Here is a 46,406-nt window from a genome sequence, read left to right on the forward strand (position 1 = left end):
CCATCAACTACAGCCGCCGCTGCGGCGACCTTGGTCTCGTAGTCGTATTTGGTGTGTTTTACTCCCATGGCAAGAAGCCCGCCCTTCCCGATGACGCGGTACATTTTCTGCCACTCTCTCACAGTCGCGGCAGACACACCAAGCTTCCTGGCGGTCAAACGACAGCCAAATCCTTTCTCGAACATTTGCGCTGCCTGTTTCCGAAGCAAACGATCATGTCTCGATCCCAGATGCACGGACATGAAAAGCCTCCTGTTTCTTGGACTTTATTTTCGTTGTCCAAGAAACGGGAGGCAGTTCAAGAGTATCCGATGCGGGGGCTTTTTACGCCCGCTCACGGGCGAAAACTATGGGGAGGCTCGGCGAAGCGACTACTGAATCACGAAGTTCACCCGGGTCGAGGTTACGCCGTTCACCGTTGCGGTTGCCCAGTAGGAACCCTTCTGGGCGTTCGAAGCGGCGGAGCAGCCCAGAACGTTGATCTTGCGATCCCAGGCCAGGTCGGTTGCGCCCTCGGCGCCCGCGGCAACCTCAGCCTTCGGCAGGGTGGTCGCGGTGCACAGGCTACGGGTGTACACCTGCGCCGATCCCGAGGTGATGTTCAGGTCCACGCCGGTATTCGCGCCCTCGCCACCCACGGCGCAGGGGGTCTTCGAGGAGTTCGTGTAGGTCACGTGGAACGAGACCTGCTCACCCGCGGCGAACGTGCGCTTAGCGGGGGTAACGGTCACCTTCAGGTCGTTCGCGGTGCAGGCTGCCACCACACCCGCCGCGCTTGCGCTCGGGGTGGCGGAGGGGGTGGCCTGCGCGGTCTTGGCCTCGCTCGGCTTTGCCTCGGGGCTCTTGGTTTCAGCCGCCTTGGTCTCGGTGGCATTAGGGGAGGCACTCTTGGTCGTCGTCTCGCTCGGGGAGGCAGAAGGACTTGCCGAGGCGGAGGTGCTTGCCGAGGCCGTTTCGGAAGGGCGCGCGCTGAAGCTCTGGAAGGGCGCACCGGTGGCCGTCGCGGTGGAGGCGACGGTGGCGTCCTTCTTGTTATTAATCATGCCGACGATGCTCGTCACGCCCGCAACCAGCAGGAGAATGACGGCGAGCAGGGCAACAACCGCCACGATGCGACGGCGGCGGTAAACTTCGGGAGGCAGAACGGGACCGTTTTCAGACATACTCTAAGGATACCGGGTTTCAACCTTAGATTCACCATGAACCCATACCATGCCGTTTTGGGAATATATAGCCCATGACGTAGGCTTTTCTGATGATTCCAGAAGCAGCAGACCCCGCAAATCACCTCCCACAAGGCATCAAGCCGCACCTTCTGCACGAACGCATTAACGGTTGGTTCCTGCAGAACGCACGCGACCTGCCCTGGCGCCGCGACGACTGCTCGCCCTGGGGCGTGATGGTCAGCGAATTCATGCTACAGCAGACCCCCGTCAAGCGCGTCCTGCCCGTCTGGGAGGAGTGGATGCGCCGCTGGCCCACCCCCGCAGACCTGGCCGCCGAGCCCGTCTCGGAGGCGGTGCGCGCCTGGGGTCGCCTGGGTTACCCGCGCCGCGCTCAGCGCCTGCACGGGGCTGCCGTGGCGATTGTGGAGCGGCATGATGGTAAGGTTCCCGCCGACCACGATGCGCTCCTCGACCTGCCGGGCGTGGGCTCCTACACGGCCGCCGCCATCAGCGTTTTCGCGTTCGGCCTGCGAGAGACGGTCATCGACACGAATATTCGCCGCGTGCACGCCCGCGCCGTCAGCGGCAAGGCCCTCCCCTCCCGCTCGCTGACGGCCGCCGAAACCCGCCTGGCCGAGGCACTCATGCCCGCCGATACCCCAACCTCCTGCGTGTGGAACGCGGCGACCATGGAGCTCGGTGCGCTGGTCTGCACCGCGAAGTCCCCGACCTGCGAGCAGTGCCCCGTGCAGGATGTGTGCGCCTGGATTGCGGCCGGCCGACCCGATGCTGAGTACACGCCAAAGGGCCAGGCCTGGCACGGCACGGACCGCCAGGTGCGCGGCGCCGTCATGGCGGTTCTCCGCGCCGCCCACGAGCCCGTGGAGCGCAGCCTCATCCTGGGCGCAGCCTCGGCCACCGGCGCTGCCGCCTCGCCCGACCTGGTGTTCCCCGCGAATGTTCCGGCCGAGGTGCACCGCCCGCTCAAGGCGTTGTACGCACTCTCCCCCGCCTCCGAACAGCTGCAGCGCTGCTACGCGGGCCTTCTGGCTGATTCTCTGGCCCGTGAGGTACCGGAGGGCGGGCGGGTACTCGTCTCGCTTTAGAAAGGCCCCAGAGGGCCTTAGAATGCGCAAAACGCCCGAGGGGCGGCGCCGAATAACCGGTACCGCCCCTCGGGCGTTTATTGCGCTAGAGCCTAGCGCCTAGTCGTTACCCTGGCCCTCGCGGACCTCGGAAGCGGGAGCCTCGGAAGACTCGCCCTCCTTCGCGGGCTCCTTCACGGACTCCAGGGAGAGCTCCTTCATCGGCTGAGACGAGAAGACGAACTTCGCGGAGTCGCCCTCGCCCTCAACGTCCACGGTGATCTTCTCGCCGGGCTTGATGTCGCCGAAGAGAATCTTCTCGGACAGGGCGTCCTCGATGTTGCGTTGCATCTCGCGGCGCAGCGGGCGGGCACCCATAGCCGGGTCGTAACCCTTGGCTGCCATGAGGGCCTTTGCCGCGTTGGTCAGCTCGATGGACATATCCTGCTCCGCCAGGCGCTTGGCCAGGCGACCCACGAACAGGTCTACAATCTGCAGAATCTCGGATTCCGAGAGCTGCGGGAAGACGATAATGTCATCCACACGGTTCAGGAACTCGGGACGGAAGTGCTCCTTGAGGCTTTCCATCACGCGAGCCTGCATGCGCTCGTAATCGGCGGCGGAATCATCCATGGCCTGGAAACCAACCGGGATGCGGCGGTTCACATCGCGGGAACCCAGGTTGGTGGTCATGATGATCACGGTGTTCTTGAAGTCCACCACGCGACCCTGCGAGTCGGTCAGGCGGCCGTCCTCAAGAATCTGCAGCAGCGAGTTGAACAGGTCGGAGTGAGCCTTCTCCACCTCGTCGAACAGGACCACGGAGAAGGGCTTGCGGCGCACCTTCTCGGTCAGCTGACCGCCCTCTTCGTAACCAACGTATCCGGGAGGGGCACCGAACAGACGGGAGACGGTGTGCTTCTCCTGGTACTCGGACATGTCCAGGGTGATGAGGGCGTCCTCGTCACCGAAGAGGAACTCGGCCAGGGCCTTAGCAAGCTCGGTCTTACCCACACCGGTCGGACCTGCGAAGATGAACGAGCCACCGGGACGGTGCGGATCCTTCAGACCCGCACGGGTACGACGAATCGCACGGGACAGGGCCGCAATGGCGTGCTCCTGACCGATGACGCGCTTGTGGAGCTCCTGCTCCATGGTCAGCAGGCGGCTGGACTCTTCCTCGGTGATCTTGTAGACGGGCACGCCGGTGGAGGCGGCCAGAACCTCGGAAATCACCTCGGGGGTCACGACGCCGTAGGCGTCTCCGCCGCCCTCGCGCCATTCCTTCTCTGCGGCTTCCTTCTCGGCCAGGACCTTCTGCTCCTGGTCGCGCAGGCCGGCTGCCTTCTCGTAATCCTGCGAGTTGATGGCCTCTTCCTTCTGCTGGCGCAGCTTGGCGGCCTTCTCGTCCAGAATCTTAATTTCCGGCGGAGCGGTCATGCGCTTGATGCGCAGGCGAGCACCGGCCTCGTCAATCAGGTCGACGGCCTTATCCGGCAGGAAGCGGTCGGAGATGTAGCGTGCCGCGAGGTTCACGGCGGTCTCAATCGCCTCGTCGGTGATGGTGACACGGTGGTGAGCCTCGTACTTATCGCGCACACCCTTCAGAATCTGCACGGCGAGCTCCTGGGAGGGCTCGTCCACCAGAATCGGCTGGAAGCGGCGCTCCAGGGCGGCGTCCTTCTCGATGTGCTTGCGGTACTCGTCCAGGGTGGTTGCACCGATGGTCTGCAGCTCGCCTCGAGCCAGCATGGGCTTGAGGATGGAGGCGGCGTCAATCGCGCCTTCGGCGGCACCGGCACCCACCAGGGTATGGATCTCGTCGATGAACAGAATGATGTCGCCGCGGGAGCGAATCTCCTTCAGGACCTTCTTCAGGCGCTCTTCAAAGTCACCGCGGTAGCGCGAACCTGCGACCAGGGAGCCGAGATCCAGGGTGTACAGGTGCTTATCCTTGAGGGTCTCGGGGACGTCACCGTGCACGATGGCCTGGGCCAGGCCCTCAACCACGGCGGTCTTACCCACACCGGGCTCACCGATCAGCACGGGGTTGTTCTTGGTGCGGCGAGAGAGAACCTGCATGACGCGTTCCATCTCGTGGTGACGGCCAATCACCGGGTCCAGCTCGCCCTCACGCGCTGCGGCGGTGAGGTTGCGGCCGAACTGATCCAGAATCGTGGAACCCGCGGGAGTGCCTTCGCGAGAGTTACCTGCACCCACGCCGGCAGTTTCCTTCTCGCCGGAGTTGTTGCCGGGGTAGCCGGAAATCAGGTCCATGACAGCCTGGCGCACGGCGGCGGGCTCAGCGCCCAGCTTAACGAGCACCTGGTTTGCCACGCCCTCGTTCGCACGAACCATGCCCAGCAGGATGTGTTCGGTGCCGATGTAGCCGTGGTTCAGCTGAATAGCCTCGCGCATGGACAGTTCGAGAACCTTCTTCGCGCGCGGGGTAAAGGGGATGTGTCCGTTGGGGGCCTGGGGGCCGGGGCCGACGATGTCCTGAACCTGTTCACGTACTGCGTTCAGGGTAACGCCCAATGATTCCAGGGCGCGTGCACCGATGCCTTCGCCCTCGTGAATCAGACCGAGCAGAAGGTGTTCGGTACCGATGTAGTTGTGGTTGAGCATGCGTGCCTCTTCCTGGGCAAGCACCACAACGCGCCGAGCTCGATCGGTAAAGCGTTCAAACATTTACGCACTCCTTGCATTTTCCTATTGATACAAGAGTACGTTGAGTGCCGGGTTTCTGCCCTGCGCTCGGGCATCTGTTCGCCATCAAGAGAACGGAAAGGGCGCGGGCGGAAGGCAATCGGGGCGGACGGATTCCTTTGCCGGGGCTCGGCAGCGCGTCCGCTCATCTTTCGAAGCGCCCGGCACCTTTTTGAGGGTCGCCTCGCGACACTCGAATGCACATATTGCCGAACACAAACACAGAAAAATCCACGTATAGGAATACGATAGGCCCAGATTATCTGCAGAGAATCCCGGATATTGCAGAATATGCACTGTCTTTCAAAGTATATGCACGCCAATCACTCGACGGGGCGACAATAATTCCTGGGCTCGCGCGAGAATCTCACTACATGATTCACGACTTCCCCATCATTCCCTAAAGCGCGTAAAAATACATAAAGATATAGATGCCACGAACGGGTGAATAATCCAGGAAATAATGACACGCACACTCATCGCTCATGAGTTATTCGCGCGGAGAGAATCAATCTGGGGCTATGCCCTTATAAATACGGACGCAATGATATCGACATTCCGTCTGTACATTCTGGCGAGTGCAAGAAATTGCACTCTCCGCTGCCAACAATATGTTTTACAAGTAAATTAAACATGCTGGTGCCTCGGTAGGACACCGCACGCTTTCCCCCACCCTCCAGGATTGATAATTCAAATCCTCACGCCGCGGCCCCGATATTTACCGCCACATAAAAACGCTCACGGCGGATAGCAATAATCGCTATCCGCCGTGAGCGTACACAATGCATTTGCTCCGCGCGGAGCAAAACCCGAAGGGGCTAGAGATTAAGCCTGTTCCTTCATTGCTGCGTAGTATGCATCCTGAATGTCCTGGTGGATGCGGCCACGGTCGGAAACCTTGTGGCCGTTAGCCTTAGCCCACTCGCGAATCGCTGCGGTCTCGGGGTTACGCTTGACCGGAGCGGCGGTACCGCGGGGTGCGCGGGTGCGCTGAGCGGAGCCCTGCACGCGGCGGGACTTAGCTACGAAGGGACGGATAGCGTCGCGCAGACGTGCGGCGTTTGCGGAGGACAAATCAATCTCGTAGTGAGCGCCATCCAGGCCGAAGCGGATGGTCTCGTCGGCGGGGCCGCCGTCCAAATCGTCTTCAAGGATGATACGAACCTTCTGTGCCATAAATGGCACCTCCCTCATCTGTTGCATATATCCTATGGGCGCAAAACCCTGAAGCCCCTATCGAAAATTGATAGAGAAAAAGTGTGCCGGATATACATATGTACTAATTTCCTATATATCGTAACAGAAATACCGGAGGCGTTCATTGCGCAAACCGGCAAAATAGACGGGTAAATAACACCCGAGAATAATATGAGGAATATTTTCGGGAATATCGTCCCCAAATCATCGGCAATACGGAGGCTGTTCTCTGTACGCATATTATCGCCTCCGCTGTGCGGGTCGGCTCATTAAATAGCCCACCGGTCGAACGCTAGAGACGCGCCGCGTGCATTTGAATGGTGCGCGTCAGGAAATCAGCAGGAATAATCTCGCGGATAATCCTTCATCCCGCGCGGAACGGCAAAACTATCTCAACGGTATATTCCACACCCGCACGCCCCTATTCATTGCGAATCCGTAAGTCTTCACCGAGAATACTTTTCGCTCGCCGTCCCCATATACGGCTGACTAGCCAAAACTAAGCTCAGCCGGAGAATTTCAAACCGATAAAAGCCGCCCGATAACACCACATCCGAAAGCGCCGAAGCAAAAACGCCGAGATGAAAACACGACTACGAGAAACACGGAGCCGAGCCCGCCCGAGCCCTTTTAGGGCTGAGTACCGGATTCACTCGGGCAGGGCATACGAGAGCGGGGGCCGCGAGCGCACACGCGCCCGCGGCCCCCGCCGCGTTCAAACCCGGAACGCCCCGCGCAAACATGCGCGGAACGAGTCCGGGCCCTCAAGATAAGAAATTAAGCTTCCGGCTTCATGAGCGGGAACAGAATCGTCTCGCGAATACCGGGCTGACGCACCACGGTACCCGGACGCTCCAGGTCCTGGTCGCCGGCCAGCAGCATAATCAGACGATCGATGCCCAGACCAATGCCACCCATCGGGGGTGCACCGTGCTCCAGGGCGCGCAGGAAGTCCTCATCCAGCTCCATCGCCTCATCGTCACCGGCGGCAGCCAGCAGCGACTGGGCGGTCAGACGCTCACGCTGAATCACCGGGTCAATCAGCTCGGAGAACGCGGTACCGCGCTCCATGCCGCCGATAATCAGGTCCCAGGCCTCAATCAGCGGCGCACCGGAACGGTGCGGGCGGGCCAGCGGCTGGGCGCTCGGCGGGTAATCGTACACGAAGGTCGGGTTCACCAGGGTCGGCTCGACAATCTCGCCGAAGAGCTCGATGACGAGCTTCTCTGCGTCCCACTTCGGGTCGATATCAACCTCGTGCTTCTCGGCAATCTCGCGCAGAACGGACGCGTCGGTCTCCGGGGTAATCTCGACGCCCACGGCCTCGGACAGGCCCGGGTACACGCCAACCCACTTCCACTCGCCGAACAGGTCAATGGTGCCGCGCTCGGTCTCGATGCGCTCGGTACCGACGGCCTTGGCGCAGCTCTGGATAATCTCCTTCATGCGCTCGGCCATTACGAACTGGTCGGCGTACGCCTCGTAGCACTCCAGGGTGGTGAACTCGGGGCTGTGAGTCGAGTCGACGCCCTCGTTGCGGAACACGCGACCAATCTCGTACACGCGCTCAATACCGCCCACCACGGCGCGCTTGAGCGGCAGCTCGGTCGCGATGCGCATGGTCATCGGCTGGTCGAAAGCGTTCAGGTGGGTGCGGAACGGACGAGCCGTCGCGCCACCGTGAATCAACTGCAGGACCGGGGTCTCAACCTCAACGTAGCCGTGCTCATCCAGCACGCGGCGCACGGTGCGGGTAATCAGGGCACGCTTCTTCACCAGCTCGCGGGCCTCCTCGCGCACCATCAGGTCCAGGTAGCGCTGACGCACGCGGGTTTCCTCGTTCAGGTCCTTGTGCAGAACCGGCATGGGGCGGATAGCCTTCGAGGCCATCTTCCAGTCGGTCACCATGATCGACAGCTCACCGCGGCGAGACACAATCACGCGGCCGGTCACGAACACGTGGTCACCCAGGTCAACCAGGGACTTCCACTCGGCCAGGGACTCCTCGCCCACCTCAGCCAGCGACAGCATCGCCTGGATGCGCTTACCCTCGGTACCGCCCTGCAGGGTCGCAAAGCACAGCTTACCGGTGTTACGAACGAACACCACGCGGCCGCCCACGTGCACCACGCGGTCGGTCTCGTCGCCAGCCTTCAGCTCGCCGGACTCCAGCTTCGGGTCGTACTCGGCGCGCAGATCCTCGATGTGGTTGGGCTCCACACGGTTACCCTCGGAATCCAGCAAGCCCACCGGGTATGCCTCACGACCCGACTCAATCAGCTTCGCGCGCTTCTCCAGGCGAATCTGCATCTGCTCGGACATATCAGCAATCGCCGGTGCGGCGTGGTGCTCAGTGCTCACGGTGATACCTATCTGTGTAGTGTGTTGGGAAGTCTCTAAACGAAATTCAGCGAACGCTTAGCGCAGGTCCATGTTGTCAATCAGGCGGGTCGGGCCCACATACGCGGCGACCAGGGCCAGCACGCGCTCCGATTCCTCGGTCGGCTCGCCGAAGGTCATCGGATCGACCAGTTCCAGGTAATCGAGGCGCACGCCCGGGGTGGAGTTGATGCGCTCGCGCGCGCCCTCCAGGTCAATCTCGTGGAAGCCGCGGTTCAGCGAGTTCTCGCGCAGCATGGCCAGGGTGCGGGAGAGCACCAGAGCCGATTCGCGCTCCTCATCCGACAGATAGCCGTTGCGCGAAGAGAGGGCCAGGCCGTTATCGTCGCGCACAATGGCCACGGGGCGCAGGGTCACGTCGTGGTTGAAGTCGTGAACCATGCGCTGAATCAGGATGTACTGCTGGGCGTCCTTCTGGCCGAAGTACGCGTTCACCGGGTGTGAGCCGGCGGCGGGGCGAATGATGTTGAAGAACTTATTCACCACGGTCAGCACGCCGTCGAAGTGTCCGGGGCGAGTTGCGCCCTCGAACTTGGTGCCCAGCTCACCGCTCGAGATGCGGATCAGCGGGTCGCCGTCGGGGTACATCTCCTCCACCGAGGGGGCGAAGATGATGCTCACGCCGGCGGCACCAGCCAGCTCGGCGTCGGCCTCGAGAGTACGCGGGTACGCCTCGTAGTCCTCGCCGGGGCCGAATTGCAGCGGGTTCACAAACACAGAGGCGACAACAACATCGTTCTGCTCGGAAGCGCGGCGCAACAGGGTGGCGTGGCCATCGTGGAGGGCACCCATAGTGGGCACGTAACCCAGGGTGGCGGTACGGTACTGAACGTCAGTGCCGTTCTGCTCCGCCTCGAGGCGGGCAGCACGGTCCAGGGCGTCCTGCGCGGTGGCCAAAGCCTGCGCGATAGCGGTGCGGAACTCCGCAATGGTGGTCACGACGCGGGGCATCGAAGTCTCAGTCATGACGAGAACTCCTTGTTTTCGGGGGCAGAATCGTCGGTGTCGCCGGTGTACTCCACGTTCGCGGAAGGTTCCACCAGGCTTTCGATCCGTTCCAGTTGTTCATCGTTTAACAAACCTCTATTATGCGCCCTTTTTGCGGTCGCATGCGCCAGAGCGGCGTAAGAGTCTGTAATATCACCTGTTTTTTCTCCCTGTGCATACTCGCCGAGCGCCCTCATGTGGGCGGCCACGGTACCCGCATCGCCGCGCGCAACGGGACCGGTTAGGGCCCCTTCGCCGCTTGCGAGCGCGTTATCCACGGCCGCGCGGACCAGCGGACCCATGTAGTGGGCCGGGTCCTCAATGCCGATGGATGCGAGCATCTGCTGAGCCTGGCCCAGAATCGTCACGAGGTGGTTCGAGGCGTGGGCCAGGGCTGCGTGGTACAGGGCTCGGTCCGCTTCGGCCACGTGGACGGGCTCGCCACCCATCTCAACCACCAGGGCCTGCGCGATGGGCAGGAAGGGGGCGGGGCCGGTCACCGCGAAGCTCGTGCCGTTCAACCGCTGCAGGTCCATGGACAGGCCCGTGAAGGTCATGGCCGGGTGAATGGCCAGGCCAATGGCGCCCAGGGCCGTTGCGGGGGCGAAAACCTCCGTGCCGTGACGGCCGGAGGTGTGCACCAAAAGCTGACCGGCGGTGATGCTCCCGGAGGAGGCCAGGTAGGTGATGAGGCCCGGCAGCTCATCGTCGGGGACGGCCAGAATCAGCAGTTCGCTCCGTTCGGCAATCTGTTCCACCGGAAGCAGCGGCACATCGGGGAGCAGCATCGCGGCGCGCTCCCGGGAGGCCTCGGACACCGCGTGAACACCCACAATCGTGTGCTCGCAGGCGCGCAGGGCCGCGCCGAGGACGGCGCCAACCTTCCCGGCTGAAATGATTCCGATGCCCAAACGGGCGGGTTTTGAATGGTGTACCACGGTTCTTAAGTATATTCGCCCGCACCGGGTGGCGCCTCCGGGTGGTTTACGCCTGTGGATAACCCGGCCGCGCGTCAGGCGGTGGAGAGCCGCTGAGGCGGCGCAGACGGCGCGAGGCCCGCCCGCACCGAGTGGTGCGGGCGGGCCTTGCCGGTTGAGGTTCCGGCGCTAACGCGCCTCGGGCACACGGTAGTAGGCGCGGGTACCCTCCAGGCGCTCCGTGAGGGTCGAAGCAATAATCAGGCTCGTGCGCGGCGGCAGGTGCTTCATGGTGGTGCTCACCGGGCCCTTCGCAACGTCGAAGCGCAGGGTGGCGCATCCGCACGCACGCTCGAGCGGGCCCTGGGTCCAGCGCACGCCCAGCACGCGCCGCACCGGCAGCACCGACAGCCTGCGCACCAAGAAGCCGTTACGGATCAGCAGCAGATCGCCGCGGGCGTGCTCCTCGATGTTCGCGTCAGGGCGCGAGGAGGCGGGGCTCAGAGCCCCCTGCGCAGAGACGTTAATGCTGGTCAGGCCCTTAACGTGCAGGGTGAGCGGGTCAAGCCAGCGGGCCGTGGACGGCACCTGCAGCATCTGCGGGGCACCGGGCACCTGTCGCTTCTGGGAGCTGCGCGCCGCGGCCATGAGCACCTGCGCCTGCTGCTCGTCCAGCCCCGGCAGGAGCAGACGTAGCACCGCGGCGGTCTCGCGCGCATTGCCCACCGGCAGGGCCACGTTGCGGGTCAGCCCGCCCTGATCGGGCCTGTCGATACCCACGCCGGCGATGGTCATCTTGATGCGGTACCAACCGAACATCTTCCAGAGAATCGACTGCTCAACCTGAACCGCCTGCACGCGCTCCGGCAGCACGTTCTGCGTGTGGGTTCCGGTGAAGCCGTAGCGCAGGGTGAGGGCCCCGCGGTCACCGCAATAAATCCTGAACCGCGCGGAGTTATCGAAGCGGGTCCACAGCGCACCCGCGTAACCGATGAGCGGCGCGCCGAGGCTCGGGAGGGCAAACATCGGGATGTACAGCGGGCTGATTCCACTGAAAATTGCCGTGATAATTGCGCCCATACCCATGACGATGACCAGCGGGATAACCCACACGAGGTTCTCCAGCAGAATCGACATGATGAGGGTGCCGGTCGAGATGCGGAAGGCCACCGCACCCTCGGGGTTACCGGGTTCGGGGAAGTTTCCGGCCGGAGCGGGCGAAGCGGCGGGGTAGGCCGCGGAAGCCGAGTCGGACTGCGCAGGATGAGGCTGCGAGACGCCGGGCTGGGGCACGCTGGACTGGGATACGCCGGGCCGCGGCGCACCGGACTGAATCGAGGGAGCAGGCTGAGCCGGGGATGCAGGCTGAGCCGAGGGGGCAGAGGAAGCCGCGCCCGAGGGGAGCGGCGCATCCGACCGGTAGCCGGCCCGGGCTCCCCTGCCCTGAGCCCGCAGAATCGAGATGCTCTGCAGAGCCGCATGACGCAACCGGGTTGCCTTCGCCCGCGACAGGTACTTGATGTGCAGCGCCTCGCCGGAGCCGTCCGCAACCTCAAAACGCAGCTCCGACAGGCCCAACAGGCGTGCCACCAGCGGACGGGAAATATCCACGCTCTGCACGCTCTCCAGGCGGATCGTGCGCTCCTTCTTGAAGAAGATGCCGCTGCGGCGGTGAATCGCCAGCTCATCCAGGTGATAGCGGGTGAACCACCATTGAAGCGAGCCAGCAAACAGAATCAGCACCAGAACGACGAAGCCAATCAGCTGCGAATACGTCGCGCTGAAATAGCTGTCGTCCTCGTTGAACACCTGCGTCAGGCGCGTACCCCACTCGTTCGGCGGGGTGGTCAGAATATTCAGAATGATGCTCTGAAAGAAGCCGAAGGCCAGCAGAATAATGAACCACAGGTTCATGATGAACGTGCGGATATCGGCGCGCCACCACGTCTGTTCCTGCGGACCGCCGGGGCCGCCCACGCCCTGACCGCCCGGCGCGCCACCGCTCGGGACGTTATTGTTCGGAACGGGCGCGCTCATTACAGGGCCGCCATTCGCTCATCGGCGCGGCGCACCAGCTCGGCACGGACCGCATCCACGATGTCGTTCGGGACGCCGTACACCACAACCGTGCCGGCGGCCTCACCGGCGGTGCGCACCGTCAGACGCGACACCCCGCTGAGACGCTCGAGCGGTCCCGAATCGACGTCAACGTACTGGATGCGCCCGTACGGAATCGAAGTGATGCTGCGGAAAACCAGGCCGCGGCGGGTCATGAGGTGGTTGCTCTCCAGCGCGTAGGCCAGGGCGCGGGTGCGGCGCGGGGTGGTGAGCAGCCACCAGCCGCCCCAGAACACCGCAACGAGAGCCACCAGCACGCCCAGGATGCGCATCCACAGGGGTCCGTCGGTCAGAACCGCGAGTGCATCCAGGCCCAGCCCCACCAGCAGCACCGGCACGAACGCGGCCACGGTGTGGATAAAGCGAACCTTCAGGTAGCCGGGGGCCGCGGGCTGCCACTGCGGGTCGGGTGCGGCCTGCCGGGGTGCAGGCCCGCCCACGCCGGGCAGGCCCAGGGGGACCCCGGCGGGTCGTGCGGTCGGCGCGGGGTTCTGTCCCGAGCCGCCGCCCTGCGGCATGGGATTCTGAGAATAATTGTTCGATTTAGGAGCCGGCATAGGTTCCTCCCTCTCGCGACTTCACGGAACCGGAGGGAGAATCGTCCTCGTCCTCCCCCGGCGGAATACGACAACAATGCTGCGCCCACAGGCCGGCCGCCAGCAGCGCAACGCTACAGACCAGGTTCACCACGACCTGCCAGAAAAGCGCAGACAGACCGCGGGCAGGCGCCACCGTCAGGTGAAAACCAAAGATTGCGGCACACACACCCGTCAGCAGGGAACCCGTCAGAATCGAACCCTGCGCATAGGCCAGGGCACGCGCAGCCAGAATCGGACCCATGTGCGGTGCCTTCTCGCGCGTCCGAATACGGCGATACCGCGCCACCTGCACCCCCAGCCACACAGCGCCGGCGGCCACGAGCAGGCACACCAGCCCGAGCATCCACGAGAAATGCAGCTCGCTATGACCGGCGTTCACCAGCACCGCGTTCACCAGCACGGTCAGCGCCGCGGCGCCTATCGCCGTCCAGAGCACCGCCGAATACCGGAGGGGTTTCATGGTGTTTCCTTTCGGTCGATTCCTCTACCTTCCAGAGTGCCACACTTAGGGGCCAACGGACAGGTTCATTTCACGCATATAACGAATTGCGTCCTCGCCGGCGTCCTCGTGGGTCAGGTTGAGGTCGCGGGAAAGCTCCGCAACGCTCACCGGCACGTAGGTTACGGCGCCCCCATCGCTGCGCGCCACCAGCAGGCGCGCCTCCGGATCCATACGCGCCCACGGCGTCAGCACAAAGGCACGCTCGTGCGCGCGCGGGTGCGGCAGAGTCAGCACCGGGTCATCAGAGACGGTACCCTCGTAGTCAATCACGTCAATATCGAGGGTGCGTGGGCCCCAGCGCACCAGACGCTCGCGGTGATGCGCCGCCTCCACCGCGTTGCACAGCTTCAGCAGCTCGTAGGGGCTCAGCTCGGTCGACACCTCAATCACGGCGTTCACGTAGTCCGGCTGACCCTCCGGCCCACCCACCGGAGCGGTACGGTACAGCGGCGAGACCCGCAGGATGCGCACGCCCGCCTCCCGAAGGTCGACGACGGCACGCTCAATGGTGCTCTCGCTCTCGCCCAGATTTGAGCCCAGCGCCAGCACGGCGCGATGGGCGGAAAGCGGCCTGAGCGGCATCGTTAGCACCTCCCTTCGGTACCGGGCATGGCGGCCTGCAGGGACTCGGGAATACGCTCGCGGAACACGCTCACCGCCACGTTCTCGAAGGGAACGGTGATGGGGGCCTGCGGCTTGGAGACCTTCACCTCCACCGCGTCGATGCGCGCGAACTCGGAGAGAATCCCCTCGGCAATCCGCACGGCGAGCGTCTCGATCAGGTCAAGCGAGCCGAAGACGATTTTTTGGTGAATCAGCTCGGCCACCTGCGCGTAGTTCGTGGTCTTTTCCAGGTCATCCCCCGCGGCGGCGTCCGCAAAGTCGGTGTAGAGCGTCGCGTCGACGGTGAAGGGCTGACCGTCACGCTTCTCAAAGTCGAGAACGCCGTGGAAACCCACGGCGGTGATGCCACTAAGCGTGATGCGGTCGTGGTGGGCGTAGGCCGAATTCGGCATGGAGTCTCCTCAGTGGTTGGTTGTAGCGGGTACCCGGCGCGTGAGCCGAGCCCCGTGAGGCGCATAGGGGGGCGGTACCTACATGACGGCGCGCAGCGCGGAGGCAATAGTCACCGCGTCCACGCTAGCGGGCACGTCGTGCACGCGCACCGCCCACACGCCGCGGGCGGCCACCAGGGCGGTCACCGCCGCGGAGGCTGCCGCGCGATGCTCGGCCGGGCGCGGCTCCGACAGCGAGTGCCACAGCTCGCGCTCAGCCTCACCCGCCTCGGTTGCGGTGAAGCCGGTCGCCTTCAGGCGCTCGGCCAGGGCCGCATCCGCCGCGGTCAGGGCGTTGGCGATAAAACGCTTGCGGGAACCGGCAATGAGCAGGCGGTGGCCCAGGCCCTGCAGCTCGTCAACGGCGGCGAGCAGCTCCCAGTCCTGCACGCCGCCCTTCGCGAAGCCCAGGCCCGGGTCAAGAATCAGGTTCTGCGGCAGCACGCCGGCGGCCAGCAGGCGCTCGCGCAGTCCGGTCAGCTCCTCGACGACCTCGGTGACCACGCCGCGCGGGTACTCCGCCAGGCTGTTCATGGTCTGGGAGGTGCCGCGGGCGTGCATCAGGATGTACGGCACCTGCAGCTCGGCGGCGGTTTCAATCATTTCGTCGCTTACGTTCAGGCCGGACACGTCGTTGATGATGTGGGCACCGGCGGCGATGGCGGCGCGGGCGGTCTGCGGGTTCATGGTGTCCACGCTGATGGTGGTGCCCATCTGCGCGACTGCCTCGATGACGGGCAGGATGCGGCGCTGTTCCTCCTCCATGCTGATGCGCACGGCACCGGGGCGGGTGGACTCACCGCCAATGTCGATGATGGAGGCGCCCTCGGCAATCATGCGGGCGGCATGGGCGATGGCGTCGGTGGCGGCGTAGTGCTGGCCGCCGTCGCTGAAGGAGTCGGGGGTGACGTTCAGGATGCCCATGATGAGGGTGCGCTCGGCGGCGAGCGCATCGCAGGGCAGGGGTGCGGCAGCGGGGTGGGGGGCGGTGTCTTCGGTCATGGTTTTAATCCTACCGAATCTGCCGAATGACACAGCGCGCCATATTTGCATATGGCATACCGATTTGGGGGTATCCTGGGAGGGTATGCTCTGCCCGCGTCACAGCGGTGTGGGTTGGGCACCTCATACATGTACATACTCTAGGAAGTGACTCATCGTGAATTTGAAGACCGGCGCGTGGATTTTGTCCCTGATCGCGATTGCTTCGCTGTTCGTTATTGTTCTGGCCGAGAACGCTCCCGCGGTCCGCTGGATTGCTTTCGGTTCCGCAACCGGCTGCGGCTTCATCGCCCTGGGCCTGATCGTGACCCTCGCACTGGGCTGGGACAACAAGAACGAGGGCTAAGGCTCTTCGAGCCTTCTAAAGGCCCGGAACGGCGCTAAGCATCGGTGGCCCCGAGGGCCACAACCGCACGACAAAAGGGGCGGAGGTGAAAACCTCCGCCCCTTATAGCGTGCCTGCGAGCGCGCTTAGCGCTGCGAGAAGATCAGGCTCATCGCCTCCGCACGGGTTGCGGTGTTCATGAGCGCACCGCGTACCGCGCTAGTCACGGTCTTCGCGCCCGGCTTGCGCACGCCGCGCATCGACATGCACATGTGCTCGGCCTCAATCACCACTATGGCGCCGCGCGGGTTCAGGTGCTCCTCCAGAGCCTCCACCACCTGGGTGGTCAGACGCTCCTGCACCTGCGGGCGGCGGGCGTACATCTCCACCACGCGGGCGAGCTTGCTCAGGCCAGTGACCTTGCCATCCGGGCCCGGGATGTAACCCACGTGCGCCACGCCGTGGAAGGGCACCAGGTGGTGCTCACAGGTCGAGTAGAACGGGATGTCCTTCACGAGCACCATCTCGGAGTGGGCGATATCGAAGGTCGTACCCAGAATCTCGCCGGCGTCCTGGTGCAGGCCCGAGAAGAACTCCGCGTAGGCACGCGCCACGCGGGCCGGGGTCTGCTGCAGGCCGTCGCGGTCAGGATCCTCACCGATTGCGAGCAGAATCTCGCGCACAGCCGCCTCAATACGCGGCTGGTCGACGGCGGTCTTAGCCTCGCTCATTCTCTGCTCCATTCTGGTTCGGGGTGCCATTCTCCGGGCGTTGTACCGGAGGCACGGGGTAGTTCGGGTACTGCTGCGGCGGCATGGCGACCGTCGGGTCGGCATCCGGGTCGGCCGCCGGTGCTACCGGGGCCTGGGGTGCTTGCTGAACGGGCTGAGTCGGTGCCTGCGGGGCAGATGCCGCGGGGGTAGCCGAGGTTGCAGGAGCAGCAGGGGCTTCGGCCTTCTGCGCCTCCTGAGCCAGCTCGCTCGGAGCCTTCACCGGCGGAATGTCGGTGCGCTCGCGGGTCGGCTTGGAGTACCAGTACTCGCGCTCGGGGCGCTTGCGAACGTCCTTGAAGATCTCGGCAATCTCGTGCTCGAGCAGGGTTTCCTTCTCGAGCAGGGCGAAGGCCAGGCGGTCCAGCACGTCGCGGTTCTCCAGCAGAATCGCGAACGCCTCATCGTGCGCCTGCTCCAGCAGGGCACGAATCTCAGCGTCCACCTTGGCCGCAGTCTCATCCGAGTAGTTGCGGGCCGAAGCGCCACCGCCACCGAGGAACGGCTCGGTGTCCTCGCCGCCAAGCTTCACGGAACCAATCACGGAGCTCATGCCGTAATCGGTGACCATCTTGCGGGCAGTGTCGGTTGCCTTCTGAATATCGTTGGACGCGCCGGTCGAGGGGTCGTGGAAGACGATCTCCTCAGCCGCGCGGCCACCCATCGCGTAGGCCATCTGGTCCAGCAGCTCGTGGCGGGTCGTGGAGTACTTGTCGTCCTGCGGCATGACCATGGTGTAACCCAGGGCGCGGCCGCGCGGAAGAATCGTAATCTTGGTGACGGGGGCGGAGTTGCGCAGTGCCGCCGCGACCAGGGCGTGGCCGCCCTCGTGGTAGGCGGTGACCTTGCGATCGTGCTCGTTCATGATGCGCGAGGAACGCTGCGGGCCGGCCATCACACGGTCGATAGCCTCGTCGATGGCGCGGTCGTCAATCACGTTGCCGTTATCGCGGGCGGTCAGCAGGGCCGCCTCGTTCATGACGTTCGCCAGGTCAGCACCGGTGAAGCCGGGGGTGCGCTTCGCAACCTGCGCCAGGTCCACGGTGTTGGCAATGGGCTTACCCGCGGCGTGCACGCGCAGAATCTGCTCGCGGCCCTTCATGTCGGGGGCGTCCACACCAATCTGGCGGTCGAAACGACCGGGACGCAGCAGCGCCGGGTCGAGCACGTCGGGGCGGTTCGTTGCCGCAATGACGATGACGTTCGAGTTGCCGTCGAAGCCGTCCATCTCAACCAATAGCTGGTTCAGGGTCTGCTCGCGCTCGTCGTTACCGCCACCCATGCCGACGCCGCGGCGGCGGCCAACGGCGTCAATCTCGTCGACGAAGACGATGGCGGCGGGGTCGCTCTTCGCTTCCTTGAACAGGTCGCGCACGCGGGAGGCACCCACACCCACGAACATTTCAACGAAGTCGGAGCCGGAAATCGAGTAGAAGGGCACGCCGGCCTCGCCCGCCACAGCCTTGGCGAGCAGGGTCTTACCGGTGCCGGGAGGGCCGTACAGCAGCACGCCCTTGGGAATCTTTGCACCCAGGCGGGTGAACTTCTCGGGTTCAGCCAGGAACTCGCGGACCTCTTCCAGTTCGGCGAGTGCCTCGTCCACGCCGGCAACGTCGCTGAAGCGCACATCCGGCTTGTCCTTGGTGAACTTCTTCGCGCGGGACTTGGAGAAGCTCATCACGGAGGAGCCGCCTCCGACGCGTCCCATCAGGAACCAGAACAGCACACCAAAGAGCAGAATCGGCAGCAGGAGCGAAATCAGGGAGCTCAGGAAGCTATGCTCAACCGGCTGGTCCGTGTAGCTTTCCAGCTCGGCGGAGTTCATGGCCTTGACCACGTCCTCGGAGCGGGGCTGCACGTAGTAGAAGTTCACCGACTTACCGTAGTTGTCGTTGCCCTTCTTGTAGTCCTCCTTGAGCTGCAGCTCCACGCGCTGATCACCGTCGTAAATCTTCGCGCTCTTGACCTGGTGGTCGTTGAGCAGCTGAATACCCACGTTCGTGTCCACCTGACGCGAGGTCTGGGTGAAGAGGGAGCTCATGAAGAACGCCAGCATGACCACGGCGATTGCGCCCGGCCAGAACCAGGGGCCGTTGATGAGCTTCTTCAGAAAGCTATCCGTGCCCTTCTGCGGAGTATTGGGGGTTTGCGCCAATGCTTTGTCCTTACGTTGCGGCTGTAACCCGTTGGGGCTGCGGCATTTTCGTGCCGGAACACCCAACGATGCAACCTTAAATGTACCCTACCGCGGCCGGGGGCCAGGCACCCTTCTTCTCTATTTCACCTGCGGGCTAAAGGATGGAACCCTCCCTCAGCCATCCCGCGTGCGGGTACGGGAACGCCCCGCCCCCGCACAAACGGCGGGAGGCGGGGCGTGTATCGGCGTTTCGGGTGCCGACGATGAAGTTTAGGAGTACACGTGCGGGTGCAGGGTTGCGATGCAGTCCAGGTTGCGGTACTTCTCGGCGAAGTCCAGACCGTAACCGACCACGAACTCGGGCTCGATGTCCCAGCCAACGTACTTGACGTTGACGTCGGCCTTGACGACCTTGGGCTTGCGCAGCAGGGCGCAAATCTCAACGGTTGCGGCACCGCGAGAAATCAGGTTCTGCTGCAGCCAGGCCAGGGTCAGGCCGGAGTCGATGATGTCCTCAACGATCAGCACGTCGCGGCCGACCAGGTCGGTGTCCAGGTCCTTCAGGATGCGAACCACGCCGGAGGACTTGGTGCCGGAACCGTAGGAGGAGACAGCCATCCAGTCCATGGTGTAGTGGCCCTTCAGCGCGCGGGAGAGGTCAGCCATCACCATGATGGCGCCCTTCAGCACGCCCACGAGCAGCACGTCCTTGCCGGCGTAGTCTTCGTCGATGCGAGCCGCCAGCTCGGCGACCTTCGCATTGATCTCTTCCTTGGTGAAGAGTACGTTCTTGATATCGTCCTTCACGTCGATAGCCTGCACGATAATTCCTTCGTATATTTGGACGCTACTGCGCCTCCGGGAGGGCGCAGACCGCTCGCTGGCGGGCACCCCGCACCGGACAATGTGGATGGTGTTCGCTTTAAGTATGGCTTAAAACGGCGCCGCGGCGCACCTCACCAACCCCTCGCGCACCCGCGGGGAGCCCGATTCGAGGTATGCGCAATATCCGAATCCGCACGTGGGGGCACTATATGCGGGCCGGGCGGCAGGTTTGCGGCGACCGGCCCCGAAGCCCCGGTAGCGGAGCGGTGGCTACCCGCGGGTGGGCACGAGGACCAGCGCATCCACGCGTTCACCGGTCACCGGGTGCGCAACCTTGCGGCGGCGGTAGGCGCTCACGTGGCCGGGCATCTGAACGGGCCCAGCTACCGCATATTCGGCGGTGAAGGAGTCCAGCGCCTGCAGTCGCTCGAAGCCGGGGTTCTCTCCCCCGGCGGCCTTGCAGGCGGCGGCTAGCACGCGCAGGCGCAGCGCCGGGTGCAGCGCCGCCACCTGCGCACGGTCTAGCAGCACGGCATCCTCGCGCTCGATGCCGCGCACGGCGGTTCCGGCGGGTAGGAGCGCCTGCTCGTAGGCTACCTGTGCCTGCTCGTCGAGGTAGTCTGCATCGGGGCCGGCCACCGCGGCGGTACGGGCCAGGGAGCGGGCCACGTCCCCACCGAGGTGCTCCTCCAAGTAGGGCAGCACGCTGTGGCGGATGCGGGCACGCATGAGGGACTGGTCGGCGTTGGTCGGGTCGATCCAGGGGGTGAGGGTTTCGGCCTCGCAGATATCGAGCATGTCGGTGCGGCGCAGACCGAGGAAGGGGCGCAGGTAGGTGACGCCCCCTTCGACGCGCACGGGCGGCATACCGGCAAGGGAGCGGGTTCCGGAGCCGCGGCTCAGGCCGAGCAGCACGGTTTCCGCCTGGTCGTCAAGGGTGTGGCCGAGGAGCACGGCGCGGGCGCCGGTCGCCTCAACAACCTTCTTGAAGGCGGCGTAGCGGGCGGTGCGTGCCGCCATTTCGGGGCCCATGTTGCCGACGGGAACCTGTACCTTTTCGGTGATGACGGGGTGAAGCCCCAGGTCGGTGAGGGTCTGCGCGGTGCGTTCGGCAACCTCGGCGGAGTCTTCTTGCAGGCCGTGATCGACGATGACGGCGCCCACGCGCACGTCGCCGCGGCGGGCGAAGTGCGCGGCGATGGCGGCCAGCGCGAGGGAATCCGGGCCGCCGCTGCAGGCGACCAGGAGCAGGGGCAGGTCGGCGGCGTCCGGCTCGGGTGCGGTGCGGCTGGTGCGGGAGCGTCCGGTGGCTTTGATGCTTCCGGCGCCGAGGAGCTTTTCGAGGGCGGCGGCGAGGTGGCGGCGGGCAGTGCCGACGGCGGGGTGCAGGCGTCCTGCGCGTCCATTCTGCATGGTGGTTCCTTTATAGAAATTGCGAAGTGTCTATGTAGATAGATACTTCACGAGGAGAATTTAGAAATAACGAAGGCTCAAGAAGTCAGGAGCCTTAGGAGCGCGTATGAAGGTACTCTTCAAACTCGTCCTGGCGGCGTTCCAACTCTTTCTGCATGGCCTTAAACGGTGAGGCATTCGAGTTGAAAACATATCCCGGGGCGGCTCGGTCTGTGGGCCAGCGAACTGCTCGAGCCGCTTTGAGAGCACGAGTTAGAGCGTCTTTCTGCACCTTAGGCGGAAGACCGATAGTCTCTGCGAGGGCAAGCCAATCGTCAACAGTAATCTTCCAATCTTCGGGCGGCGAACCGTCACCGGGATTCGAATTATCTTTTCCATTGACGCTAAGCGCCATAGATAGAGATTTAATGTGCACGAGCGAACAGGGGATGTCGTAGATAGGAGCTACTTCCCATCCACGGCGTCCCTTGAGGAGCGAGATATTTTTTGCGTGCAGGTCCCCATTGCCGGTCAGCCAAGCGTAGAGAAAATGCATGTAAAGATTCCTGCGGGCAATAGCAGGGGAAGCAGCAAGCTTCACCATTGCTTGAATGACACCCTCTATTGTCACAGCAGGATTATCTTCCGTGTATTTCTCACCCGAAGGAACACCCAAAATCTGTGTGCCATCCTCCATAGCGATGCGTCCCCCGGAGGGTGTTCTGTCGAATCGAGAAACCATCAAACCTGATACGCCGTCTCGATCATAGACAAGCTCATGCTGAGCTACAGGAATCCCCATGAGTGCGGCCGCCGTGAGATGCGCAGCTTCGTTTTCCACGAGCCCGGGCATGCGTTGCGGGCTGATTTTCAGAAGCGCATCGTAGCCAGCGCCCTTCCAATGCACGGGCAGGGTTTTCATGACGGCACTCAGCTTTTCTTGAACGCCAGGCAATCCTCGACGGTCAACCGTGCCCATAAGTTCTGCAAAGGAAACAACCTCAGGGGTGTTCACCAATGCGGCAGGAGCGGTGTACAGTTCCCGTCCGTGCTCAATAATTTGTACGTCACCTGGAACGTCAGAACCAATGACCAGCAATAAGCCCAGAGTGTTGTTTTTACTGATTTTCTTCTCGGAACTAACGACGTCGAGCCTATATCCTTCGGGCAGAAGATTCTGAAAGAAAGGAGGAATTGATTCTGCAGTATATTCCGTGCCCAAAGGCAGGCTCGTAGCAACCGCCGGACCATCATATTCTGCTCGGTAGGTGAAATGAATCAGCCCGTTGGCGTCTCGCCTCAAATATGCGGCGAGAACACCATCTTTATAGACATCTGCCATAAGTTCATCTGTCATGGCTTTTCTCCAGGTTCTGTTTTCTATCGCAGTGTGCGGGAGGGGTTAGGTGAGGGGGTTGGTGATGGCCAGCTCGATGCCGAGCTCTTGGGCGACTTTGAGGACCGCACCAATTGACGGGCCGGGTAGCCCACGCTCAATATCGCGGATTGTTTTATCGCTGAGCCCGACCATCCACGCCAACTCCATTTGGGTGATTTTTTCGTACTTGCGGACGGCACGAACCTGCGCACCAAATTCTTGTGCGAACCCCGTTGCGTCGAATGTCATAGGGGTTTCCTCCTCACCACTGCAGAACCTCAGATTATACGAACTATTCTTCGTAATATGCCCATATTAGCACTCTTGGAGGTGCTCTGAGGCTATTTTCCGAAGAATAGTTCGGTTACATATGCCCTTCCGACACCCCCAAACACAGCCAAGGAACACAGTAAAAGGGGCGTGCCCACCGCCTCCAGCACGCACGAAAACTCGCACGAACCAGACGCTGGGAACACGCCCCTTCCAAAAACCTAATGCGCCTAACGACGCGGCAGCTTAGTGACCCTCAGCTGCGAAACGGTCGATAGCCTCCTGGACCATCTTCTCGGCAGCATCCAGGTCTTCCCAGCCCTCGCCCTTAACCCACTTGCCGGGCTCCAGGTCCTTGTAACGCTCGAAGAAGTGCTGGATCTCAGCCTTCAGCTGCTCGGGAACATCAGCCAGGGACTTGATGTGGTCGTAGCGCTTGTCGGTGGGAACGCACAGAACCTTAGCGTCGCCGCCGGCCTCGTCGGTCATGTTGAACACTGCAACGGGGCGAGCCTCAACCAGCACGCCGGGAACCACGTCAACATCCAGAATCAGCATGGCGTCCAGCGGGTCGCCGTCCTCACCCAGGGTGTTCTCGAAGTAACCGTAAGCGGTGGGGTACTGCATGGAGGTGAACAGCACGCGATCCAGGCGCAGGCGGCCGGTCTCGTGGTCCACTTCGTACTTCACGCGGGAGCCGCGGGGGATTTCAATAGTGACGTCGAGTTCCATCGGAACCTTCTTTCTCGTGAGTTAAGGTCACTTTCGCGGCGACATCGGCGCACGGGTGCGAAAGCTAGGTGTTGAACTCACCCATTGTAACCCGTTCGCACGTGCCGAAACCGCGTATTACGGGGGCAAAACGGGGCGGCGTAGGTAACGCCCCAATTCGATACCCGGCGCGCCCTGCCGCTATGCTCGAAGGATGCCCTCCTTCAATCCTCACGCACAGACCCCCGGCCGCCCTCACGCCGGCCGAACCCTCACCCGCCGCGCCGCCCTCACCCTCGGCGGCATGTTCCTGCTGACCGCCTGCGGGTCGGCGGCCGTGGAGCAGAAGCGTCCCGAGGGTTCTACAAGCCCCTCGGGAAGCGCATCCGGCACCGCCAGCGAGCCGGCTACCGCCTCCGCAAGCGCCACCCCGAGCCTCGCACCCGCACTGAACGCAGAGGATGCCGAGCGCCTGCGCGCCAGCCTCGACAAGCTATTTGCCGACGGCACCTACCCGCAGTACAGCATCCTCGTGACCGGCCTGGACGGCGGCCTCACCGGTACGGGCGCGACCACCGCGCCGGGCGACCTCTACGCCGCCAACGCCGACACCGCGCGCGTGCCCGCCTCCACCGTCAAGATTCTGACCTTCTTCACCCTGAGCCGTCACGCCAACCTGCAGGCCCGCCTGACCACCCGCGCGGTGCGCCAGGGCGATGCGCTGTACCTCGTGGCCGGAGGCGACTCGCTGCTGGGTGCGGGGGCCTCCGACCCGAAGCAGGTCGTGGGGCGGGCCGGCCTGGCCACCCTTGCCGAGCAGACGGTCAAGGCCGTTGCCGCGGGCGATAAGCCGACCAGCGCCATGCCCGTCTACCTGGACACCGCGCTCTTCACCGGCCCGAGCGTCAACCCCGGCTGGGAGGAGGGCGACGTGTCCAGCGGGCAGATTACCCCCATCCACCCGATTGCGCTCGAATCGCACACGGTGCCGGGCAAGTCGACCGCAAGCAACCCGGTACGCCCGGAGGACGCCGCCGTGGCCGCCCAGCAGGCGTTCGTGGATGCGCTCAACACAGCCGGCAAGGAGTCGGGCCTGAGCTTCACCCTGGCCGAGCGCGCGACCGCGCCCACCGGGGCGACCGAGGTGGGGTCGGTGGAGTCGGCCACCCTGTTCGCGCAGGCGCAGCACATGATGCTCGAATCCGATAACGCCCTGGCCGAGGTTCTGGGACGCTACGCCGCCATCGCCGCGGGCAGGGAGGGTAGCGCCGAGGCCGCCCAGCAGACCGTGCGCCAGACGCTCGTGGATGCCGGCGTGACCGTGGAAAACCTGGTGCAGGCCGACGTGTGCGGCATGTCGTTGACCGACCGCGTGACCCCCCGAACCCTCGTGCAGGTTGTGGCTCTGCTGAATGCTGATGAGCATGCGGAGCAGCTGATGAGCACGTTCCCGGTCGCGGGCGACAGCGGAACCCTGGCCGATCGTTTTACGGCGGCGAATTCGGTGCACGCGCGCGGCTTTGTGCGCGCCAAGACGGGCACCCTCTACACGGTGTCCTCGCTGTGCGGCGTGGCGACCCGCCCGGACGGCACGCGCCTGATCTTTGCAATTATTCTGAACGACCTGGGCGGGGCGGAGGCCCTGCCCGCGGCAAAGGAGCACGTGGACGCTGCGGCCGCCGCGATTGCGGACCGTTCGAGCGCGCCGAGTGCGTCTGCCGATGCTTCTGCGGGGGCCTCTGCGACGACTTCAACCCCCGCGCCTGCGACGGCTTCGGCACCCACCTCTGAAGGGGCGAGCGCCCCGGCTTCTGAGGCACCCGCGGCGGGTGCTGCCTCCTAGCGGGTGCGTCTAAACGACCCCGAAATCCCCCTAAATCATCCCGTGTAGGTTGATTTTTTGTAGTGTTTCACGTGAAACCCGAAAATCAACCTCTCAGGGCGAGGGGCCGACTCGGGATGCTCATAACCCTCCAACAGGGGTTCGCGCCCGCTCACCCGGCAAGGTTTCACACCCGCCTTGTTTCTCTCTTCTCCAGCAGAAAAGTCACCATGGACCTTACCTTCACCCTCGCTGATCTGACCGCAACCTCCGCCTGCGAGCTGCGGCTCTACGCCGAGCTTCAGGAACGTGCACAGAAGCAGACTGCGCGCCCGGCCCCCGAGAAGTCCGAGCGCGCCCGTGAGGCATACCGCGAGTGCCTGCGAGTACTGACCGAGGGCGGAATGGTCGGCAGTGGGGTGGTCACCGGTGAGCATGCGGGCGGTAAGGCGCGCCCGGTGCCCCTGGCGGCAACCTCCGCGGCGGGGCTGACCTACACGGTGGAGCTCGACCGCCTGGAGTACGCAGTCACGAACGGCGCACCCGCGGACAGCACCGCCGAGGGCAATACCGCACGAATTATCTGCACCCCGCACCTGGGTGAGGCGGCGCATCGGGCGTTGCTGCGCGGTGCCCTGGCGGCGCACCTGCTGGCCGCCGGGGTCGCCAAGAGCGCCGAGAACGCGGTGCGCCTCGACCTGGAGCACGGCATGGATGAGTACGGCGCGAATGAGTACAGCGCGGGGTCCGAATCGGAGTCCGCTGAACATACTGGGCCCACCGAGCACCACTCCCTCGTTCCTCAACCTCACCGGGTTGATTCGGTGCGTATTCTGCCGCTGATTCGCCTGCAGGAGCAGCGACTCCTCCTGCTCACCCAGGCGCTGAACGAGGGCACGGAACCGGCGGAACTTGCCGAGCGCATCCCGCATTTTCTGACCTGCGACGAGTGCCCGGCGTGCCTGAACGCGGCGGCTTCCCTGGCTCTTGCGACCGACGCCCCGGAGCTCGTCACCGAAGACGCCGTTGAAGACACTGCCGAAGATACCGCCGAGAATCCCGAAACTGAGGAGTACCCGGTCATGTACCAGGTGCCCGCCGCGGTGGAGAACGACAGCGAACAGTACCGCCTGCAGTGCCTGCTGGATGCCCAGCTCGCCTCCCTCGAAGAGCACGCGGCGGAGCACGGCTGGGGTGCCGGTGAGCTTGAGGCGGCGATGCTGCTATCCATGACGAACTATCACCGCCGCGAGCGTGCCCCGTTCTGGCGTGAGCACATTCGCCGCCTGGAGGACGGCCCGACGGCATGGGTGGCGAGCCGCGATTACGCGTACCTTGATCGGGTGCAGGTGCTTTCGGCGGAGCATGCGCATGCTCTTCTGAGCACCCCCGCCGAGGAGGAGGCGTTCGCCGCCGCCATGAAGGAGCCCACCGAGGTGCCGGACGCCCCCGGCTGGTATCGTGTGCGCGGCGCGCAGGTACGCCTGTTGCGCGCGCGAATTGAGGCCGACCCGAGCCTGGTGATTGCACCCTCTGACCGTGCGGTGTTTTGTGCGTATGAGGCGGGGTTGAGCCCGCAGATTGCGCTGGACCGTATGGAGTCGCAGCTGAATTATTTCCGTGCGTCGAATCCGGGTGAGCGTGTGCCCGCTGAGTTGGCGGCGACGGGTTTCTTTGGCATGCGTGTGCTGGCGGTGGCGCAGGGCGGTTTCGGTGCCGAGCCCGAAGGCTCCGAAGAGCCGGCCGGCGAGTTCCTGGAGGTGCTTCTGCAGGAGCGCATCCGCGTGAAGGATGAGCCGCACGGTGCCCTGCCTTCGGGTATTGGTCCGGGCGATCCGGTGTCTACGGCGACGATTGAGGCGGCCCTGCAGGCCGATGTGCACGGGCTGCTGTTCGACGGCGCTCTCATGCCCAGCGACCCCGTGCCCGGCGAGGATTCCGAGCCCTCCGATGCTCCCTCCTCGTCCCGCACCCTGCCGAGCGTGGTCGAGGCGGCGGCTTCGCTGACGGGGGTGAAGAGCGCCTCCGCGGATTTGCTGTTCCGCCGCGCACCGCGCCTGAAGAAGGGCGCCTCGAACGCCAAAAATACAGAAAATCTACCTCGTAAGGTTGATTTTCCGGGTTCTGCCCTACCCACGGTGGATGCCGTGCACGCGGCGGTTCGCGCCCTCGACCGCTCCTATGTGGCGGTTCAGGGCCCTCCGGGTGCGGGTAAGACCTTCCTCGCCTCGCACGTGATTGCGCGCCTCGTGGCGGAGGGCGCGAAGGTGGGCGTGGTGGCTCAGTCGCACGCGGTGATTGAGAATCTCATGTCGGCGTGCTGCGCCCGCGGGGGTTTTGATGCCTCCCGCGCGGTGCGTCTGCGCGGTAAGTCGGTGACTCCGGACGCCCCGTGGTCTGAGGTGTCTGATTCTGAGCTGGTGGAGCTGATTTCTGGTGTGGGCGGCCTGCTGTTTGGCGGCACGGTGTGGGATTACGTGAGTGAGCGTCGCGTGCCTGTCGGGTCGCTGGATGTTCTGGTGGTTGATGAGGCGGGCCAGTTCTCTCTGACGAATACGGTGGCGGCGGCTCGTGCGGCGCGTTCGGTGCTGCTGTTGGGTGATCCGCAGCAGTTGCCGCAGGTGTCGACGGGTGTGCACCCGTACCCGGTGGATGTTTCGGCACTGGGCTGGTTGTCTGATGGGGCGGCGGCGCTGGACCCTCGTTTTGGCTATTTCTTGGGCGAGTCGTGGCGCATGGATTCGGCGTTGTGCGAGCGGGTTTCGTGGCTGTCGTATGATGGCGCGTTGGCGAGCGCGGCGGCTACGGCTGGTCGCGTCTTGCGGGGTGTTGCGCCGGGTGTGGTGTCGTATCCGGTGGAGCATGCGGGTTGTTCGGTGCGTTCTGTGCAGGAGGCGCAGGCGGTGGTGGATTGCGTGCGCGAGTTGTTGGGTCGTGAGTGGGTTCCGGCGGCTGGTGCTGAGCCGCGCCCGTTGGCGGCGGAGGATTGCATTGTGGTGGCGGCGTATAACGCGCAGGTTGATTGTGTGCGTGAGGCGCTGGTTGCTGCTGGTTTGGCGGATTCTTCGGGTGCTGGCGTGCGTGTGGGCACGGTGGATAAGTTCCAGGGTCAGGAGGCTGCGGTGGTGTTGGTGTCGTTGGCGTCGTCGCGGGTTGATTCTGGGCGCGGTGCCGGGTTTGTGCTGTCGCCGAATCGTTTGAATGTGGCGGTGTCGCGCGGTCAGTGGCAGGCGGTGTTGGTGCATTCGCCGTGGGTGGCGCGTTCGGTGCCGCAGGATGTTGAGGAGGTGCTGGCTCTGTCGGGCTTCGCGGGCCTGGTGGAGTAGCGCCTAGTGCGGCCCTTATTCTGCGCTCTTCTACACTCCCCCGCCCGCTGCGTTGCGGGCGTCTTTGGTGTGTCCGCAATCGGGTTTAGCTGAGGTTCAGCCGAGGTTGTTGGGTGGAAGCACCAAGAATGAATTATAGTCAAACTAACTCTAATGTCAATACTCAAAATAAGGGAAGTTTTTCAACCAGTGTTCATGTATATGATTAACGTCTCTTATAGAATCTAAAGTATCGCGCGACACACTTCTTGTGCGGGGGTGGCTCCCGATGAGCCGCCCAGTGCATCCTCAACCACCCCGTGATGACCGGCGGGCACAAGCGAAAACAGACGAATACAGGCAGGCACAGCCGGCTGTCGGGGTATTCACTCATACGATTGCGCGCTACGAATTGCGCACAATGAACTACGCACGACGGATTGCACGCCGCGCGACACCCAACCCCATCGTGGAGGTCCCCCATGAGTGTCAACACCGAGTTACTCAAGAATAGAGATTTTCGAAATACCCTTTTCGCCATTGGAGCCAACCAGCTCTCAGACTCGATGAGCTATATCACCACGCCCATCATTATTTTGGCGCTGACCGGCTCCCCCGAAGCTGCGAGTATCACCCTCTTCGTCGCGGGTGTTCTCGCCACCTGCGCCGGGGCGATATCCGGAACATGGGTTGATAGAATCGGCCCCTCGAAGTGCCTGGCGCTGTCCTGTATCGGCCAGTCGCTGTCCTGGGTTGCGATTCTTCTCTACCTCGTTTTCAATGTCACCAATATTTACGTTTTGGTGATCACGATTTCTCTCGCCGCCATCATTTCAACCTTCGACTACCCGAGCGAGCAGTCCATCATCACCCGCGTAGTCCCCAAGGAACACCTGGGGTACGCCTCCGGCATGGGTGAGACGCGCGAATCCACCGCTAACCTGCTGGGCGGCCCGGTCGCCGGCATCATTATCGGTTTCTCGACCGTGCTCATGACCGCAGTTCATGCGGTCGTCAACCTGCTGGCGTTCATCGTCGCACCCAAGAGCTACGGCGCTAGTCGGCAGCCCGCGGAAGAGGAGGAGAACGAGAAAACCAGCTTCTGGCAGGACTCAAAAGCCGGTTTTGAGTACATCCTGAAGAACAAGGTGCTGGTGTCCATCGCGTTCGTTTCAACGCTTGCGAACTTTGGAACGGTCGGTATTCCGCTCACCTTCATCTACTACTACACCCTGGAGGGCGCACACCCGCTCTTCATTGGCATCTTTGCGAGCGCCTTCGGCGTGGGCGTGCTGCTCGGTTCGTTCCTGGTCGGCCCGCTGACCGAGAAGTTTGCGCTCGGCCCGCTCGGTATCACCTCCCTGGCCATCATGTCGGCGTGCTACCTGTTGCTGCCGGTGGTTCATTCGATGCTGTGGGCGGTGTGCCTGCTGATTGTGCTGGCGGGTATTGTGCTCCCCTCCTTCAATTCGAGCATCATTGCGTACATTAACGCATCCACCCCGGAGCACATGATCGGTCGAGTGCACTCGGTGCAGGGCATCCCGAACATGGCGCTGACCCCGCTGGCTGTTCTGCTGGCAGGGTTCCTCATTGTTGATTGGGGTATTACGTACACGGCACTGTTCTACGCGGTGTTCATTTTCCTGTCGCTGGTGGTGATGGTGTTCCAGAAGCCACTGCGTCAGCTGCCTCATATCTCGCAGGTAACGAACGCACAGTAGTTCCGTGGTAGCGCCGTCTATCAACTCCACTCAACGCCCCCGAAAGCGAATAATTCAACGTGCACTTGCATGAAAATTATTTTCTTTTCGGGGGTGTTCTACATCCTTTCAATGATTTTTACATGCGGTGTAACGTTTCAATAATTACCCTTATCAATGCGTATTTTAGGGGTTTTGAGTGTTGCCGGTATTACGCCGAACCTTACGCTGGGCGTTGAAGGTTTTACGGCATAATAAGAGGGTGTTCGTTCTTACTTTCATCCAACGTTCCGCACAGCACTCACTCACTGCACTGTCGGACGAACTCGCCAAACTCAACCCGCGTGTTGCCTTCGCCCAGACCTACCCTGACGAGATTCAGGGTGCCTTCGACCGGGCCAGCGATGCACTGCACGCGGCACTGATGGCCGCCCGCGATAACGGCTTCTGGGTGGGCATCGGAATCGGCGAGCTCAACATCCCCCGCTTCGCCGGGGCGCTCGGCGCCGTCAGCACCACCGACTGCACCGGTGACGCCCTCGAATTCTCGCGCCTGGCCATCGAGGAGGCGCAGGGAGGCGCCCCCGTCCGCTGCATCAGCATCAGCGCGGACAACCACCACCTCGCCGAGCTGGCCACCGGTTCCGCACGCCTGCTCTACCGCGTCTGCGCCGACCGCACCGACGCCGAGTGGCGCGTCGTGAACCTGCTCGTACCCGGTGTGCGCGGCCAGCAGAAGGCCGCCGCAACCGCCCTGGGAATCACCACCCAGGCGGTCAGCCGCACCCTCGTCCGTTCCCTCTGGCACGAAGAGCAGGCCGCCCGCGGCGCGCTCATCGAACTGATGACCCGCATCGAGCGCACGCACCGCCGCGCCGCCTAAGCCTCGGTAAGCCCCGGGACGCCGGCCCGCCCGAACACGCGGTGCCGGCGCATCCCGCGCATCCCGTCTCGCCATGATGGTTCACGGCCGGGCGGGATTTTGTATTTTCGGGCTATTCTTCAGACCCGGCGGACCGCCCCGGCAGGCAAAACCGCAGAAAAGGTAAACTTATCTTTATGCCTCTTTCAGAACTTTCCGTCAGCACCCAGAACTACCTCAAGGAAATCTGGCGCCTCGAAGAATGGACCAAAACCCCTGCCACCGCATCCGCCCTGGCAGAACGCATGGGCCTGCGCATTTCTTCGGTATCTGACGGCCTCAAGCGCCTCGCCGCCGCCGACCTGATCGAGCATCAGCCCTACGGCGCCATCGAGCTCACCGAGATTGGGCGCGCCTACGCCCTGGCCATGATTCGCCGCCACCGCCTCATCGAAACCTTCCTCGTTGAGACGCTCGGCTACACCTGGGACCGCGTGCACGACGAGGCGGAAGTTCTCGAACACGCGGTATCCGACTTCATGGTGGACCGCATCGACACCCTGCTGGGGCACCCGACCCGCGATCCGCACGGCGACCCGATTCCGGACTCTTCGGGGCATATTAGTTTTCCGCAGACCGTGCCGCTGAGCCAGTGCGAACCGGGCGAGACGGTCATGCTCGAACGCATCAATGACGAGGACCCGCGCTTGCTGCGCTACCTGCACGGCCACGGCTTCGTGCCCGGCGCGCGCCTCAAGGTGGAGGAGGGCGCCCCCTTCTCCGAGGCGGTGAACGTGAGCGTGGTGGGTGCCGGTTCCGGCAACCTGCACGAGACGGACGAGAGCGGCGCGGTGGTCTCCGGGAGCACGATTATTCCGCTCGGTGCGGAGGCGACCGCCTCCCTCTTCGTATCGCGCCCCGCGCGCTAACCCCGGGCTTCGCGGCCCCTCCCGGGCGGTGCGGGCACCACTCACCAGCATACCTTCGCAGATAGTAAACAGCGGGCGGGGACACTCGAGAAGTGTCCCCGCCCGCTGTTGTGCCGGCCGCTAGGCTTCGGCGACCTGTCGACGAGCCCGCAGGCGCGCCACCAGGCCGTAGCGCGGGGCCAACGCGTAGGCAATCGCGAAGAGCAGCCCCTGCGTGACCACCACGGCACCGCCCGGCGAGACGTCCAGGTAGTAGCTGGCGTACAGGCCGGTCAGCGTTCCCGCGAGCGAAACCCCCACGCTCACGCCGAGCATGGGCACGAAGCGGTCGGTGAGCAGGCGCGCCGTGGAGCCGGGGATAACCAGCATCGCCACGACCAGCACCACGCCCACGATCTGCAGGGCCACCACGGAGGTGAGCGCCAGCATCACGAGCAGTAGCGCGCCGAGCAGGCGCGGACGCAGGCCAACGGCGCGCGCAAACCCCGGGTCGAAGGCGTACAGCACGAAGTCGCGGCGCTTAATGAGCAGCATGGCCGCCACGAGGACCGCCAGGATGGCGACCTGCGTGACGTCTGCCCAGGACACGCCCAGCACGTTGCCGAAGAGGATGTGGTTCAGGTCGGTATTGGACGGCGTGACCGAAATCAGCACCAGGCCCAGCGCGAAGAGGGTTGTGAACACGATGCCGATGGCGGCGTCCTCGCGCACGCGGCCGCTGTGTTGCACCCCGCCGATGAGGGCCACCGCCACGAGGGCGGCAACCACCGCGCCGACGGCGAAGGGCGCGCCGAAAATGTAGGCGAGCACCACGCCGGGCAGCACCGCGTGGGAGATGGCGTCCCCTATGAGCGACCAGCCGAGCAACACGAGCCAGCAGGAGAGCAGGGCGCAGACGGCGGCGGCGATAACGGTGACGACCACGGCTCGGAGCATGAAGGGCAGGGTGAGCGGTTCCACCAGAAAATCCAGAATGTTCATTCTTAGTTCTTCCCTTCCGCAGAGCTGTTCGTAGTAGTGCCGGAGGTAGCAGCACCGGGGGCAGCGGTAGCGACCGACGCGCCGGCGTCCACTTCCATGCCGAAGGCACGCACCAGGTTCTCGGGGGCGAGCACCTTCTCGGGGGTATCGTGCATCAGAATATCGCCGCGTAGCAGTAGCGCCTCGTCGGCGAACTGGCGCAGGCTCGCTAAGTCGTGCGTGGAAACCAGCACGGTCGCACCCTCATCACGCAGCTGTTCGATGACCTGAATGAGCATCGCCTCGCTGCGCTTGTCCACGCCGGCGAAAGGCTCATCCAGCAGCAGCAGCTGGGCGCCCTGGGCGATAGCGCGTGCCACGAAGGCGCGCTTACGCTGACCACCCGAGAGCGCCCCAATCTGACGGTCGGCAAGGTCGGTCAGTTCCACGCGGGCGAGCGCCTCATCCACGGCGGCACGGTCCGCGGCGCGCAGGCGACGGGTGATGCCGAGATTGCGGTAACGGCCCATGCTGACGACCTCGCGCACCGAGATGGGGAAGGTCCAGTCAATCTCCTCGCTCTGCGGAACGTAGCTGACGATTCCGGCACGGTGGCGGTGGGCGCGCTTGCCGCCGACGGCCTGCCCGTCCAGGGTGATGGTGCCGGCGTGCGCGGGCACAACCCCCATGATGGCTTTGAAGAGGGTGGACTTGCCGGAGCCGTTCATGCCGATCAGGCCGCAGATACGCCCGGTGTCCAGGGTGAAGGATGCGCCGGTGAGGGCGCGGACTGGCCCGTAGTTCACGTGCACATTTTCGCAGCTGAGAAGAGTGCTCATTCCTTGTGTTCTTTCTGGTGGTCACCGTATGCGTGGGGCGGGTGTTAACGGCGTGGGAGGAGCGGAACCAAGAAGGCGACCGCCCCTCCTATCCTATCGGGGGTTTGGGGGTTACCCGGGGTTTTCGATACCGGGTTTGGCCCGGGTTTATTCGGGGTTTAGGAGTTGCCCTTGAGGCCCGCAACGATGGTACGTGCGTCGTAGCGGATCATGTCCAGGTAGGTGGGTACGGGGCCGTTCGAGTCCGAGAGGGAGTCCACGTAGAGCACGCCGCCGAATCGGGCGCCGGTCGCGTCGGCCACCTGGCGCATCGGGTTGTCAGAGACGGTGGATTCACAGAACACGGCAGGAACGTGGTTCTCGCGCACGTAGTCGATGGTGGAGGAAATCTGCGAGGGAGTGGCCTGCTGCTCGGAGTTGACCGCCCAAATGTACTTCTCGTTCAGCCCAGCGTCGGAGGTCAGGTAGGAGAAGGCACCCTCGCAGGTGACGAGCGCGCGCTGGTTTTCGGGCAGGGTGGAAATCTCGCTGACGAGCTCGTCCCGCACCTGCTGCAGCTGCTTCTTGTAGGCTTCGCCGCGGGTCTTGTAGTCGGCGGCGTGCTCCGGGTCGAGGGCGCTAAACTCGCGGACCATGACGTCCACGTACTTCTGCACGTTGCTGGGGCTCATCCAGGCGTGGGGGTTGGGCTTGCCCGCGTAGGCGTCCTCGGTAATGGAGATGGGCGTGACCCCCTCGGAGACGGTCACGTGCTTAGCGTGGGATTCTTCAACGAACTTGGCGAACCAGGATTCGAGGTTCAGGCCGTTGTCGAGCACCAGGTCGGCAGCGTGCGCCTTCTTCACGTCGGAGGGGGTGGGCTCGTACTCGTGAATCTCTGCGCCGGGCTTGGTGAGGGATTCGACGTTCAGGTCGTCGCCTGCCACGTTGCGGGCGATGTCTGCGAGCACGGTGAAGGTGGTGAGCACGGTCTTCTTGCCGCTGCTGCTCTTAGCGCCGTCGGTGGTGCTGGCGGTGCTACCGCAACCGGTGAGTACGAGTAGCAGGGTGAGTGCGAGGGCGGCGCAGAGCGCCTGGATGAGGCGGCGTGCGTTGCTGCCTGCGGGGGTGAGAGCGTTCATGAGGCATCCTTCGTTGAAAGTCACGGGTTTGAGTATGTGGTTGATGCGTTGGGATTTGCCGCGCCGGGACGATAGGGACACGGTGTGTCTGCGCAGGCATCATGATGCGCTTTTGCCTGTCTTCCCGGGCGGAATTTAACAATAGTTCGGATAGACGAACTTTTCAACTAAGCCACACGGAAACTTTGGGGGAGGACCGCGCCCCGAGACGCAAAACCGCGGGAGGCGGGGGAACGCATCCCCCGCCTCCCGCGGTAAATATCCCGGGTTGAGCACCCGTCAAAGCTATATACTCGGCCTAGTCGGCAATCTCCACGACCACCGGCGTATGGTCGCTCGCGCCCTCACCGGCGCGTTCCACCCTATCGATCCAGGCACGTTCCACGCGTGCGGCGAGCGCGGGCGAGAACAGCTGGAAGTCAATGCGCATGCCCTCATCCTTGGTGAAGCGGCCCGCCTGGTAGTCCCAGTAGGTGTACTCGCCCGGGGTGTGCGGGCGCACTACGTCCACCATGCCCTCTTCGAGTAGGGCGACGAAGGCTCGGCGCTCGGGCTCGGAGACGTGGGTCAGCTCGTTATCACGGAAGTAGTCGATGTCCCACACGTCGGTATCTTCGGGGGCGACGTTCCAGTCGCCAACCAGGGCGAGCTGCGACTGCGGGTTGGCGGCCAGCTCGTTGTGCACGTTCTGGCGCAGCGCCTCCATCCAGCGAAGCTTGTAATCCATGTGCGGGTCGGTCAGGCCGCGGCCGTTGGGCACGTACAGGCTCCAGACGCGCACGCCGCCGCAGGTCGCGCCAATCGCGCGGGCTTCGAGGACTTCGGGCTCGCCGGGCTTGCCGAAGTGCGGCTGGTTATCGAAGCCGCGCTGCACGTCTTCGAGGCCAACTCGGGAGGCGATTGCCACGCCGTTCCACTGATTCAGGCCAAAGTGCGCAACCTCGTAGCCCATGAATTCGAAGAGGTCGAAGGGGAAGGTTTCGTCCTTGGTTTTGGTTTCTTGCAGGGCGAGCACGTCGACCTCGCGCTCGTCGAGCCAGTCTTCGACGCGGTTTTCGCGGGCGCGGATTGAGTTGATGTTCCAGGTGGCAATCTTCATGCCTTCTAGCTTAGCGGGTGCGGGGAGCTCACCTCACGGGCGGGCGTATCGGAGGCATGCCGGTACACCACCGCCCGCCTGCGCAACCCGGTGGGTCGCACCGGCGGGCGGTGAATATATGCACTAGTCAGCGCTGATTTTAGCCAACGTCAGCCCTAGTTACCGGCGGGCGTTCCGACGACCTTCAGGCCGGCCTTCTCGTAGGCCCGAAGCATGTAGAGCGCATCCGAGAAGTACAGCGGATCGCCGGGCTTTACCTTATCCGTCACGCCGTCGCCGTCACGATCGGCCGCCGGGTACTCGCCCAGAGTGCGGGTGAGCCAGCGGCTCTCGGTGGCGAAACGGCTCTTCCGTGCGGCCGCGTCTTCCTTGCGCTGCGCATCGCGCTCAGCCAGCTTCGGGCGGCGAATGGTCGCAGCCCCCTCGGGGCTACCCGCCGCACGGTACAGGAACGCGGAGAGGGTGTAGCGGCTGGCGCGGTCGTCGGGGTGGAAGAGGCCGTCGTCCCAGCCAGCGGTGATGCCCGCATCCGCGGCCCAGATGATGGCGGCGTAGTCCGGGTCGCTGGCGGGCACGTCAGCGTAGGGAGAGACGGCCGGAAGGTCCTTCACAGCGGGCGAGCCGGCCATGCGGTAGAGCAGGCGCACCAGCTCGGCGCGGGTGACGGTCGCATCGTGGCGACGACGAGCGACATACTCGCCCTCGTCGAGGTAGCCGCGGCAGACGGCCCACACGCCGGATGTGGGGGTGGCATCGCCCACAAGGCGTTCAACGCAGGTGTTGTACTCGGTGTCAGCGTTGTTTCGGGGCGGTTGAACGGCGGCCACCGCGGTCTGGGGGTGGGGCACCACTGCGGATGCGCCCACCGGCAAGGCACCCAGGGCGAGGGCGACGGTCAGGGTGAGCACGCGACGCAGGGGTCGTGCGGGTGCAAGGGAGCGTGAGAAAGCCGAAAGCATGGTGCGGTCCTCGTACATTGTGGTTGGAAACCGGCCGGAAGGAACCGGTTGGGTCGGTGCAACACCGAAGGAAGGCACCGGGCCGCCCGCGGCGCGCGAGCGGTTCCGGGCAGGCGACAGCATTAAACCTTCCCTTTTAATAAAGTTAAAGTACATCTCGATAATTTATTCAAGATGAAATTGAATTCTTGGTGAGTGGTCGCCCCGACGCGCAACCTCTTAGCGCGCGGCTCCCCCGCCCGGGCCCTAGCCGCGCATGACGTTATACGCCTCCACGCGAAGCTGAGCGGGCGTGGAGGTGGTGTGGCGCAGGTCCTCCACCTCAATCACCACGTTCGCGCCCATTTCACCGGTTACGTAGACGCGGCGACCCAGCATATTGCCGTCGCCGATCCGCTCGTCCTGCGCAACGCCGTCGGTAATGCGCAGGTCGTAAATCTTGTTTTCGATGTAGTAGCCGTACAGCGAGGCGGCCTGCTCGGGCGGGTTATAGGAGACGGGAGCGACCATGCGGGTACCGCGGGCATTGCGGCTGATGTACCAGTTGGCCGCCTCGTCGGCGCGGGCGGCACCGCTGACGGTTCCGGCCCAGCTGGACGCCTCACCCGCGCAGCCGATGAAAACGTTATTGGCCCACTCAACGAGCCAGCCGTGGCCCGCGTTGGAGCGGGCGGTGCAGCCAATGAACATATTGCGCTCACCCTGCACAATCCAGCCCGCACCGGCGTTGCGGGTGCCGGGTTCGTAGAGGGCGCTCTTGCCGAGGGTGCGGTGGTTGCTATTGCTGGAGCAGTTCTCGAACTTGGACTGGGCCGCGTACACCTCGATACCGGCGTAGGAGCCGCCGCTGAGGTTGGCTTCGGCCACGTCAACGCCGCGTAGCTTGTTGTCGGCCGCGCCGGAGTTCAGGCCTTCGGTACCGCGGCGGCGGTGGCCGACGGGCTTGCCGAGCAGCAGGCCCTGGTTGAGGGTGCGGCGCACGGTCACGTCGTCGATTTTCATGCCCTGGTCGTCCAGGCCGAGCACGGCCACGCCAATGGCGGTATCCCAGACCTCCACGCCGGCGATGACGGGCACGACGTCCGGCTCGTTGAGCTGGTCACCCGTAAAGTGCGTGTGCATAATGACCCCGGCAACGTGGTCAAGCGGGGTGGTGTGCGCATCCAGCGGGTAGCTATCGATGGGGGTGTTAGCAGCGTTGGTGCGGATGTGCAGATTGCGCACGCCCATGCGCATGGGCTTGTTCGCGTTGTAGGCACCGTAGACGGGGGTCGTGTAGCTACCCACGTGGAACACACCGGTGTACTCGATATACCCGTCGCTGGTGGCGGGAATGGCTCGGTCGGAATGGGCGATGACGACGGTCGCGGGGCCCTGCCCGATAACCTCGACACGGTGCTTGATTTCGATGAAGGGGTAGGAAACGCGGTAGATGCCGCGGGGTAGCTCAACGGATCCGCCGCCGTGCGAGGCGACGTCGTCGACGGCTCGCTGAATGGCCGCGGTGGAATCCTTGGCACCGGTGGGATCTGCGCCGTAGTTGACGGCGTTAATGCTCATGGGAGTATCAGGCACGTGAGGCTCAATTCTTTCCGGGAAGGGTGTGCCGCGGCCGGTATACGGGCCGCGGCGGGGCGGTTGAATTGAGTGAATAGGGTGCGCGGGCGGTGCGCTGTGCTGAGCGAGTTGAGCGGTGCGGGCCCTTTCGCGCGGGGCGAGAGTGGCTCCTGCTCAAGGGTACCGCATTGTGCCGGCGGAGGCGATGACCGGCACCCTGCGCCCGCCCACTCCCTTGCCGTCTCCCCCGCAAAGTGTGGCGGGCCGCACATGAGACGGGGCGTTTAAACGCCGCGGGGGCGAGGATTTCTCCTCGCCCCCGCGGCGACTGGTGTCGATTCCGGGCCGCTGCATCAGCCCGGAACTATTGGTCCGGAAACACCAGAGCGAGCCCGTGCCCCCTCGGGGCGGTCTCGCACGTCGAGGCCATCACTAGCCCATGAACACGCCGTTGCCGCGCTTCTCCAGCTGCTTGGGTGCGAAGGTCGAGTGACGGATGTGGTCCACCTCGATGAGCACGTTATCGCCCATAGCGCCGGTCACGTGCACGCGACGGCCCATCATATTGTTCTCGCCCAGGCGGTCATCCTTAGCGGAACCGTTCGTAATGTGCATATCGCGAATGTTGTTCTCAATGTAGAAGCCGTACAGCGAAGCCTTCGCCCAGCTGTAGGGATTGTGCGCGCGGGGTGCCACGAAGCGGCTACCGCGTGCGTTACGGCCGATGTACCAGTTGGCCGCCTCATCACCTCGAGCAGCACCGGTCACGGCATCCTGGAAGCTGGAAGACTCACCCAAGCAGCCAATGAACTGGTTATTACCCCACTCCACGAGCCAGCCGTGGCCGGCGTTCTCCTGGGCGGTGCAGCCAATGAACATGTTGCGGGTGCCCTGGATGAACCAGCCGGCGCCCACGTGGCGGGTCTTCACCTCGTACAGGGCGTTCTTACCCTGGTTGCGCTTGTTGAACCAGCTGGTCGACAGCTCGAACTTCGACTGGGAGGTGTAAATCTCGATGCCGGCGAAGGTACCGTAGCTCATGTTGGCGTCGGAGACGTCAATCATGGAGAACTTGTTATCTGCCGCGCCGGGGGTGTCGCCCTCGCGAGCGCGCAGCGGGTGACCCACGGGCTTGCCGACCAGCAGGCCCTGGCGCAGGGTTTGGCGGATGCGGATCTTGTCAATCTTCATGCCCTGGTCGTCCAGGCCCAGGATGGCCACGCCAATGGCGGTGTCCCAGATTTCGATGTTGGACAGGGTAGGCACTGCGTCCGGCTCACCGGGGTTGGCGTCCGCGATGCGGGTGTGGAAGATGACGCCCGCAACGTTGTCGACGGGTTGGGTGTGCTTCTCCAGGAAAATCTGGTTGCTCTTGGAGTCCAGCGGCAGGTTGTACTTGTTGGTGCGGATGAACAGGTCGCGCACGCCCATGCGCATGGGCTTGTTCTGGTTGGTGCCACCGCTCATGGGGGTGGTGTAACTACCGGTGTGGAACACGCCGGTACATTCGTAGCTACCGTTCTTGGTGGAGGGGATGCTCTTGTCGGTGAAAGCGACGATGCGGGTTGCCTGACCGTGGCCGAAGATTTCGACGCGGTGCTTCATCTCGATGAAGGGGTAGGAGACTCGGTAGATACCGCCGGGGATCTCGACGGAACCGCCGCCCTGTGCGGCGACGTCATCAACGGCCTTCTGGATAGCGCTGGTGGAGTCTCGTACACCTGTGGGGTCAGCGTTGTACTTGGAATCGCATACGTTCACGCTCATGATGGTAGCCATGATAATGTGTCCTCGTTTCTGGGGTGGATGCACTACAGCGACGAGCACGCAGGATAGCCGGAGCTATAGCTGCGCGTGGTGAAGCTGAGTTATCCAGTTGTGTCTGAGTGAATGTTTGGGAGCGTCTACCGGTACGAGGGAGTGAATCTCTTCCGGTCATCGCGCGGTCGGGGAGTGAATCCGCCGCGGCGAGTGCTCCGGGCCGGTTGAGGGAGTGAATCTCTACCGTGCCCATGTGACGTAGCGTCAGTAAATACTCGCAGGTGGAACCCGGTTTCGCTGAAGCTACAGTGAAATATTCTAAAGCACCATTTGGCTAATGCGAACCCCCAACACCGGATAGTGTTCAGGGTCTCCGAGGGGAATTTTGGGCCGAATACCCTGCAAACCCCACAGAAAATCAACTGACCAGCACAAACACCACATATTGCACATAAGTGCACTGGTCGGTTATTTTTAAAAAATTTTGTCATGTCCCCCCCTCGTGAACGCCCCGCACGCTATCCGAGAGGGCAGCGGACGACCGCGTGCGGGGGACGCCGGCTACTTCTTCGAAGCCTCCAGCGCGGCCGCCGCGCCCACCACATCCAGGCGCGCGTAACGCCCCGCAAGCCAGGTGCAAATCATCAGCTGAACCTGATGGAAAATCATGATCGGCAGCATCATCAGGCCCAGCGACCCGGCACCGAAAATAATGATGGCCATGGGCAGGCCGGCCGCCAGCGACTTCTTCGAACCGCAGAACTGAATCGTGATGCGGTCGGCACGGTTGAAGCCCAGACGCTTAGCCAACTGGTCGGTCAGCCACAGCATGAAAATCACGATGAGTGCCATCAGCACGATGAGCACCACGATCTGCCACCACGCCACGCGCGTCCACACGCCCTGCACCACCGAAGCGGAGAACGCCGAATACACAATCATCATGACCGAGAACTTATCCAGCCACTTGGTCGTCGGCTTCTTGGCGAACTCCCCCACCCAGCGGCGCGTGAGCTGGCCGAGTACGAAGGGCAGGAACAGCTGAATCGCGATGTCGAGAAACACGGTGCCCGAGAACTCAATATGGTCCGTGTGCATCAGCAGCATGGCCAGCAGCGGCGTGGCCACCACACCCACAATCGAAGAGAGGGAGGCGCTCACAATCGCCGCCGCCACGTTACCGCCCGCAATCGAGGTGAAGGCGATGGATGCCTGCACGGTCGAGGGCACAAAGGTCAAGAACAGAATACCCATGTACAGTCCATCACCGAGCACAAAACGCAGTGGCGAGAGGGCCAGGCCAAGCAGCGGGAACAGCACGAACGTGCAGCTCAAAATCATCAGGTGCAGACGCCAGTGGGTCAGGCCGCGAATGGCCTCCGCGGTGGAGAGGCGAGCGCCGTACAGGTAGAACAGCAGGGCGACCGCGAACTTCGTTCCGGTGCTGAACCAGTCGGCGAAGTCGCCGCGCGCCGGCACGATAATGGCCAGAATAACGGCGGTGATGAGCATGGTCAGCAGCGGGTCAAGCTTGATGGAGCGCAGTGATGAGAGCATAGCCCCTATTCTATGACCTGCGGTTAAAGAGCTGAACCCGCCGGGGGCACCTCTCACGATGAGGTGCCCTCGGCGGGTTCTTGAGCCTTTAGCGCCCGCGGGCGCGTTCACGGCTTAGCGGACTACTTGTTGCCGGGGTCGAAGCCGTAACCGCCCTCGCCGGAGGGGCCGGCGTCGGGTCGGTTGGAGCCGGGCTGCTCAGGGGCCGACCCGAACGGGCCGGGCTGAGAAGCGGGCTGGGCGCCGGACTGATCCGGGGTTCCGGACTGCTGGCCAGGCTGCTGGCCGGGCTGACCGAAGCCGGAGGCCGCCTGCTGGCCGAAGCCGGACGCACCCGCGGCGGGTGCACCGCCGGCGGCCGCGTACGCATCCCAACGCTGAGCGTGGAACGCGCGAGCCTGCTCGGTCTGCCATCCGCTGAACAGGGCCGTGTTCTCGGGGTATGCGAGGTCCTCCTCGGGCTTCTGTACCACGTCCACGGTCTCGAGGTTGTGGGGTTCCCAGGTCTTCTGGTTTTCCTGCATGAACTCGGTGGACTGAATCGGGTCGGGCCACATGCCAACGGGCTCCGAGGCGGGAACCAGCACGGGCACGCGCGGGGTGCCGTTGTCCGTGGGGTTCTCGGTCGGGCGCCAGAAGAGGCGGCCCGGCTGGGTGCGGTCACGCAGGGCGTGGGCACGCCAGGTGATCACGGGGTGGCTCATCAGCAGGTTCACGTACCAGACGGCCAGGCCGCGGTCGGTGACGGCGCGGTCGGCCAGCTCGTCGAAGTTGACCTGCTTATTCAGGTACTTACCGGCGGCCATGACCTTGATGGCACCCTCGGCACCCTCGGGGCAGAAACGGTAGCCGAAGTTATCGGCGGTGTACTCCTGAGCGCGGGACAGCGCGCTGGACAGCATGGGGATGCGGCTGAAGAGCGTGGTGAAAATCAGACGGAAGTAGCTGACGTGACCGGCCGCGATGTGGCCCACCTCGTGACCGATGATGAAGCGCAGGGCCTGCGGGTCACGGGACTTACCGCCGATTTCGAACAGATCGGAGTAGATGCAGATAAAGCGGCGGAAGCCGTGACCCGATGCGAAGGCGTTGATGGTGCCGTTACCGCTGATAACGTACGCGTCGGGTACGCGGCGCAGGCCGGCTGCCTCGGCTGCCTCGGCGAGCATCTGGTACGCCTCGGGGAACTGGGTCGGGGTGATGCGCACGCCGGTCACACGCTGCTGGGCGTAGAAGAGGGCACGAACGATGAAGAGCACGAGAGGGCCCAGAACCAGCATGGACACGGCCTGCATGACGATGTCCTGCACGCTGCTTGCCACGCGGCTGCTTGTGCCGCCGGTGTAGTCGCCCGAACCGGACGAGAAGAGCCACTGGCCCATGCGGCCAAACAGCGTAATGATCGACATGAACAGCACGACGTAGCCGGCCGCGGTGACCGCGTAGGCGGCGACCAGCCACGGGATTTCGGCGGGGTGACGCAGCGCGTGCAGCACCTTCGTCGGCAGTATGGACTGGTAGGCAAAGAACCTGGGTTCCGGAAGGGGGCTCACCGGCTTCTGACGCTTATCTTCGGGCAGCCAACCCGCGGAGAGGTCCTGCGGAAGGGGCGTGCCCTGCGGGGCGGGGCGCCCCTGGGGGCCGGGCTGGGCGTTGAACTGCCCGCCGGGCTGGTGGTTTTCAGGAGGTTGAGTCATATCTCGTCCACTTCGTATCGAGTGTTGTCTGACTCCACTCTATCGGGTTTGGGCACGCTTGGGTGAATACGAGAACGGTTTTTCTCACAAACCGCACGTATTTGGGCGTCCGGGTGCGCAAAAGCCCGCCGCAGCACCCGTTAGCAACGGATGCTGCGGCGGGCTGAAGCTCTACGCGCCGCGTGCGGGATGCCTCACGCACCCCGCGCGGTAACCGCGCGAAACTCGAGCGATTAGAGGCTCTTGACGAGCTCCTCGGTAGCCTCGGCGATGGCCTTCTCCTCGTTGGTGGGGATGACCAGAACCTTGATGGCGGAATCCTCGGTGGAAATCACGCGAGGCTCGGGGGAGCGCTTAGCATTCTCCTCCTCGTTGTACTTGATGCCCAGAGGGCCGAGGCGGTCCAGGACCAGCTTGCGGAAGTCGCCGGAGTTCTCGCCGATACCTGCGGTGAAGATCAGAGCCTGTGCGCCACCAACAACCAGGTTGTAGCCGCCGATGTACTTCATCAGGCGGTAGGAGGTCATGTCCAGTGCGAGCTGTGCGCGCTCATCGCCGGACTGTGCAGCCTCAACGACCTTACGCATGTCGTTGGAGCCAGCCAGTGCGAGCAGGCCGGACTCCTTGTTCAGGATGGTGTCCAGGCGTGCGCCGTCAATGCCCTCACGAACCAGGATGGTGGTCAGTGCGGAGGGGTCGATGTCGCCGGAGCGGGTACCCATGATCAGGCCGGCCAGCGGGGTGTAGCCCATGGAGGTGTCGACGGACTTGCCGTCCTTCACCGCGGTCACGGATGCGCCGTTACCGAGGTGTGCCACGATGCCGTTGAACTTGTCGCGGGCGATGCCGAGCATGTCGGCTGCAACGTGGGAGACGTACTCGTGGCTGGTGCCGTGGAAGCCGTAGCGGCGGATGCTGTACTTGTCAGCCAGGTCGTAGGGGATTGCGTAGCGCCATGCTTCTTCGGGCATGGTGGAGTGGAACGCGGTGTCGAAGATGGCAACCTGCGGCAGGGAGGGCCACTTGTGCATTGCGGCGCGCATACCCTGAGCGTGTGCGGGGTTGTGCAGCGGTGCCAGCGGGGAGAGGTCGTCGATCTGCTGGACAACTTCCTCGGTGAGCAGGGTGGGGTGGGTAAACTTCTCCGCACCCTGCACCACGCGGTGACCGACTGCCTGCAGCTCGCGGCCTGCCAGGACGGGCTCAAGCTTCTCGGACATGATGTCGAATGCGACCTCGTGGTTGGGCACGTCGGTGCCGATGTTTTCGACCAGGCCGGAGGTCAGCATCTGCTCTGCTTCGGGGAGGGAGGTGTCACGCACCTGGTACTTCAGGGAGGAAGAACCAGCGTTCACAACGAGAATAAGCATGAAAGTGTCTCTTTCGTAGTTTTCTTTTTCGCTCCATTCTCGCACTTTTCGGGCGTACGTGCGAGACAGCGGGTGCAGTGTCTTACGCCGCACTTCTGCGGGCGCCGCGCGCGCGGGTTTGGTGGGGCTTTTCTTTTCGGTCGCCGTGACCGGCTCACGGGCTGCCGGGTTTTAGGAATGTTAGACTGGTAGAGCATCAAAAACTTGAAACTAGCACTAGCGGCCCTGAGTTGCTAGGTTGGCCGGATGGGCTCTACTGGGATAGCAGCGCGGTGAAATATACAGAAGCCCCTTAGCGCTCAGATGGGATTTTGCACCAAGGCACCCGCAAGGGTGCCTTTTCCCATACCCCCCCCCGCACCGCAGCACGGGGACACAACAACCACACCACCAACCACAACAGAAAGAAAACCAATGATCAACACCAACCCCACCGCCCCCGCATGGATCACCCACAACGACCTCATCCAAATCGACGGCGGCCACTACATCACCTACCCCGACGACCTCGCCCTCACCCAAGCACTACGCACCGACATCGCCACCGCCCAAAGCATCAACCACCTCCTCGACAGCCTCACCACCGAACTAGCCGACGAAGAACCCATCGACGAAATGATCACCCTCATCAACGAAGGCTTCGCCACCATCGGCAACTGGCAAGCCTTCCTCTACAACCTACGCCTACGCTGCATCGCCCTACACAACCTGTACAAGAAGTACACCCCCGGCCAATACGGCCGCTACCCCATCGACGCCGACACAAAGCAGGACCTACTCAACACCGCCATCGAACTAGCCGTCAAGGGCGAAGAGAAAGCAAACCACCTCACCGAAACCGGCTACCAGTTCCCCACCCTCCCCACCCCCGGCACCACCCTACGCGAACCCGATCACCGCGAAGTCGAAAACTACCTAGCAGCCCTGCAGGATGAGGACATTCCCGCACAATTTAAGCAGATGGCAGCTTTGCGTGAACGTGTCTCCGACTTCGCCCAAGAACTCGACGAAGCAAAGGCCGCCAACACCACTGTTCCCCAAGCCTTCGAACTCAAAGAAGACGGCTCCTACTTCTCCAACGAAGAAGACTTCCAGCGCTGGATGGAAGAATACTCCCCCACCCTGGCACGCGTCATCGCCCTAGAGCCGTCCTGGGCTGAGCCGAACTTCATCCCGATGCTCTCGCGCGCTATGGTGCCGGTGTACCAGGCAACCCGCGTGGAACCGTTCATGCGTGAGGACATTCTCTCGCGTGCTCTGGCGTCTGTATTGGCGTCGGTTGAGGATGCGGGTGTGCGTGAGTCGGTTCGTCGTGAACTG

General features: G+C 63.6%; 38 protein-coding genes. 8 read left to right on the plus strand and 30 right to left on the minus strand.

Features of this window, described 5'->3' with window-relative positions:
* Together ADJ95_RS09420 and ADJ95_RS05745 are read right to left on the minus strand one after the other, a co-directional pair.
* Positions 1–242: helix-turn-helix domain-containing protein (locus ADJ95_RS09420; RefSeq protein WP_049333451.1), on the minus strand; the 242-nt coding region annotated here is incomplete at its 3' end.
* Between the two features lie 129 nt (positions 243–371).
* Positions 372–1,163 carry a hypothetical protein gene (locus ADJ95_RS05745; RefSeq protein ID WP_049333453.1) on the minus strand — a complete coding sequence of 264 codons (792 nt, stop codon included), beginning with the start codon at positions 1,161–1,163 and terminating at the stop codon, positions 372–374.
* A 92-nt stretch (positions 1,164–1,255) separates the two neighbouring features.
* On the opposite strand from ADJ95_RS05745, the gene ADJ95_RS05750 reads away from it, so the two are divergent.
* Positions 1,256–2,272 carry an A/G-specific adenine glycosylase gene (locus ADJ95_RS05750; protein ID WP_049333455.1) on the plus strand — a complete coding sequence of 339 codons (1,017 nt, stop codon included), beginning with the start codon at positions 1,256–1,258 and terminating at the stop codon, positions 2,270–2,272.
* 99 nt (positions 2,273–2,371) lie between these two features.
* Here ADJ95_RS05750 and ADJ95_RS05755 read toward each other — a convergent pair whose 3' ends face one another.
* The 11 genes from ADJ95_RS05755 to folP form a co-directional block, all read right to left on the minus strand.
* Positions 2,372–4,942 (minus strand): ATP-dependent Clp protease ATP-binding subunit, encoded by a 2,571-nt coding sequence (locus ADJ95_RS05755; protein ID WP_049333457.1) that lies wholly within the window; start codon positions 4,940–4,942, stop codon positions 2,372–2,374.
* Positions 4,943–5,785: 843 nt separating this feature from the next.
* Positions 5,786–6,136, minus strand: coding sequence for a histone-like nucleoid-structuring protein Lsr2 (locus tag ADJ95_RS05760; RefSeq protein ID WP_049333459.1), 351 nt, complete (start codon positions 6,134–6,136; stop codon positions 5,786–5,788).
* Between the two features lie 798 nt (positions 6,137–6,934).
* Positions 6,935–8,467 (minus strand): lysine--tRNA ligase, encoded by a 1,533-nt coding sequence (lysS, locus tag ADJ95_RS05765; protein ID WP_239662802.1) that lies wholly within the window; start codon positions 8,465–8,467, stop codon positions 6,935–6,937.
* A 108-nt stretch (positions 8,468–8,575) separates the two neighbouring features.
* Complete coding sequence (panC, locus tag ADJ95_RS05770) at positions 8,576–9,523, minus strand: pantoate--beta-alanine ligase (RefSeq protein WP_049333461.1); 948 nt, start codon at positions 9,521–9,523, stop codon at positions 8,576–8,578.
* On the minus strand, positions 9,520–10,482 hold the full coding sequence (locus tag ADJ95_RS05775; RefSeq protein ID WP_049333463.1) for a Rossmann-like and DUF2520 domain-containing protein: 963 nt from the start codon (positions 10,480–10,482) through the stop codon (positions 9,520–9,522). Before ADJ95_RS05775 ends, panC begins: the two co-directional genes overlap by 4 nt.
* Positions 10,483–10,650: 168 nt before the next feature.
* The gene (locus ADJ95_RS05780; protein WP_049333465.1) at positions 10,651–12,498 is read right to left on the minus strand and encodes a PH domain-containing protein; all 1,848 of its coding nucleotides are present in this window, start codon (positions 12,496–12,498) and stop codon (positions 10,651–10,653) included.
* The gene (locus ADJ95_RS05785; RefSeq protein ID WP_080974959.1) at positions 12,498–13,136 is read right to left on the minus strand and encodes a PH domain-containing protein; all 639 of its coding nucleotides are present in this window, start codon (positions 13,134–13,136) and stop codon (positions 12,498–12,500) included. The genes ADJ95_RS05780 and ADJ95_RS05785 overlap by 1 nt, the downstream gene beginning before the upstream one ends.
* Entirely contained in the window at positions 13,123–13,638 is a 516-nt protein-coding gene (locus ADJ95_RS05790; RefSeq protein WP_049333467.1) for a DUF3180 domain-containing protein, read from the minus strand. The genes ADJ95_RS05785 and ADJ95_RS05790 overlap by 14 nt, the downstream gene beginning before the upstream one ends.
* Before the next feature lie 45 nt (positions 13,639–13,683).
* The gene (folK, locus tag ADJ95_RS05795) at positions 13,684–14,262 is read right to left on the minus strand and encodes a 2-amino-4-hydroxy-6-hydroxymethyldihydropteridine diphosphokinase (protein WP_049333470.1); all 579 of its coding nucleotides are present in this window, start codon (positions 14,260–14,262) and stop codon (positions 13,684–13,686) included.
* 2 nt (positions 14,263–14,264) lie between these two features.
* Complete coding sequence (gene folB / locus ADJ95_RS05800) at positions 14,265–14,696, minus strand: dihydroneopterin aldolase (protein ID WP_049333471.1); 432 nt, start codon at positions 14,694–14,696, stop codon at positions 14,265–14,267.
* A gap of 78 nt (positions 14,697–14,774) precedes the next feature.
* Positions 14,775–15,737 carry a dihydropteroate synthase gene (gene folP, locus ADJ95_RS05805; RefSeq protein ID WP_049333473.1) on the minus strand — a complete coding sequence of 321 codons (963 nt, stop codon included), beginning with the start codon at positions 15,735–15,737 and terminating at the stop codon, positions 14,775–14,777.
* A 157-nt stretch (positions 15,738–15,894) separates the two neighbouring features.
* Here folP and ADJ95_RS05810 point away from each other — a divergent pair, with 157 nt between their 5' ends.
* A complete protein-coding gene (locus ADJ95_RS05810) occupies positions 15,895–16,083 on the plus strand; it encodes a hypothetical protein (protein WP_049333476.1) in 189 nt (62 codons plus the stop codon).
* A gap of 125 nt (positions 16,084–16,208) precedes the next feature.
* Here ADJ95_RS05810 and folE read toward each other — a convergent pair whose 3' ends face one another.
* From folE to ppa, 7 genes are all read right to left on the minus strand, one after another.
* The gene (gene folE, locus ADJ95_RS05815) at positions 16,209–16,793 is read right to left on the minus strand and encodes a GTP cyclohydrolase I FolE (protein WP_049333477.1); all 585 of its coding nucleotides are present in this window, start codon (positions 16,791–16,793) and stop codon (positions 16,209–16,211) included.
* The gene (gene ftsH, locus ADJ95_RS05820; protein WP_049333479.1) at positions 16,780–18,987 is read right to left on the minus strand and encodes an ATP-dependent zinc metalloprotease FtsH; all 2,208 of its coding nucleotides are present in this window, start codon (positions 18,985–18,987) and stop codon (positions 16,780–16,782) included. Before ftsH ends, folE begins: the two co-directional genes overlap by 14 nt.
* A 252-nt stretch (positions 18,988–19,239) precedes the next feature.
* Positions 19,240–19,791 (minus strand): hypoxanthine phosphoribosyltransferase, encoded by a 552-nt coding sequence (gene hpt, locus ADJ95_RS05825; RefSeq protein WP_049333480.1) that lies wholly within the window; start codon positions 19,789–19,791, stop codon positions 19,240–19,242.
* Positions 19,792–20,064: 273 nt separating this feature from the next.
* Positions 20,065–21,207 (minus strand): tRNA lysidine(34) synthetase TilS, encoded by a 1,143-nt coding sequence (tilS, locus tag ADJ95_RS05830; RefSeq protein ID WP_049333483.1) that lies wholly within the window; start codon positions 21,205–21,207, stop codon positions 20,065–20,067.
* A gap of 94 nt (positions 21,208–21,301) precedes the next feature.
* A complete protein-coding gene (locus ADJ95_RS05835) occupies positions 21,302–22,543 on the minus strand; it encodes a type II toxin-antitoxin system HipA family toxin (RefSeq protein ID WP_049333485.1) in 1,242 nt (413 codons plus the stop codon).
* Between the two features lie 45 nt (positions 22,544–22,588).
* Positions 22,589–22,813, minus strand: a complete 225-nt coding sequence (locus ADJ95_RS05840; RefSeq protein ID WP_049333486.1) for a helix-turn-helix domain-containing protein — start codon at positions 22,811–22,813, stop codon at positions 22,589–22,591.
* Between the two features lie 267 nt (positions 22,814–23,080).
* Entirely contained in the window at positions 23,081–23,566 is a 486-nt protein-coding gene (gene ppa, locus ADJ95_RS05845) for an inorganic diphosphatase (protein WP_049333488.1), read from the minus strand.
* A 193-nt stretch (positions 23,567–23,759) separates the two neighbouring features.
* On the opposite strand from ppa, the gene dacB reads away from it, so the two are divergent.
* The 5 genes from dacB (at position 23,760) to ADJ95_RS05870 (ending at position 32,166) form a co-directional block, all read left to right on the plus strand.
* The gene (gene dacB / locus ADJ95_RS05850; RefSeq protein WP_049333490.1) at positions 23,760–25,388 is read left to right on the plus strand and encodes a D-alanyl-D-alanine carboxypeptidase/D-alanyl-D-alanine endopeptidase; all 1,629 of its coding nucleotides are present in this window, start codon (positions 23,760–23,762) and stop codon (positions 25,386–25,388) included.
* Positions 25,389–25,597: 209 nt separating this feature from the next.
* The gene (locus ADJ95_RS05855) at positions 25,598–28,693 is read left to right on the plus strand and encodes a DEAD/DEAH box helicase (RefSeq protein ID WP_049333492.1); all 3,096 of its coding nucleotides are present in this window, start codon (positions 25,598–25,600) and stop codon (positions 28,691–28,693) included.
* 461 nt (positions 28,694–29,154) lie between these two features.
* Positions 29,155–30,396, plus strand: a complete 1,242-nt coding sequence (locus ADJ95_RS05860; protein ID WP_049333494.1) for an MFS transporter — start codon at positions 29,155–29,157, stop codon at positions 30,394–30,396.
* A gap of 241 nt (positions 30,397–30,637) precedes the next feature.
* Entirely contained in the window at positions 30,638–31,258 is a 621-nt protein-coding gene (locus ADJ95_RS05865) for a recombinase RecJ (protein ID WP_239662801.1), read from the plus strand.
* A 176-nt stretch (positions 31,259–31,434) separates the two neighbouring features.
* Positions 31,435–32,166, plus strand: a complete 732-nt coding sequence (locus tag ADJ95_RS05870; protein WP_049333498.1) for a metal-dependent transcriptional regulator — start codon at positions 31,435–31,437, stop codon at positions 32,164–32,166.
* Between the two features lie 120 nt (positions 32,167–32,286).
* On the opposite strand, the gene ADJ95_RS05875 is transcribed toward ADJ95_RS05870, so the two are convergent.
* The 10 genes from ADJ95_RS05875 to ADJ95_RS05920 all read right to left on the minus strand — a co-directional run bounded on the left by ADJ95_RS05875 (position 32,287) and on the right by ADJ95_RS05920 (position 45,086).
* Positions 32,287–33,147, minus strand: a complete 861-nt coding sequence (locus ADJ95_RS05875) for a metal ABC transporter permease (RefSeq protein WP_049333500.1) — start codon at positions 33,145–33,147, stop codon at positions 32,287–32,289.
* Positions 33,148–33,149: 2 nt separating this feature from the next.
* Positions 33,150–33,965, minus strand: coding sequence for a metal ABC transporter ATP-binding protein (locus ADJ95_RS05880; protein WP_049333502.1), 816 nt, complete (start codon positions 33,963–33,965; stop codon positions 33,150–33,152).
* A gap of 158 nt (positions 33,966–34,123) precedes the next feature.
* Positions 34,124–35,086, minus strand: coding sequence for a metal ABC transporter substrate-binding protein (locus tag ADJ95_RS05885; protein WP_049333504.1), 963 nt, complete (start codon positions 35,084–35,086; stop codon positions 34,124–34,126).
* Between the two features lie 298 nt (positions 35,087–35,384).
* Positions 35,385–36,185, minus strand: a complete 801-nt coding sequence (locus tag ADJ95_RS05890) for an exodeoxyribonuclease III (protein WP_049333506.1) — start codon at positions 36,183–36,185, stop codon at positions 35,385–35,387.
* Between the two features lie 155 nt (positions 36,186–36,340).
* Complete coding sequence (locus tag ADJ95_RS05895) at positions 36,341–37,144, minus strand: S-layer homology domain-containing protein (RefSeq protein ID WP_049333523.1); 804 nt, start codon at positions 37,142–37,144, stop codon at positions 36,341–36,343.
* A 246-nt stretch (positions 37,145–37,390) separates the two neighbouring features.
* Positions 37,391–38,719 (minus strand): glycosyl hydrolase family 28-related protein, encoded by a 1,329-nt coding sequence (locus ADJ95_RS05900; RefSeq protein ID WP_049333508.1) that lies wholly within the window; start codon positions 38,717–38,719, stop codon positions 37,391–37,393.
* Between the two features lie 414 nt (positions 38,720–39,133).
* Positions 39,134–40,480, minus strand: coding sequence for a glycosyl hydrolase family 28-related protein (locus tag ADJ95_RS05905; protein ID WP_049333510.1), 1,347 nt, complete (start codon positions 40,478–40,480; stop codon positions 39,134–39,136).
* Between the two features lie 543 nt (positions 40,481–41,023).
* Complete coding sequence (locus ADJ95_RS05910; RefSeq protein ID WP_049333512.1) at positions 41,024–42,019, minus strand: bile acid:sodium symporter family protein; 996 nt, start codon at positions 42,017–42,019, stop codon at positions 41,024–41,026.
* A 122-nt stretch (positions 42,020–42,141) separates the two neighbouring features.
* Positions 42,142–43,716 (minus strand): M48 family metallopeptidase, encoded by a 1,575-nt coding sequence (locus ADJ95_RS05915; RefSeq protein ID WP_049333514.1) that lies wholly within the window; start codon positions 43,714–43,716, stop codon positions 42,142–42,144.
* Positions 43,717–43,949: 233 nt separating this feature from the next.
* The gene (locus ADJ95_RS05920; RefSeq protein WP_049333516.1) at positions 43,950–45,086 is read right to left on the minus strand and encodes an acetate/propionate family kinase; all 1,137 of its coding nucleotides are present in this window, start codon (positions 45,084–45,086) and stop codon (positions 43,950–43,952) included.
* A gap of 414 nt (positions 45,087–45,500) precedes the next feature.
* Between ADJ95_RS05920 and ADJ95_RS05925 the strand changes: the two genes are divergently transcribed.
* Positions 45,501–46,406: hypothetical protein (locus ADJ95_RS05925; RefSeq protein ID WP_049333518.1), on the plus strand; the 906-nt coding region annotated here is incomplete at its 3' end.

It is taken from the genome of Rothia mucilaginosa, from assembly GCF_001061665.1.
GTDB lineage: Bacteria > Actinomycetota > Actinomycetes > Actinomycetales > Micrococcaceae > Rothia > Rothia mucilaginosa_A.

What these genes read in the sequence shown, in the direction of transcription:
- ADJ95_RS05745 (WP_049333453.1), bottom strand. Translation starts at nt 1,163, where the DNA reads ATGTCTGAAAACGGTCCCGTTCTGCCTCCCGAAGTTTACCGCCGCCGT.
- ADJ95_RS05750 (WP_049333455.1), top strand. Translation starts at nt 1,256, where the DNA reads ATGATTCCAGAAGCAGCAGACCCCGCAAATCACCTCCCACAAGGCATC.
- ADJ95_RS05755 (WP_049333457.1), bottom strand. Translation starts at nt 4,942, where the DNA reads ATGTTTGAACGCTTTACCGATCGAGCTCGGCGCGTTGTGGTGCTTGCC.
- ADJ95_RS05760 (WP_049333459.1), bottom strand. Translation starts at nt 6,136, where the DNA reads ATGGCACAGAAGGTTCGTATCATCCTTGAAGACGATTTGGACGGCGGC.
- lysS (WP_239662802.1), bottom strand. Translation starts at nt 8,467, where the DNA reads ATGCAGATTCGCCTGGAGAAGCGCGCGAAGCTGATTGAGTCGGGTCGT.
- panC (WP_049333461.1), bottom strand. Translation starts at nt 9,523, where the DNA reads ATGACTGAGACTTCGATGCCCCGCGTCGTGACCACCATTGCGGAGTTC.
- ADJ95_RS05780 (WP_049333465.1), bottom strand. Translation starts at nt 12,498, where the DNA reads ATGAGCGCGCCCGTTCCGAACAATAACGTCCCGAGCGGTGGCGCGCCG.
- ADJ95_RS05785 (WP_080974959.1), bottom strand. Translation starts at nt 13,136, where the DNA reads ATGCCGGCTCCTAAATCGAACAATTATTCTCAGAATCCCATGCCGCAG.
- ADJ95_RS05790 (WP_049333467.1), bottom strand. Translation starts at nt 13,638, where the DNA reads ATGAAACCCCTCCGGTATTCGGCGGTGCTCTGGACGGCGATAGGCGCC.
- folK (WP_049333470.1), bottom strand. Translation starts at nt 14,262, where the DNA reads ATGCCGCTCAGGCCGCTTTCCGCCCATCGCGCCGTGCTGGCGCTGGGC.
- folB (WP_049333471.1), bottom strand. Translation starts at nt 14,696, where the DNA reads ATGCCGAATTCGGCCTACGCCCACCACGACCGCATCACGCTTAGTGGC.
- folP (WP_049333473.1), bottom strand. Translation starts at nt 15,737, where the DNA reads ATGACCGAAGACACCGCCCCCCACCCCGCTGCCGCACCCCTGCCCTGC.
- folE (WP_049333477.1), bottom strand. Translation starts at nt 16,793, where the DNA reads ATGAGCGAGGCTAAGACCGCCGTCGACCAGCCGCGTATTGAGGCGGCT.
- tilS (WP_049333483.1), bottom strand. Translation starts at nt 21,207, where the DNA reads ATGCAGAATGGACGCGCAGGACGCCTGCACCCCGCCGTCGGCACTGCC.
- ADJ95_RS05835 (WP_049333485.1), bottom strand. Translation starts at nt 22,543, where the DNA reads ATGACAGATGAACTTATGGCAGATGTCTATAAAGATGGTGTTCTCGCC.
- ADJ95_RS05840 (WP_049333486.1), bottom strand. Translation starts at nt 22,813, where the DNA reads ATGACATTCGACGCAACGGGGTTCGCACAAGAATTTGGTGCGCAGGTT.
- ppa (WP_049333488.1), bottom strand. Translation starts at nt 23,566, where the DNA reads ATGGAACTCGACGTCACTATTGAAATCCCCCGCGGCTCCCGCGTGAAG.
- dacB (WP_049333490.1), top strand. Translation starts at nt 23,760, where the DNA reads ATGCCCTCCTTCAATCCTCACGCACAGACCCCCGGCCGCCCTCACGCC.
- ADJ95_RS05855 (WP_049333492.1), top strand. Translation starts at nt 25,598, where the DNA reads ATGGACCTTACCTTCACCCTCGCTGATCTGACCGCAACCTCCGCCTGC.
- ADJ95_RS05860 (WP_049333494.1), top strand. Translation starts at nt 29,155, where the DNA reads ATGAGTGTCAACACCGAGTTACTCAAGAATAGAGATTTTCGAAATACC.
- ADJ95_RS05870 (WP_049333498.1), top strand. Translation starts at nt 31,435, where the DNA reads ATGCCTCTTTCAGAACTTTCCGTCAGCACCCAGAACTACCTCAAGGAA.
- ADJ95_RS05875 (WP_049333500.1), bottom strand. Translation starts at nt 33,147, where the DNA reads ATGAACATTCTGGATTTTCTGGTGGAACCGCTCACCCTGCCCTTCATG.
- ADJ95_RS05880 (WP_049333502.1), bottom strand. Translation starts at nt 33,965, where the DNA reads ATGAGCACTCTTCTCAGCTGCGAAAATGTGCACGTGAACTACGGGCCA.
- ADJ95_RS05885 (WP_049333504.1), bottom strand. Translation starts at nt 35,086, where the DNA reads ATGAACGCTCTCACCCCCGCAGGCAGCAACGCACGCCGCCTCATCCAG.
- ADJ95_RS05890 (WP_049333506.1), bottom strand. Translation starts at nt 36,185, where the DNA reads ATGAAGATTGCCACCTGGAACATCAACTCAATCCGCGCCCGCGAAAAC.
- ADJ95_RS05895 (WP_049333523.1), bottom strand. Translation starts at nt 37,144, where the DNA reads ATGCTTTCGGCTTTCTCACGCTCCCTTGCACCCGCACGACCCCTGCGT.
- ADJ95_RS05905 (WP_049333510.1), bottom strand. Translation starts at nt 40,480, where the DNA reads ATGGCTACCATCATGAGCGTGAACGTATGCGATTCCAAGTACAACGCT.
- ADJ95_RS05910 (WP_049333512.1), bottom strand. Translation starts at nt 42,019, where the DNA reads ATGCTCTCATCACTGCGCTCCATCAAGCTTGACCCGCTGCTGACCATG.
- ADJ95_RS05915 (WP_049333514.1), bottom strand. Translation starts at nt 43,716, where the DNA reads ATGACTCAACCTCCTGAAAACCACCAGCCCGGCGGGCAGTTCAACGCC.
- ADJ95_RS05920 (WP_049333516.1), bottom strand. Translation starts at nt 45,086, where the DNA reads ATGCTTATTCTCGTTGTGAACGCTGGTTCTTCCTCCCTGAAGTACCAG.